Source organism: Methanolobus psychrotolerans (assembly GCF_002243045.1).
Lineage (GTDB): Archaea > Halobacteriota > Methanosarcinia > Methanosarcinales > Methanosarcinaceae > Methanolobus > Methanolobus psychrotolerans.
The window spans coordinates 1-57,246 of record NZ_MBKP01000007.1 but is presented as its reverse complement, the minus strand read 5'-3'; the positions used below and the strand labels follow the sequence as shown (position 1 = coordinate 57,246).

61 protein-coding genes, 3 tRNA genes and 2 rRNA genes (1 of these 66 only partly in view) are annotated in these 57,246 nt (G+C 42.6%); 34 read left to right on the top strand and 32 right to left on the bottom strand.

The genetic code is table 11. From position 1 onward, the window contains the following. Window positions 1-16: the 3' end of a DNA helicase RecQ gene (gene recQ / locus BB781_RS04125; RefSeq protein WP_094227236.1), read on the top strand. The gene continues 2,063 nt to the left of window position 1, outside the view; 16 of the gene's 2,079 nt are visible here — the last part of the coding sequence; its start codon lies off the left edge, out of view; its stop codon occupies window positions 14-16. Window positions 17-41: 25 nt separating this feature from the next. Here recQ and BB781_RS16310 read toward each other — a convergent pair whose 3' ends face one another. The 3 genes from BB781_RS16310 to hxlA form a co-directional block, all read right to left on the bottom strand. Then, window positions 42-170 (bottom strand): hypothetical protein, encoded by a 129-nt coding sequence (locus BB781_RS16310; RefSeq protein ID WP_277985479.1) that lies wholly within the window; start codon window positions 168-170, stop codon window positions 42-44. 66 nt (window positions 171-236) lie between these two features. Further along, window positions 237-995 (bottom strand): A24 family peptidase C-terminal domain-containing protein, encoded by a 759-nt coding sequence (locus BB781_RS04120; protein ID WP_094227235.1) that lies wholly within the window; start codon window positions 993-995, stop codon window positions 237-239. 1 nt (window position 996) lies between these two features. Then, window positions 997-2,295: a 3-hexulose-6-phosphate synthase gene (gene hxlA, locus BB781_RS04115; protein ID WP_094227234.1), complete on the bottom strand. Its 1,299-nt coding sequence runs from the start codon at window positions 2,293-2,295 to the stop codon at window positions 997-999. 79 nt (window positions 2,296-2,374) lie between these two features. On the opposite strand from hxlA, the gene BB781_RS04110 reads away from it, so the two are divergent. The 3 genes from BB781_RS04110 (at window position 2,375) to pyrI (ending at window position 4,282) form a co-directional block, all read left to right on the top strand. Then, window positions 2,375-2,815: a DUF5788 family protein gene (locus BB781_RS04110; protein ID WP_094227233.1), complete on the top strand. Its 441-nt coding sequence runs from the start codon at window positions 2,375-2,377 to the stop codon at window positions 2,813-2,815. Between the two features lie 73 nt (window positions 2,816-2,888). After that, window positions 2,889-3,815, top strand: a complete 927-nt coding sequence (gene pyrB / locus BB781_RS04105) for an aspartate carbamoyltransferase (RefSeq protein WP_094227232.1) — start codon at window positions 2,889-2,891, stop codon at window positions 3,813-3,815. Further along, window positions 3,812-4,282 carry an aspartate carbamoyltransferase regulatory subunit gene (pyrI, locus tag BB781_RS04100; protein WP_094227231.1) on the top strand — a complete coding sequence of 157 codons (471 nt, stop codon included), beginning with the start codon at window positions 3,812-3,814 and terminating at the stop codon, window positions 4,280-4,282. Before pyrB ends, pyrI begins: the two co-directional genes overlap by 4 nt. 200 nt (window positions 4,283-4,482) lie before the next feature. On the opposite strand, the gene dapB is transcribed toward pyrI, so the two are convergent. The 4 genes from dapB to BB781_RS04080 form a co-directional block, all read right to left on the bottom strand. Next, entirely contained in the window at window positions 4,483-5,274 is a 792-nt protein-coding gene (gene dapB / locus BB781_RS04095) for a 4-hydroxy-tetrahydrodipicolinate reductase (protein ID WP_094227230.1), read from the bottom strand. Beyond that, a complete protein-coding gene (gene dapA, locus BB781_RS04090) occupies window positions 5,271-6,146 on the bottom strand; it encodes a 4-hydroxy-tetrahydrodipicolinate synthase (protein ID WP_094227229.1) in 876 nt (291 codons plus the stop codon). The genes dapB and dapA overlap by 4 nt, the downstream gene beginning before the upstream one ends. A gap of 25 nt (window positions 6,147-6,171) precedes the next feature. Continuing rightward, window positions 6,172-6,366, bottom strand: coding sequence for a 30S ribosomal protein S17e (locus BB781_RS04085; protein ID WP_094227228.1), 195 nt, complete (start codon window positions 6,364-6,366; stop codon window positions 6,172-6,174). Between the two features lie 116 nt (window positions 6,367-6,482). Next, entirely contained in the window at window positions 6,483-6,770 is a 288-nt protein-coding gene (locus BB781_RS04080) for a hypothetical protein (protein WP_094227227.1), read from the bottom strand. A 128-nt stretch (window positions 6,771-6,898) separates the two neighbouring features. Between BB781_RS04080 and dinB the strand changes: the two genes are divergently transcribed. The 4 genes from dinB (at window position 6,899) to BB781_RS04060 (ending at window position 10,885) form a co-directional block, all read left to right on the top strand. Continuing rightward, window positions 6,899-7,987, top strand: coding sequence for a DNA polymerase IV (dinB, locus tag BB781_RS04075; RefSeq protein WP_094227226.1), 1,089 nt, complete (start codon window positions 6,899-6,901; stop codon window positions 7,985-7,987). 290 nt (window positions 7,988-8,277) lie between these two features. After that, window positions 8,278-10,194 (top strand): methyltransferase domain-containing protein, encoded by a 1,917-nt coding sequence (locus BB781_RS04070; protein WP_094227225.1) that lies wholly within the window; start codon window positions 8,278-8,280, stop codon window positions 10,192-10,194. Between the two features lie 119 nt (window positions 10,195-10,313). Further along, a complete protein-coding gene (locus BB781_RS04065; RefSeq protein WP_094227224.1) occupies window positions 10,314-10,598 on the top strand; it encodes a ferritin family protein in 285 nt (94 codons plus the stop codon). A gap of 17 nt (window positions 10,599-10,615) precedes the next feature. Then, the gene (locus BB781_RS04060) at window positions 10,616-10,885 is read left to right on the top strand and encodes a ferritin family protein (protein WP_094227223.1); all 270 of its coding nucleotides are present in this window, start codon (window positions 10,616-10,618) and stop codon (window positions 10,883-10,885) included. Window positions 10,886-10,986: 101 nt separating this feature from the next. On the opposite strand, the gene BB781_RS04055 is transcribed toward BB781_RS04060, so the two are convergent. The 4 genes from BB781_RS04055 to BB781_RS04040 form a co-directional block, all read right to left on the bottom strand. Next, complete coding sequence (locus BB781_RS04055; RefSeq protein WP_242492521.1) at window positions 10,987-11,736, bottom strand: heparan-alpha-glucosaminide N-acetyltransferase; 750 nt, start codon at window positions 11,734-11,736, stop codon at window positions 10,987-10,989. A gap of 19 nt (window positions 11,737-11,755) precedes the next feature. Further along, window positions 11,756-12,232, bottom strand: coding sequence for a Zn-ribbon domain-containing protein (locus BB781_RS04050; protein WP_094227221.1), 477 nt, complete (start codon window positions 12,230-12,232; stop codon window positions 11,756-11,758). 74 nt (window positions 12,233-12,306) lie between these two features. Further along, window positions 12,307-13,170: an S-methyl-5'-thioadenosine phosphorylase gene (gene mtnP / locus BB781_RS04045; protein WP_094227220.1), complete on the bottom strand. Its 864-nt coding sequence runs from the start codon at window positions 13,168-13,170 to the stop codon at window positions 12,307-12,309. A gap of 15 nt (window positions 13,171-13,185) precedes the next feature. Then, window positions 13,186-13,884 carry a phosphoribosyltransferase gene (locus BB781_RS04040; RefSeq protein ID WP_207205238.1) on the bottom strand — a complete coding sequence of 233 codons (699 nt, stop codon included), beginning with the start codon at window positions 13,882-13,884 and terminating at the stop codon, window positions 13,186-13,188. A gap of 133 nt (window positions 13,885-14,017) precedes the next feature. On the opposite strand from BB781_RS04040, the gene BB781_RS04035 reads away from it, so the two are divergent. The 3 genes from BB781_RS04035 (at window position 14,018) to BB781_RS04025 (ending at window position 16,412) form a co-directional block, all read left to right on the top strand. Beyond that, window positions 14,018-14,092, top strand: a tRNA-Met gene (locus tag BB781_RS04035). Between the two features lie 68 nt (window positions 14,093-14,160). Then, window positions 14,161-14,994, top strand: a complete 834-nt coding sequence (locus BB781_RS04030) for a DMT family transporter (protein WP_094227218.1) — start codon at window positions 14,161-14,163, stop codon at window positions 14,992-14,994. A 98-nt stretch (window positions 14,995-15,092) separates the two neighbouring features. Next, window positions 15,093-16,412: a signal recognition particle protein Srp54 gene (locus BB781_RS04025; RefSeq protein WP_094227217.1), complete on the top strand. Its 1,320-nt coding sequence runs from the start codon at window positions 15,093-15,095 to the stop codon at window positions 16,410-16,412. 3 nt (window positions 16,413-16,415) lie between these two features. On the opposite strand, the gene BB781_RS04020 is transcribed toward BB781_RS04025, so the two are convergent. Further along, window positions 16,416-16,985 carry a GMP synthase subunit A gene (locus tag BB781_RS04020; protein WP_094227216.1) on the bottom strand — a complete coding sequence of 190 codons (570 nt, stop codon included), beginning with the start codon at window positions 16,983-16,985 and terminating at the stop codon, window positions 16,416-16,418. A gap of 265 nt (window positions 16,986-17,250) precedes the next feature. Here BB781_RS04020 and BB781_RS04015 point away from each other — a divergent pair, with 265 nt between their 5' ends. From BB781_RS04015 to BB781_RS03990, 6 genes are all read left to right on the top strand, one after another. After that, entirely contained in the window at window positions 17,251-18,618 is a 1,368-nt protein-coding gene (locus tag BB781_RS04015; RefSeq protein WP_094227215.1) for an ATPase domain-containing protein, read from the top strand. A gap of 154 nt (window positions 18,619-18,772) precedes the next feature. Next, the gene (locus BB781_RS04010) at window positions 18,773-19,570 is read left to right on the top strand and encodes a 2-amino-3,7-dideoxy-D-threo-hept-6-ulosonate synthase (RefSeq protein ID WP_094227214.1); all 798 of its coding nucleotides are present in this window, start codon (window positions 18,773-18,775) and stop codon (window positions 19,568-19,570) included. A gap of 36 nt (window positions 19,571-19,606) precedes the next feature. Then, complete coding sequence (locus BB781_RS04005; RefSeq protein WP_094227213.1) at window positions 19,607-20,749, top strand: 3-dehydroquinate synthase II; 1,143 nt, start codon at window positions 19,607-19,609, stop codon at window positions 20,747-20,749. Between the two features lie 11 nt (window positions 20,750-20,760). After that, window positions 20,761-21,465, top strand: a complete 705-nt coding sequence (gene aroD, locus BB781_RS04000; RefSeq protein WP_094227212.1) for a type I 3-dehydroquinate dehydratase — start codon at window positions 20,761-20,763, stop codon at window positions 21,463-21,465. Continuing rightward, on the top strand, window positions 21,462-22,277 hold the full coding sequence (gene aroE, locus BB781_RS03995; protein WP_094227211.1) for a shikimate dehydrogenase: 816 nt from the start codon (window positions 21,462-21,464) through the stop codon (window positions 22,275-22,277). Before aroD ends, aroE begins: the two co-directional genes overlap by 4 nt. Further along, window positions 22,217-23,593, top strand: coding sequence for a prephenate dehydrogenase (locus BB781_RS03990; protein ID WP_094227210.1), 1,377 nt, complete (start codon window positions 22,217-22,219; stop codon window positions 23,591-23,593). The genes aroE and BB781_RS03990 overlap by 61 nt, the downstream gene beginning before the upstream one ends. A gap of 82 nt (window positions 23,594-23,675) precedes the next feature. Here BB781_RS03990 and BB781_RS03985 read toward each other — a convergent pair whose 3' ends face one another. Then, on the bottom strand, window positions 23,676-24,812 hold the full coding sequence (locus BB781_RS03985; protein ID WP_094227209.1) for a DUF4367 domain-containing protein: 1,137 nt from the start codon (window positions 24,810-24,812) through the stop codon (window positions 23,676-23,678). Between the two features lie 112 nt (window positions 24,813-24,924). Beyond that, on the bottom strand, window positions 24,925-25,182 hold the full coding sequence (locus BB781_RS15940; RefSeq protein ID WP_207205237.1) for a hypothetical protein: 258 nt from the start codon (window positions 25,180-25,182) through the stop codon (window positions 24,925-24,927). A 148-nt stretch (window positions 25,183-25,330) separates the two neighbouring features. Here BB781_RS15940 and BB781_RS03980 point away from each other — a divergent pair, with 148 nt between their 5' ends. Further along, window positions 25,331-25,543, top strand: coding sequence for a hypothetical protein (locus BB781_RS03980; protein ID WP_242492520.1), 213 nt, complete (start codon window positions 25,331-25,333; stop codon window positions 25,541-25,543). 19 nt (window positions 25,544-25,562) lie between these two features. Here BB781_RS03980 and tpiA read toward each other — a convergent pair whose 3' ends face one another. Next, window positions 25,563-26,231, bottom strand: a complete 669-nt coding sequence (gene tpiA / locus BB781_RS03975) for a triose-phosphate isomerase (protein ID WP_094227207.1) — start codon at window positions 26,229-26,231, stop codon at window positions 25,563-25,565. Between the two features lie 245 nt (window positions 26,232-26,476). Continuing rightward, window positions 26,477-27,655, bottom strand: a complete 1,179-nt coding sequence (locus tag BB781_RS03970) for a bifunctional 5,6,7,8-tetrahydromethanopterin hydro-lyase/3-hexulose-6-phosphate synthase (protein ID WP_094227206.1) — start codon at window positions 27,653-27,655, stop codon at window positions 26,477-26,479. Window positions 27,656-27,953: 298 nt separating this feature from the next. On the opposite strand from BB781_RS03970, the gene BB781_RS03965 reads away from it, so the two are divergent. After that, window positions 27,954-29,237 carry a DUF2157 domain-containing protein gene (locus BB781_RS03965; RefSeq protein ID WP_094227205.1) on the top strand — a complete coding sequence of 428 codons (1,284 nt, stop codon included), beginning with the start codon at window positions 27,954-27,956 and terminating at the stop codon, window positions 29,235-29,237. Next, a complete protein-coding gene (locus tag BB781_RS03960) occupies window positions 29,234-29,767 on the top strand; it encodes a GDYXXLXY domain-containing protein (protein WP_094227204.1) in 534 nt (177 codons plus the stop codon). Before BB781_RS03965 ends, BB781_RS03960 begins: the two co-directional genes overlap by 4 nt. Window positions 29,768-29,797: 30 nt before the next feature. Here BB781_RS03960 and BB781_RS03955 read toward each other — a convergent pair whose 3' ends face one another. Then, entirely contained in the window at window positions 29,798-30,409 is a 612-nt protein-coding gene (locus BB781_RS03955) for an endonuclease III domain-containing protein (RefSeq protein ID WP_094227203.1), read from the bottom strand. A gap of 117 nt (window positions 30,410-30,526) precedes the next feature. Next, entirely contained in the window at window positions 30,527-32,833 is a 2,307-nt protein-coding gene (locus BB781_RS03950) for a PAS domain S-box protein (protein ID WP_094227202.1), read from the bottom strand. 366 nt (window positions 32,834-33,199) lie between these two features. On the opposite strand from BB781_RS03950, the gene BB781_RS03945 reads away from it, so the two are divergent. Continuing rightward, window positions 33,200-33,400: a hypothetical protein gene (locus BB781_RS03945; RefSeq protein ID WP_094227201.1), complete on the top strand. Its 201-nt coding sequence runs from the start codon at window positions 33,200-33,202 to the stop codon at window positions 33,398-33,400. A 62-nt stretch (window positions 33,401-33,462) separates the two neighbouring features. Further along, window positions 33,463-33,536, top strand: a tRNA-Val gene (locus BB781_RS03940). 40 nt (window positions 33,537-33,576) lie between these two features. Here the strand turns inward: BB781_RS03940 and BB781_RS03935 are convergent. Further along, window positions 33,577-35,460, bottom strand: coding sequence for a PAS domain-containing sensor histidine kinase (locus tag BB781_RS03935; RefSeq protein ID WP_164997767.1), 1,884 nt, complete (start codon window positions 35,458-35,460; stop codon window positions 33,577-33,579). A gap of 241 nt (window positions 35,461-35,701) precedes the next feature. Then, window positions 35,702-35,968, bottom strand: a complete 267-nt coding sequence (locus BB781_RS03930) for a hypothetical protein (protein ID WP_129582624.1) — start codon at window positions 35,966-35,968, stop codon at window positions 35,702-35,704. A gap of 184 nt (window positions 35,969-36,152) precedes the next feature. On the opposite strand from BB781_RS03930, the gene BB781_RS03925 reads away from it, so the two are divergent. The 4 genes from BB781_RS03925 (at window position 36,153) to BB781_RS03910 (ending at window position 42,037) form a co-directional block, all read left to right on the top strand. Beyond that, entirely contained in the window at window positions 36,153-36,665 is a 513-nt protein-coding gene (locus tag BB781_RS03925; RefSeq protein WP_094227198.1) for a deoxyuridine 5'-triphosphate nucleotidohydrolase, read from the top strand. A 54-nt stretch (window positions 36,666-36,719) separates the two neighbouring features. Beyond that, complete coding sequence (locus tag BB781_RS03920) at window positions 36,720-37,514, top strand: 2-amino-3,7-dideoxy-D-threo-hept-6-ulosonate synthase (protein WP_094227197.1); 795 nt, start codon at window positions 36,720-36,722, stop codon at window positions 37,512-37,514. 428 nt (window positions 37,515-37,942) lie between these two features. Then, window positions 37,943-39,691 (top strand): glycine--tRNA ligase, encoded by a 1,749-nt coding sequence (gene glyS / locus BB781_RS03915; RefSeq protein WP_094227196.1) that lies wholly within the window; start codon window positions 37,943-37,945, stop codon window positions 39,689-39,691. 72 nt (window positions 39,692-39,763) lie between these two features. Further along, window positions 39,764-42,037, top strand: coding sequence for a DEAD/DEAH box helicase (locus BB781_RS03910; protein ID WP_094227195.1), 2,274 nt, complete (start codon window positions 39,764-39,766; stop codon window positions 42,035-42,037). Between the two features lie 32 nt (window positions 42,038-42,069). On the opposite strand, the gene BB781_RS03905 is transcribed toward BB781_RS03910, so the two are convergent. After that, the gene (locus BB781_RS03905) at window positions 42,070-42,546 is read right to left on the bottom strand and encodes an Sjogren's syndrome/scleroderma autoantigen 1 family protein (RefSeq protein WP_094227194.1); all 477 of its coding nucleotides are present in this window, start codon (window positions 42,544-42,546) and stop codon (window positions 42,070-42,072) included. 119 nt (window positions 42,547-42,665) lie between these two features. Between BB781_RS03905 and BB781_RS03900 the strand changes: the two genes are divergently transcribed. The 5 genes from BB781_RS03900 (at window position 42,666) to BB781_RS03880 (ending at window position 46,698) form a co-directional block, all read left to right on the top strand. Beyond that, a complete protein-coding gene (locus BB781_RS03900; RefSeq protein WP_094227193.1) occupies window positions 42,666-42,932 on the top strand; it encodes a UPF0147 family protein in 267 nt (88 codons plus the stop codon). A 160-nt stretch (window positions 42,933-43,092) separates the two neighbouring features. Then, window positions 43,093-43,722, top strand: coding sequence for a haloacid dehalogenase (locus BB781_RS03895; protein ID WP_094227192.1), 630 nt, complete (start codon window positions 43,093-43,095; stop codon window positions 43,720-43,722). 42 nt (window positions 43,723-43,764) lie between these two features. After that, window positions 43,765-45,384: an O-phosphoserine--tRNA ligase gene (gene sepS, locus BB781_RS03890; RefSeq protein ID WP_094227191.1), complete on the top strand. Its 1,620-nt coding sequence runs from the start codon at window positions 43,765-43,767 to the stop codon at window positions 45,382-45,384. Continuing rightward, window positions 45,377-46,075, top strand: a complete 699-nt coding sequence (locus BB781_RS03885; RefSeq protein ID WP_094227190.1) for an endonuclease V — start codon at window positions 45,377-45,379, stop codon at window positions 46,073-46,075. The genes sepS and BB781_RS03885 overlap by 8 nt, the downstream gene beginning before the upstream one ends. After that, a complete protein-coding gene (locus tag BB781_RS03880) occupies window positions 46,072-46,698 on the top strand; it encodes a DUF169 domain-containing protein (protein WP_242492519.1) in 627 nt (208 codons plus the stop codon). The genes BB781_RS03885 and BB781_RS03880 overlap by 4 nt, the downstream gene beginning before the upstream one ends. 10 nt (window positions 46,699-46,708) lie before the next feature. Here BB781_RS03880 and BB781_RS03875 read toward each other — a convergent pair whose 3' ends face one another. Together BB781_RS03875 and BB781_RS03870 are read right to left on the bottom strand one after the other, a co-directional pair. Continuing rightward, entirely contained in the window at window positions 46,709-47,098 is a 390-nt protein-coding gene (locus BB781_RS03875; protein ID WP_094227261.1) for a DUF473 domain-containing protein, read from the bottom strand. Window positions 47,099-47,102: 4 nt separating this feature from the next. Then, a complete protein-coding gene (locus BB781_RS03870) occupies window positions 47,103-47,849 on the bottom strand; it encodes a proteasome assembly chaperone family protein (RefSeq protein WP_094227189.1) in 747 nt (248 codons plus the stop codon). A gap of 146 nt (window positions 47,850-47,995) precedes the next feature. Between BB781_RS03870 and BB781_RS03865 the strand changes: the two genes are divergently transcribed. Continuing rightward, window positions 47,996-48,583 carry a pyruvate kinase alpha/beta domain-containing protein gene (locus BB781_RS03865; protein ID WP_094227188.1) on the top strand — a complete coding sequence of 196 codons (588 nt, stop codon included), beginning with the start codon at window positions 47,996-47,998 and terminating at the stop codon, window positions 48,581-48,583. A gap of 70 nt (window positions 48,584-48,653) precedes the next feature. On the opposite strand, the gene BB781_RS15565 is transcribed toward BB781_RS03865, so the two are convergent. Next, window positions 48,654-48,821: a hypothetical protein gene (locus BB781_RS15565; protein ID WP_164997766.1), complete on the bottom strand. Its 168-nt coding sequence runs from the start codon at window positions 48,819-48,821 to the stop codon at window positions 48,654-48,656. Window positions 48,822-48,853: 32 nt separating this feature from the next. Then, a complete protein-coding gene (locus BB781_RS03860) occupies window positions 48,854-49,678 on the bottom strand; it encodes a F420-dependent methylenetetrahydromethanopterin dehydrogenase (RefSeq protein ID WP_094227187.1) in 825 nt (274 codons plus the stop codon). Between the two features lie 169 nt (window positions 49,679-49,847). Between BB781_RS03860 and serB the strand changes: the two genes are divergently transcribed. After that, complete coding sequence (gene serB / locus BB781_RS03855; RefSeq protein WP_207205236.1) at window positions 49,848-50,576, top strand: phosphoserine phosphatase SerB; 729 nt, start codon at window positions 49,848-49,850, stop codon at window positions 50,574-50,576. A 40-nt stretch (window positions 50,577-50,616) separates the two neighbouring features. Then, complete coding sequence (locus tag BB781_RS03850) at window positions 50,617-51,477, top strand: coiled-coil protein (protein WP_094227259.1); 861 nt, start codon at window positions 50,617-50,619, stop codon at window positions 51,475-51,477. Between the two features lie 83 nt (window positions 51,478-51,560). Here the strand turns inward: BB781_RS03850 and BB781_RS03845 are convergent, their stop codons facing one another. The 7 genes from BB781_RS03845 to BB781_RS15935 form a co-directional block, all read right to left on the bottom strand. Next, a complete protein-coding gene (locus BB781_RS03845; protein WP_094227186.1) occupies window positions 51,561-52,706 on the bottom strand; it encodes a radical SAM/SPASM domain-containing protein in 1,146 nt (381 codons plus the stop codon). Between the two features lie 3 nt (window positions 52,707-52,709). Then, window positions 52,710-53,867 carry an NAD(P)/FAD-dependent oxidoreductase gene (locus BB781_RS03840; RefSeq protein ID WP_094227185.1) on the bottom strand — a complete coding sequence of 386 codons (1,158 nt, stop codon included), beginning with the start codon at window positions 53,865-53,867 and terminating at the stop codon, window positions 52,710-52,712. Window positions 53,868-53,894: 27 nt separating this feature from the next. Further along, on the bottom strand, window positions 53,895-54,839 hold the full coding sequence (locus tag BB781_RS03835; protein ID WP_207205235.1) for a UbiA prenyltransferase family protein: 945 nt from the start codon (window positions 54,837-54,839) through the stop codon (window positions 53,895-53,897). Window positions 54,840-55,020: 181 nt separating this feature from the next. Next, window positions 55,021-56,490 carry a tRNA guanosine(15) transglycosylase TgtA gene (gene tgtA, locus BB781_RS03830; RefSeq protein WP_094227183.1) on the bottom strand — a complete coding sequence of 490 codons (1,470 nt, stop codon included), beginning with the start codon at window positions 56,488-56,490 and terminating at the stop codon, window positions 55,021-55,023. Window positions 56,491-56,754: 264 nt separating this feature from the next. Then, window positions 56,755-56,876: ribosomal RNA gene (gene rrf, locus BB781_RS03825) — 5S ribosomal RNA — on the bottom strand. 28 nt (window positions 56,877-56,904) lie between these two features. After that, window positions 56,905-56,976: transfer RNA gene (locus tag BB781_RS03820), tRNA-Cys, on the bottom strand. A gap of 96 nt (window positions 56,977-57,072) precedes the next feature. Then, window positions 57,073-57,246: ribosomal RNA gene (locus BB781_RS15935) — 23S ribosomal RNA — on the bottom strand; the annotation flags it as partial.

Here is a 57,246-nt window from a genome sequence, read left to right as displayed (position 1 = left end):
CATCGTAGAAAAATGATATTGGATAATATACACCTAAATAGTTACTCACATGTGTCCAGTAAATGCCTTTTTGGGCGAACCCTGGAATCCCCTGGATGTATAGGAGTAACTTTTACTTCCTTTTCATCTTCTTTTTTCTGCTTTTTAGCTTCTGGAATTTTCTCTTCCATAGAACCCACCTCAATTAATAATTTGAAAAAAGGAGTATTAAAAGTTAATGAAAGATAAAAAGCAGTTCACATCATCATGAACTGCATCGTGAGATAGAATATTAGATCCCCGAAGACCACCGCTGTGATAAAACCCGCAGTTATCGGGATCATGAATGGAAGTCCCGGAGTTATCCACACACCACCCCTGACCTTTCCTGCCTTTTGATAGTTTTTCAGTTCAGAGATAACTTCCGAGGTGAGTTCAGTTCCTGATCTTGTGAACTTGAACTCAATGCCCTCTTTAGTTTTGTTATAGGACTCTATCATGCGAAAATGTCCTTTTTCCAGTTTTGAGATTGGCATAACATAACCAATGAACATATAAAATGGACGTCTCAGCGATTCAGAAGGATTCTTTACTAAGTTGTACAGGAATAGACCTATTGGAACTATGACTGTGAGTATTACGGAATTGCCAAATACACTGAAAGCAAACAAATTGATAATTGGAGTCCCATTAATAGGAAAAGAGGTTGAAGCTAGCGTAATTGTGGGGAATGTAGGAATTATCAGCGAAATAACCATTAGAACTTTTGCATCCGCGCCTCCAAAAGCACCAAACTGGAAAAGTATGTACACAAAAGCAAAAATGAACAGGAAAGAAAGGATGTTACGTATAAGATATGGAAGACCATATGTCATAAGATCGTACATTATGAAAATGAATCCGACACCGAACATCATGAACCATACTTCATTGGATACACGGCGGGTTTTTATATCAGCATAACAGGCATAAAGTAAAAAGGGCATGCATGCCAGCACTTTTAATATTTCTATCATTTCAATGTTTCTCCCATTTCTTAAGTTTCATGATCTCTGACAGGGTTGAACCCCTGCGTATCTCCTCAAAAAGGCGATGCTCCGTCTTTTCTACTTCTTTTGCACGCCTTGCAATCTCATAGGCACGTTCTTTTGGAATGACAACTACGCCATTGTCATCCCCTATGATATAATCCCCAGGTTTAACTGTTTGATTACCGCAGACGATTTCTGAATTGATCTCACCAAATCCCTTTGGTTCTCCTGCATTAGGGACATTGCAGGTTGCAAAAACAGGCAAACCAATGCTACGAATATCGTCTATGTCCCGCACAGCACCATCGACGACAACACCTGCCACTCCTCTGTTAAGGCAACTTAGAGTTGCAAGACCGCCCCATGGGGCAACATGCCTGCTTCCGTTGTAGATAACAATTACATCTCCTTCCTTTGCCTCATCTATAGCCTCAACGGTCTTGGCCCAGTCACCTTTGAAAGTCTGGACAGTGACAGCAGTACCGATCATTCGTTTTCCGGGGACCATTGAGAAAATATCCTGCATAGCTCCTTTGCGGTGCATGGCATCGGAAATATTAGGAGTGGAAACGCCATCAAGTATCCCGCGTATCTCTTCATCAGGCGATCTTTTCAATTGTATTGTTGCGGAAGGAGAATCCACGCTTTGCCTTATGGCCTTTGCTGAGGCTGTGACATCGGCTGAGCGAACTATATTTCCACCAACAATGACCACATCCACCCCTGCGGCTACAGCCTGCGAACATGAATATGCATCCAGTCCACCTGCTATAGCAACCGGAATGCTTACCTTCTCTACGACTTTTTTCATTATAGCAAGTGAATCCTGGCCGGTCATCTGCTGATCTATGCCCGCATGCACATTGATGTAATCAACACCCATCTTTTCCAGTTCGATGCTTCGGGAAACAGGGTCAATGGCCGATATCAGGTCTGCCATTATCCTCACACCGTATTTTTTTGCGGCACGTACCGATTCCAGAATTGTGGAGTCATCGGCACTCGCAAGCACAACCACAATATCAGCACCTGCCTTAGCTCCCATTTCAACTTCCATAGCGCCAGTATCTGCTATTTTCATATCTGCGATTATTATCTTGTCAGGGAAGTTTTCCCTCAGTTTCCTTATGGCATCCATCCCCTCGCTTTTTATGAGAGGAGTTCCTGCCTCAAGCCAGTCAACACCGCCATCTAGGGCTTCTTTTGCTATCTGTATTGCTCTGTCGGTTTCTAAGAGATCAAGAGCTACCTGAATGATTGGTTTGATACGATCACTTTTGTACATACTTACAACACTAAAATACTTGAAAACCTATAAATTTAATCACGCAAAGTACTATTTAAGGGAAGAATCTGGGAGAAAAATGACTGAAAATGAAGAAATATCTGAACAGGAACGGCAAATGATGCTGAACAAGCTCAATAAAAGTCTTTTCTGGGTAGGGGAACAGATACCTTACAAAGTATCCATAAAAGGTAAAGAAGTGAATCTTCATGAAATTGTCTGGGAAATTGTCAACAAAGCTAAGCTGGACAGGGATGACCTGAAAGACATAGATACTTTTCTGGACCTTTTGCGTGATAAAGAAAAAGAGTATGAGAAGCGTCTTGAAAATAAACACCTCATTCATGATGAAGCAAAAGACCTGTTTGACAGGGCAGCAGGCGTCAGGCGAGCTATTATGGACCTGAGGGAACTGACAATGCCTTCTAAAAGAAAAATTATTTGCAAAGACCGGCATATATGTAAAGATGTAAATACCGAAGAATGGGATTCACTAACCGAAGTTATCAGGAAAAAATAGGAATAAAACACAGAATATCAGAATACATGATAGCAGGCAAATATTATATCCCATGCAATGCCTTTATTAGTCGATGAAATTCAAGGACCACCATATCATTTCCACTAGGAATTTTTCCCGGGAGATGATCGATCATATTCTTGCTGCCGCTGAAAAGATGGAGACCATTGCAAATGGGGAACAAAGATCAGACCTGTTAGCTGGAAAAGTCCTTGCAGTCCTTTTTTTTGAACCAAGCACAAGGACCAGGATGTCCTTTGAGACTGCAATGCTGAGACTGGGAGGAGATGTACTGAACCTGGGGTCAGTGGATGCGAGTTCCATATCAAAAGGAGAAACACTGGCAGACACCATTCGGGTTGTTGACGGGTATGCAGATGCTATTGTATTACGTCACCCCCGGGAAGGAGCGGCACAACTTGCATCCGAATTTTCCAGAGTTCCCGTGCTTAATGCAGGAGACGGTGCAGGCCATCATCCCACCCAAACACTTCTGGACCTTTATACGATTAAACGTGAAAGCCACCTTGATGGATTGAAAATTGCACTTGCTGGTGACCTGAAGTATGGAAGGACAGTGCACTCACTCTGTTATGCACTATCACTTTACGGCGCGCAGATAACGCTAATATCACCAAATGAACTGCGTATGCCGGAAGAAATCATAAGTGATATCATAGCCAGAGGTGCAAAGATCATTGAGGTGGATTCTATTGATGACGCCATTAATGACGTTGATGTGCTGTACATGACACGCATACAAAAAGAAAGATTCCCGGACGCTGCTGAGTACCAGAAGGTTGCTAACAAGCTGAAGATAACAATGGAAACACTGAAAGATGTGAAACATGAGTTGAAGATAATGCATCCCCTTCCAAGGGTCAATGAGATAGATACCAAAGTTGATGATACACCTCATGCTTGTTACTTTAAGCAGGCATTCTATGGCGTGCCTGTGAGAATGGCACTTCTAGGACTTGTACTGGGGGCTATAGAATGAGTGACATCGACACAGAGCTGAGAGTACGCAGGATAGAGAACGGAACTGTCATAGACCACATCACCGCAGGCAAAGCCCTGAATGTGTTGAAGATACTTGGATTGCCGGATTCGTCCCAGGGAGTCGTTAGCATCCTGCTGAATTCCAAAGGGAAATACGGACAAAAAGATGTAGTAAAAATAGAGAATCGCGAGCTTAAAGTTGAAGAGGTCGACAAGATAGCACTGATCGCACCCAATGCAACCATCAACATCATACGCAATTTCAATGTAACCCGCAAGAATAAAGTGCATATTCCTTCTTTTGTAGAAGGTGTTGTCGAATGCATAAATCCGAATTGCATCTCCAATAGTAATGAACCCATCACGTCAAAATTTAAAGTGAATACTGAAGATACAAACCTGAAACTCAGATGTTTTTACTGTGGAAGAGTTATTTCAGAGAATATCGCAGAGCATCTGCTCTAGAAACGGATAAAAATAAAAAAGAAACGGTTGGAGGTAGTAACGATGGCAGTGGAGAATACACATGCTACATGTATAATTATATATAACCATATATATAATGTAGTTGGCCATTGTTCATGATTTATCATGCGAGTTTGTGCACACAATCTATACAAGCTGTGCCACAAATGAACAGATGTGTTCATAAAAAAGTGTTGCCATTAAAGGCCGAGAATGTCCTGCATAGTATGAAGCCCAGGTTCAGCACCCCCAATCCATACAGCTGCTTTTACCGCACCGCCTGCAAATGCCTGTCTTGAATGGGCTTGGTGTTTTACCTCGATCCTTTCGCCATCGCCAGCAAAGAGAACCGTGTGATCACCAATAATGTCACCGCCGCGAACGGCGTGTATGCCTATCTCTTTTCCACGGGGGGCGAGACCTTCACGGCCATAGACATAATCCTTGCCACCAAGAACCTTGCTGATAACTTCAGCAGCACCTTTAGCAGTACCGCTTGGAGCATCTTTCTTCTGGTTATGGTGGGCTTCTATAATTTCGATATCAACATCATCAAGATACTTAGCTGCTTCTTCAAGGAGCCTGAAGAACACATACACACCAACTGAGTAGTTAGGAGAGATAATTCCTGCTACGTTGTTGCTGATAATTGAATCCTCTATATTCTTTTTCTGCTCAGGCGTCAAACCTGTTGTGCCTATCACAAGATTAACACCACATGCTGCTGCCCTTGGAGCATTGACAGCCGTTGCATTTGCAATTGTAAAATCGATAAGCACCTGAGTACCGGATTTCTTTAGAACCGACTCCATATCATTTACATCGGATATAGGCACGTTCAAAGCACCTATATGAGCCACCTCACCCACATCCTTACCGATGTTCACAAGATCAAAAGCTGCTGATAAGCAGACATCTTCAGACCGGAGGATGTTATCAATGATGAGTCTGCCCATTCTGCCCGAAGCACCGGTGACTGCCACATTTATCATGCAATGCACCCCATACTGCGAAGAACATTTTCAAGTAAAACACTGTTCTCTTCGCTGAGTGGTGCAAGAGGAAGCCTCATGGTTCCGCTTGACAGACCGATAAGTTCTACAGCACGCTTTACAGGAATAGGATTGGTCTCTGTGAACAATGCACGGATAAGTGGTGCCATTTCAAAGTGAAGCTTTCGTGCAGTTGCAAGGTCACCTGCATTTACCGCATCCGCAAGCTTTACCATCATTTCAGGCACAATATTAGCAACAACAGATATCACACCTGCGCCACCCATGGCAAGTATTGGAAATGTAAGTCCGTCCTCTCCGGAAATAACTACAAAATCCTCGTCCATGGTTAGTTCCAGTATCTGTGATACCTTTCCAAGATTACCACTTGCATCTTTGACAGCTACTATGTTATCCACTTTTGAAAGCTCAACAATGACTTCCAGAGGCATATCCTGTCCTGTGCGGGAAGGCACATTGTACAGGACAATAGGGATATCTGCAGCTTCGGCTATTTTCTTAAAATGAGCAATGAGCCCTGCATTATTGGGCTTGATATAATAGGGGGATATGATAAGAGCACCATCAGCTCCCGCATCTGCTGCATGTTTGGTGAGTTCGACTGCTTCAACAGTGTTGTTAGAGCCGGTACCTGCTATCACATCAACATTCGCACAATCAACACAAAGGTTTATCAACTCTTTATGTTCCGCAGTTGATAAAGTCGCAGATTCACCGGTAGTACCACAAGCAACAACTCCGGAAACGCCGCCTTCTTCAACATAATTGACAATGTTCCTGAAACTTTCAGCATCAATAGTATTATCACTTGAGAATGGCGTTACAAGAGCAGGTAAAACTCCTTCGAACATGGGAACATCCCCTCTAAAAAAGACCTTACTCTCTTGGCTTATGTGTCATCTTTCTTGTTACGTAACCAGCTACACGGTTCCTGATAACCTTACTCTGGATGGTTGTGTACTTTGTCACAAGGGGCTTGTTTGCATCAAAGTCTGTTGTAAATACGTCACCGTGATTTTCTACTAAGCGAATTGAAATTCTCTTGATGTTGGTTTGTCTAATATTTCCCATGATAATTCTCCATTATTATTAAGATGAAACTCTATAATAGTAACTTGTATCGGGTTATAATAAATACCCTTACATTTATACCTTTTGGATTACTGGAAATGCACCTGAATACTTGATCATATATCTGTCTTTCCCAGAAGACGGTCAATTACTTTTGCTTCTTTGAAAACTGGCTCCCTTGAACCTTTCTGATTAAAGAAAAGAGCAATAAGCACAATCAAAAGCCCAAGATTTTGATTTGCAAAAGAGAAAAGCAAACCCAGCATAACAAGAGCTGAAGCAAGGATACCTTTAATAGCTCCCTTTCGATAAGAAGCAATCCGGGTCCTCTTATAAATGCGAACATCCCGCAAAGTAAGGAAGAGAACCACAGCATAAGCCAGCATTGCTATATAGGGATACATTTTTCCACCAGATACTAGATGTTTGTTCAAGGTCTTTGATATTATATCAGGGTTCCGTCGCAATAAACACAGAATGAGAATACGTGCATAATTTAGTTAAATCCCTAAATAGTATACCTAAGGGTTGAATGAAAAACTCATTAAGGAACCGAATAACACTGCATCTGGACATGGACAGTTTCTATTCCTCAGTAGAAGTAAGGGAAAGACCAGAACTTAAAGAATTGCCTGTAGTCGTGGGCTCAGATCCAAAAGGCGGTAACGGAAGAGGAGTTGTCAGTACATGTTCCTACGAGGCAAGGGAATTTGGAATACATTCGGGAATGCCAATATCAAAAGCATACCGGCTCTGCCCTGATGCGGTTTACCTTCCGGTCAACATGAAGCTTTATAAGGAAACCTCGGAAAAGATAATGGATATTATACGCATTTTCGCGGATAGGTTCCAGCAGGTCAGCGTGGATGAGGCTTACATCGATATTGGAGACTCCATAAATGATTATGAGTCTGCAACATTGCTTGCAAAGAAGATCAAAAGCGAAGTCAAGCGCATACAGGGACTTACATGCTCCATAGGAGTTGCACCCAACAAGGTCATTGCAAAAATAGCATCTGATTTCAATAAGCCTGACGGACTTACAATTGTAAGACCGGAAGAGATACAGGAATTCCTGTTTCCTCTGCAAATATCAAAAATACCAGGAATAGGAAAGAAGACACAACCCGCTCTTCAGGAAATGGGGATCGAAACTGTAGGAAAGCTTGCATCATGTGACGTTCAACTATTGATATCATGTTTCGGTAAATTCGGTGTTGTGATGCATCAGCTTGCAAATGGTATAGACATGCGCGAAGTAAAAGAACGTGAAGAGGTAAAATCCATAAGTAATGAGGATACCTTTGAAGAAGACATATCAGACCCCTTTGAAATAAAAAGATCAATTACCGACCTTTCTGAGAAAGTGCATGTATCACTGCTCAAAAAGCATTTCCGGTTCAGGACTGTAACCCTCAAGGTACGCTTTGAAGATTTCAGGACATACACACGGGCAAAGACATTACATGCGGCCACTACCGACAAAGAGGTGATCAGAAAAACATCCCTCAGCCTCATGGAAGAATTTATTGGAAAGGGCAGATTCAGACTACTTGGAGTAGGAGTCACAAAACTTGAGAGACTTGATGAAAAACAAACATATTTAAGTGATTTTTTGTAAGTGGGATCTTTCAAATAGATTCAAAATACAAGATGAACGATACAAGAAAAATCATTTTTATAATCTTAAATCAAAATTAATAAGATATAAGAGGATTAATACTTAAAATAAAGCGATTTTAAAGAAAATAATGGCATCAAGACTCATATTAGCACTATAAATAGATTCAAAAGCCATAATTACATTAATATCCAGATAAAAGAGTTTATCGTAGATTTTTTATCCTTAGAACTCTTATCAGGGTTTGAATGTATAGATAATGCGTTCCAGAAATTAGAGGGTTATACCTGATGAAAGATAGATCTAAAGATTACCATAACAAAGAAAAACAAAAACCAAGGACATTGGGGCCTGTACCGCATCTTGAAGAGCATGTGAATCCAGACTGGTGGAAAAAAATATTCAACTCACTTTACTTGAAGACCGATGCAGACATCGTTGATGATGCGGCCATCACCGGACAGGAAATAGATACTTTTTACTCTATACTCAATCTTAGCCCTGAAAGTCATGTGCTTGATCTGTGTTGCGGACAGGGGAGACATTCGCTGGAGCTTGCAAGGAGAGGAGTAAGAAATGTAGAGGGTCTTGACAGATCACACTACCTGATACAGAGAGCAAAGAACTCTGCAAAGAAGGAAAGCCTGGGCATCAGGTTCAAAGAAGGAGATGCAAGAAAAACCCCCTATGCAACAGATACTTTTGATAATGTAATGCTCCTTGGAAACAGTTTTGGTTATTTTGAGACATCTGACGAAGATCTGAGGGTGCTGAAAGAAGTAAAAAGAGTTCTCAAACCATGGGGCAAAATATTACTGGATGTTGCCGACGGGTCATATCTTAAGGAAAAATACCAGCCGCGCTCATGGGAATGGATAGACAAACACAACTTCGTATGCAGGGAACGCTCTACGTCCACCGATGGGCAGAAACTGATATCTAGAGAAGTGATTGTCAATGATACATCAGGAGTTATAGCAGACCAGTTCTATGCAGAGCGCCTTTACACCCCGGAATCACTAATAGAGCTTCTGAAAAAGGCCGAGTTCACCGACATAGAGGTAGTTGATTCCATAAATTCACAGACGCTGAGAAATCAGGACCTTGGAATGATGGAAAGACGTATACTGGTCACCGCATCCATAAGGAAAGAATGGACACCTAAGAAGAAAAAAGTGAAGGATATTGAAAAGAATGTGGTGGTAATTTTTGGAGACCCCAGGAAAAATGATTCACTGAAGCCATGTGGTGTCTTTGACGATGATGACATATATACGATCGACCAGCTCAAAGGCAGTCTCCATGAAGTAGAAGGATATTCTTTCAAGTATCTGGATAACCACGACACACTTATCAGTGACCTTTCAAAACTGAGAGGAAAAATAGATTTTATATTTAACCTTTGTGATGAGGGGTTTGGGAACGACCCTAAAAAAGAGTTACATGTACCAGCAATACTGGAAATGCTGAATATCCCCTACACCGGCTCGGGCCCACAGTGTCTGGCTTTCTGTTACGACAAAGCACTTGTAAGAGGTATTGCCAAAGATCTAGGAGTGCCTGTACCGGCTGGAATCGTAGTAAAAGGAGAGGACAGCCTGTTCGAACTGCCAATGGATTTCCCGGTTATCGTAAAACCAAATTTTGGAGACTCAAGTTTTGGCCTGAACCAGCACAGCGTATGTAACAGCCGTGATGAGGTGGTCAGGGCTATCTATGACATAAGGGAAGGTCTTGGCTATGACAAACCCATACTCATCGAGGAGTTTCTCACTGGCAAGGATATGAGCATAGGAATTATCGGAAATCCCCCGGAGAACTACACGGTGCTGCCACTCACACAGGAAGATTACTCAGAACTGCCCGAGGATCTGCCTAGATTATGCGGTTACGAAGCAAAATGGATACCTGAGTCCCCATACTGGATGATCAAATCCGCACCTGCGGACCTTCCAAAAGATACAGAAGAGCTCATCATAGAATGTAGCCTTAAACTGATAAACCGACTTGAATGCAGGGACTACAACCGCCTGGACTGGAGACTTGACTCTGCTGGAAATCCAAAATTACTGGAAGTGAACCCCAACCCGGGATGGTGCTGGGACGGTCATTTGGCAAAAATGGCAAAGCTTGCCGGCATCCCATACAGTGAGATGATACGGATGATCCTTAAAAGTGCCGATGACAGGATATCAGCACATCGATAAACACTAATATAAACACTGCTTTTTTGCAGAGGGATGAAAATCATTCCTTTTTTTTAAAGATCACGTCAGATATAAGTAGTCCGGACACCCATAAATAAGAGATACAAGGAGTGGAAAATATGTTTTCAAAAGTACCCATAGGTATTGGAAAGATCAATAGGGAAGATATTAACAAGGAAATACTCCGGGCTGCACTGATAGCAGAACTGGATGCCATTAACCTTTATGAACAGATGGCAGGTATGACCGATAATGACGAGGTCAGGAGAGTTCTCCTTGATGTTGCAAAGGAAGAAAAGACCCATATCGGCGAGTTCCAGACACTTCTGCTGAGGATGGACAAGCAGCAGGTCGAAGAACTTGAAGCTGGCAGGGAAGAAGTGGATGAAGAATTGGGGAAATAACATAGGGAGATGGCATTATGTTCTCGGAAGTTCCCATAGATATCGAAACAGTGAATAAGAAAGATCTTGATAAGGAGATCATGAGAGTAGCGATCATGGCAGAGTTCGATGCAATTAACATGTATGAACAAATGGCCAATCTCACCGATGACAAGGATCTTAAGATTATCCTGCTCGACATTGCCAAAGAAGAAAAAGTACATGCTGCCATGTTCCAGACAGTTCTCATGGAAGTGGACCATGAATACCTGAAGGTCATGGCAGATTATGCACTGGTAAAGAAGTAAATCATTTATTTTCCGGGTTAGCCGGGTTTCATATTTCTTTTGTATTTTATTGCAATCTATCAGGAGACTATATCCCCTTCCATATTATGATCTATACCATATCAATATAAAGCCTTCAATATCAGCAACATCCCCGCAATCACCGGCTGATGCACCAGATAGATCAGCAGCGACTTTTTCCCCAGATACCCCAGCAACCTAACAACAGCATTATCCTTGCAATCACACATCCTGAAGCTCCTCTGATAATCTGGATACAGGCTATTCCCTGTGAAAATGCCCAGAAGGACCACACCAAACCAGGGGATCAGTGGAAAGTAGTCAAGAGTGTAAAATCCGTAGGGTTTGATACCAAGCCAGAGCAACCAGGGGAAATCCGCATAGGCACTTTCCATGATTACACCTGCAAAAAGGAGCAGCATACCTGCAATCAGGCTGAGTCTCTTGTATTTGAGGAAAGGATATGCAAAGATGATGGAAACTCCAATTAGGTGCAGTATTCCGAAATATATAGTGCCTCTTTCAAGAACGCTTGCTGTCACAAATGTAATCACAAGGCCCCATCCAAAAATACCTGCGCCCCTTTTGAGAAAATGAGAGAACTGAGCCTGCGTGCCGTGTAAGGATACAGTGCGGGAATAACTGAGCGTAAGGGAAACGCCAACAAGAAAAATGAACAGGATTGCGGCACTTCTTCCAACAAACAGCAGAAGACCGGAATGCACATCAAATTCAAGAATGCCAAGAAAGTCCAGGTCAAAAAAGAAATGAAAGATCACCATCAGGAAGATGGCTATGCCGCGGAGAGCGTCAACTTCAAAAAATCGTTTTTTGAGAGCATCATCCATCATTTACCCCGGTAGGAAAAACTCACTTTTTCCTGGTGTCCTTTTTCTTCTTGCCCTTATCCCTATTATCCTTAAAGACAGAACCCAGGTGCAGTGCATAAGTACCATCCTCTTTTATGGCCATGACTATTTCCTTGCGGTCAAGAAGGGAATCAAGATTCAGCTCATAGGAACCGGGACCAAGAATGCGCACAGATTCCACACGCTCGCCTTCCTCTTCAGTGACACTGCGTTCCTTCTTAGCAACACCCAGAATATCATCTATTTCCCTGATGAACTTGTCAGACGAATGTTCAGACGTTTTTTCAGGAGAGGTTTCGTCAATAATAACGTGCTTTTCCTCATGCTCTGTACCTTCGCCACCTTCTGAGACATGCCCGGCAGACTCCTCATCCGACACGTAAAGGAACTTGTTCCAGCCGCATTTAGGGCATCCGCTCAATATTACTGAAGCACCGTCTGTAAAGATAGATTCGCATCTTGTGCACTTATGAGGCATTGGTCCACCGACTTAAATAAGTACCATGATATATTAAAACACTTGCGATAAGCCTGTAATAGATAGCAGGCTCATCACTCTTTAAGGTATTTACCAATCAGAGGGTCGAGTTTTCTTTTGATTTCATGCGGGATCATGGAAGGAACGGTAGTGATGGCTCCCTTCAGGGCATCCTTGCACATACAATGCTGCTCAAAACTGAAATTTTCAAGAGATGAAACGATTATGTCCTTTACAGCAGCCTCGTTCTTCATGGCATTTTCAATGATAACTTCAATGGTCACATCTTCCTCATGCCATACATCGTAATCTGTTACCGTAGCGATCATGGAATAGCATATCTCAGCCTCACGGGCAAGCTTTGCCTCAGGTACAGCAGTCATGCCGATAATATCAAAACCAAGTGCCTGGTATACGCGGGATTCCGCCCGGGTCGAGAACTGCGGACCTTCCATACAAACATATGTACCGCCTTCCTTCACATTATAACCCTTTGACCTGGCAACATCCACTATGGTCTTTGAGGTTTCAGGGCAGAAAGGATCAGCAAATCCCATGTGTACGACTATGCCATCCTCAAAGAAAGTAGAAGGCCGGGATTTAGTACGATCGTATATCTGGTTTGGGATCACTATATCCATGGGCTTGAACTCTTCCCTGAGGCTGCCAACTGCCGATGCCGCAATTATGCGCTTCACACCGAGTTTCTTAAGCGCAAAGATGTTGGCTCTGGAATTAAGTTCTGAAGGGGAGATCCTGTGACCTACACCATGTCGTGGAAGGAAACAAACGATCCTGTCACCATGTTCACCTATTGTTATGGAATCGGACGGTTTTCCAAAAGGCGTATCGATGTCCACTTCACGTACATTGTCCAGCAGATTTGCGTCATATATACCGCTTCCGCCAATTATTGCAATATCAGCTTTTTCCTGCATTGTATCTCTCTCACCTTAGATAAGTTTCCAGTATTGTCTCCCATCTTCACTCACAGAGCTTACAATTCCCCTGCGGTGCATCTCTCCCATTACTTCAGGAAGCCTGCCCGGCTGGGCTATCTCAAACGCAAAGGAATCAAGTGAGTGGTACATATAGAGACCATGCCTGATAGCAGGGACATCCCAAATACCCCGGTCCTCTTTTTTCATGAGCGTTGAGATGAGATCGATCATATCTTCAATAAAATTCCATGGGAAAACGACCCATGCCCATTCCTCAAGGCGCTCACCGCAATAATCAGGGTCGAACTGTGAGGAATCGAGGTATTGAAGGGTTGCGGTCCTCACTTCTTTAGGATTCTGTTGCTTTACATATTCGACAGAATGTATAAGGCTCTTGCCGGTATCAGCAATATCGTCAACTATCAGTATATTCTTCCCGGAAACAGAGTTGTCAGCAAGAGGATACTTTATCAAAGGCTCGTCACCTGCAAGCGCAGTGCCCAGGTAGTGCTCGATCTTAAGGCTTGTGAGATCATCAAGTCCCAGAAAATCACACAATACACGACCAGCAAACCATCCGCCCCTTGCAAGGGCAATTATCATATCCGGTTCATATCCGGAAGCTTTCACATCATTCGCAACTTCTCTGCAAAGGTCGTAGATATAATCCCAGTTAGTAACAACACATTTGAATTTATCAGGTAAGGCCATTATATTCTCTCCGAGATAGTATATTTAAACAGACAAGATATATATTTATTCAATAGTAAAATGAGTCCATACGCAACCTTTATCTGTAATGATATGGTTGTAGGGGTGTACCTCATTACAAAGGCATAAACGAAGCGGGGTAGGGTAGCCAGGAGATCCCGACGGGCTCATAACCCGTAGACCGATAGTTCGAATCTATCCCCCGCTACTTTTCTAATATTGCAGTTTTTTACAAGCATTAAATGGTGCTTTTTTCCAGACAACTCTGTGATTTAGATGGAGTTATCTATTGCCATATTCGGACTGGCAGCGGCAGCCTGCTGGGGAGCAGGGGATTTCAGTGGAGGAGTTGCAACAAAACGCAACGGTGTACTGATAATTGCAATCATTTCCCAGATAATGGGAATAATAATTCTCACCTCAGCGGCATTGGTATTCAGGGAGGGCATACCGCCAACACCGGATTTCCTATGGGGTGCAGCTGCCGGGCTTGCAGGCGGAACAGGACTTCTTGCACTCTATCACGCATTGTCCGTTGAGAAAATGGGAATTGTAGCACCTGTTACAGCTGTATTGAGTGCAATCGTCCCCATGACATTCGGGATAATAACCGAAGGACTGCCTGCCATAAGCCAGCTTACAGGTTTTCTTTTTGCATTCATTGGAGTATGGATGATCTCCAGGGAAGAGAAAAGCCCTAAGATAGAACTGAAAAAGATTAAGCTTCCGTTTATAGCAGGCACAGGATTCGGATTATTCATGATTCTTATCGACCAGGTGCAGACAGGTGGAGTATTCTGGCCACTTGTCGGAGCACGGATGGCATCCATTCCAGCTTTCATAATTGTAGCCAGTTACAGTAAACAGACAAAGATACCGGGCCTGAGATATTTACCCCTCATAGCACTTGCCGGACTGCTGGACACAGGCGGAAATGTATTCTATGCACTTGCTGCAAAGACGGGAAGACTTGATATTGCTGCAATCCTTACTTCAATGTATCCTGCTGTAACCGTACTTCTTGCATGGGTACTCCTGAAAGAGAGATTAAAGATACGACAGTTGGCAGGCGTATTTGCAATCATGATGGCTGTAATACTGATCACCTGAATACGAAGATAATCGGATATATAGTGTTTTCACAACAGGATTAAATATGAACTGCCCTTTAATAGAACAAAAAGAGAACTGAACAGGATGAACCTTAAATGGTAATGGATAAACTCGGGAATTCCCTGCAGGATGCCCTAAAAAAACTGGTGAAATCAGGGCGTATCGATGAACGGACCGTAAATGAGGTCGTTAAGGATATCCAGAGGGCTTTGCTACAGTCTGACGTGAACGTCAAGCTGGTCATGCAAATGTCACAGCGTATCAAGGAACGTGCACTGAAAGAGGAAGTGCCCTCCGGGATGAACCCCAGAGAACATGTACTAAGGATAGTCTATCAGGAACTTATCAATATAATCGGAAAGAGTACCGATATCCCCCTTAAACCCCAGACTATTATGATGATAGGTCTGCAGGGTAGCGGGAAAACTACAACAACTTCAAAACTTGCACGCTATTTCCAGAGGAAAGGACTTAAGCCCGCAGTTGTGTGTGCCGACACATTCAGGCCAGGCGCATACCAGCAACTTAAGATCCTCTGTACAAGGCTCAACGTCGCATTTTACGGAGAGGAAGACAACCCTGATGCAGTGGGAATTGTAAAAAGAGGTCTTGAAGAGCTTCATAAATATGATGTCCTTATAGTTGACACGGCAGGTCGCCATTCACTTGAAACTGACCTTATCGTAGAGATGGAAGAAATACATGCTATTGCTAAACCTGATTACAAACTACTTGTGCTTGACGGTGCCATTGGACAGCAGGCAAGCGAACAGGCACGTGCTTTCAATGATTCCATCGGCATATCAGGGGTGGTGATCTCCAAACTTGACGGTACCGCAAAAGGTGGTGGTGCGCTTTCAGCAGTATCCGAAACAAATTCTTCCATCGCTTTTATTGGTGTAGGCGAAACACCGGACGACCTTGAGAGATTTGAGCCTGACAGGTTCATTTCAAGGCTTCTTGGAATGGGAGACATCAAAAGTCTTATTGAAAAGGCAGAGGAAGCACTTGGCGAGGAAGACCTTGACATGGAAGCAATGCTGCGTGGCAGGTTCACTCTTAAGGACATGTACAAACAGCTTGAAAGCCTCAACAAGATGGGACCCATGAAACAGATCATGCAGATGTTACCACTTGGAGGACTTGGTGCCAAGATACCTGAGGATGCATATCAGGTAACAGGCGACAAACTCGGTCGCTACAGAGTCCTCATGGATTCCATGACAGAAGAAGAAATGCTAAACCCCAGGGTTATAGGCAGTGCCCGCATCAAGAGAATCTCAAGGGGAGCCGGCTGTGCTCCAGAGGATGTAAGGGAGCTTCTGAAATACCACAAGATGATGCAGACCGCTATGAAAGGGTTCCGTGGCGGAAAATTCAATATGCAAAAAATGATGAAGAAAATGGGAATGTGAGATTTAATAGTTCTCACATATCTCAAAGAAATTCATCAAAAGCTGTTCTCCTTTTTCTGTGTGTGCAACCTCCGGATGCCATTGCACACCAAATATAGGCCTGTCCACATGCCTCATTGCCTCATATTCACATATCTTTGACCTTGCAAGCTGTATGAAGTCCTCGGGCAACCGGACAACTTCATCAGCATGAGATGCCCAGACCGATGTTTTCGGACCCATTCCTTTAAGAAGTTCATCCTCATCAACGATCTCAACTTCAATGTCTGCATATCCGCCTGATGTGCCCGGAGCTACATCTCCGCCAAATACTTTTGCGATTACCTGATGCCCAAGGCAAATTCCAAGGATAGGCAGGTCAATGCTCTCAACATATTCGGAACAGAGTCCAGCCCTGTCCATTGTAGGACCACCGCTTAGTATGAGACCGTCGGGTTCCTCGTCAAGAAGATCATCAACAGGAGTTGTGTTGGCAACGATCTTTGTCTCCATGTCAAGATCCCTTACTGAACGATGGATAAGATGGCAGAACTGCCCATAGTTGTTGATAACAAGAATTTTTAGTTCTCTCATAGATTGTTTCCCGGATTGATTTTTGTTATAGTTAGTATTAATATTGCCATAATAGTAATTAACAATATAAGAGGGTTTCATATCTGCATTACTACCAGAACGGCTTATATTAAATAAAGAATAAATAAAATAATAGATATATATACTAATGAATAATGTTAAGTAAACGGACAAAGTAAACTAATATAAGGGAGAGGAAATTTCATATAAACCCTGAACGTAAATGTTCTCTTTGTTTCCATAGCAATGCTTACGAGGTACCATATTGGAAAATAAATTCACAGGAATATCGGGATTTGATGAGATACTTGGAGGAGGTATTACATCCCCCTCCACAATACTGATCGCAGGTAACCCGGGCAGTGGCAGGACTGTAATAGGAGTACAGAGCTTATGCGAGGCAGCAAGGAACGGAGAAAAGGTGCTCTACATATGTGTCACCACAAAATCGGAGACTTCTGTCAGAGAAGCTATCTCACACTATGAATTTTATGATGAATCATTAAATATACACACATTCAGCGCCAGTTCCGTGGAAAGGGACCCCCTTACAATGCTGGTGGAACTTGGGAATATCGTAGCGAAATTGAAACCAGACAGAGTACTGATAGATCCCGTCACACCCATAGGATTCGGTTTTCCGGAAGCTGAAAGAAGACGGTTCATGTATTCACTTAATGCTGCAATCAATGAATGGAACGCCATTGTTTACCTGACAGGGACCATGTCACAGCCTGACGTGTGTAGATCAGTGATCAGTGATATTGTAGATGGAATCGTGTATCTTTCCCAGGATATCCAACGAAGGGGAAACAAGCGCATAATTAAAATCGTGAAAATGAACCGCCCTAATTATAGCGAAGGGGAGCACACTTTCGATATATCAGACAAAGGAATAAGCATTTACCCCAGAATAAGCACCCAGACTGCTGGGCAAATATCACCGGTAACAAGGATTGATGCAGGAATTCCAGGGTTTGGTGAATTGAGCCGTGGAGGGCTCTTTGAACTTTCATCCACATTAATTGCGGGAAATACAGGCACAGGTAAAACTTTATTTGGACTTCATTTCATTGTAGGGGGAGCCATAAATGGCGAACCCGGAATAATAAGTACATTTGAGGATACACCAGCTGAATTGCGTCACTATGCTGCAAGTGTCGGGCTTGAGCTTGAAGAACTTGAAAAGAAAGGACTCATAAGGATAATTTATACGCCACCACCGGAGATCAATACCTGTCGGCACACATTCAAAATAAAAAAGGACATTGAAGAGATAGGGGCAAAAAGAATACTCCTGGATGACATATCCGGATTTGATTATGTGTTTGACGACCCGGTTGCAAAAAGAGAGCATGTTGCCAATATGATACGTGTCTTCAAAGACATGGGACTTACATCCATGCTTATCAGCGGGAACAGGACAGCCGTTAATGACGTGCTTGTATCCGAAATACCCGTATCATCGCTTGTTGATGCACTGATACTTCTCAAAAACATGGAAATTGACATGGAAATAAGGAAAAGCATGTCGATTTTGAAGATACATGGCAGTGACCATGAAAAACATCTTATTGAGTATAATATCGATTCGGAAGGAATCCACTTTGGCCAATTCCTGAAAGATATATGATCTTTTTCAGACTACTTTTTGCCAGCTACTACAAAAAACTTTAAATAATAAACCATGTTACTATGTCACATAGTAACATAGACTAATTAGACATAGAAATGTACAAAATAATACGCTACCGAGTATAAATGCTAAATAAAGAAGGTGAAAGCAAATGACAGAGATTGGTAAGAAAATCCGTATAGAAAGGATCATGCACAGGGAAAGCAGGAACATGGTAATAATTCCCATGGACCACGGATTATCAGACGGACCTATAAAAGGCCTGATAAATGTGGCAGATTCCATAAATAAAGTTGCAGATGGTGGAGCAGATGCAGTACTAATGCAAAAAGGAATCGTCACTCATGGACATAGAGGATACGGGCATGATGTCGGTCTTATAGTCCACATGAGCGCTTCCACATCCCTTGCACCAGACCCAAATAACAAGGTACAGGTCTGTTCTGTGGAAGAGGTTATGAAAATGGGCGCTGACGCAGTATCAATACATGTAAATGTAGGATCGGAAACTGAAGCAGACCAGTTGCAGAAACTCGGAAGCGTATCAGAAGAGTGCAACTACTGGGGAATGCCGCTTCTTGCAATGATGTACCCACGTGGAAAGGACATCAGTAATCCCCATGACTCTGAACTGGTTGCACATGTCGCAAGGGTTGGTGCCGAGCTTGGTGCTGATGTTGTGAAAACATTATACACAGGAGACATCGATTCCTTCAGGGATGTAGTACTTGGTTGCCCGGTACCTGTGGTAATTGCAGGAGGACCTAAAACAAATACTGATCAGGAATTCCTTGAGATGATACAGGGTGCCATGGAAGGCGGTGCAAGGGGTGTTGCAATAGGAAGGAATGTGTTCCAGCACGAGAACCCTACAAAAATTACAAAAGCCATAACAGAGATAGTGCACAATAAAAGGTCAGTTGAAGAAGCACTGGAAATGCTGAAATAACCTCAGATTGTTTTCTGTGCTTGCGGACGTGCTCATATGAATAATAAGATAATCTGGATCAAAGCCGATGAAGGCAACTGGGATGAACGCAAGGCTGTAATTACCACCGGAATGGAATCCGGAGTGGATGCCATACTGGTCAATGCTGCAGATGTTGAAAAAGTAAAGGAGCTTGGAAACGTGAAAGTAGCTGCCTTTGCATCAACTGAGGTAGAAGGAGCAGAAGTAATTGTAGTTGGGAAAGGCGGTGAAGGGGACGGAACAAAACCATTGCCACCGGACTACAGTGGTTCCCTTGATGTTACAACTGCCCTTCGCCTTAAGGGCAAGGGACTCAAGGTTGCAGGATATGTCATCATTCGCAACAAGAACTATGAGAACTTTGCAGCTGAAATGGGAAGTATCTGTGATTACCTCGTTACCATAGGCACCGACTGGCAGGTCATTCCACTGGAAAACCTCATTGCAGGGCTTCAGAAAAAGGATGTTAAACTCATTTCAGGAGTACAGACATCTGAGCAGGCAAAACTTGCATTCGAGACTATGGAACATGGTACTGATGGTGTTATGCTTGATACAAGGGACCTGAGCCAGATTAAGAAGACTGCAGAAATAGCAGAAAGAGCAGGTGTCAATGACCTTGAGATAAAGACAGCTACTGTCACAAAAGTAGAATCAATTGGTATGGGTGACAGGGTTTGTGTAGACACATGTAACCTCATGGTCAGAGGTGAGGGAATGCTTGTGGGCTCACAGGCAAACGGCATGTTCCTTGTGCACTCAGAATCAGAGGAAAGTCCCTACGTTGCATCAAGACCGTTCAGGGTTAATGCAGGGGCAGTACACGCTTATATCAAAGTTGGAGAGAAGACACGCTACCTTTCCGAGCTTAAAGCAGGCGACGAAGTCACAATAGTAAACAGTGAAGGCAAGCAGAGAACCGGAGTTGTTGGCAGAGTGAAGATAGAAAGAAGGCCACTCGTCCTTGTGGAAGCAGACCTCAATGGGAAAATAATCAAGAACATCCTACAGAATGCAGAAACAATTAAACTGGTTACAAAGGACAATGGACCCATATCTGTAACAGACCTGAAGGTTGGTGATGAGATACTTGTGCACTCAGAGGACATCGGCCGCCATTTTGGAATGAAAATAGAAGAGACCATAATCGAAAAATAAGGTGGTTGCTTGTGGTTATGATAGGAACTTTTGATCTTGATAAAAAACCAGCAATCGTCTCTGTGATAGACGATGACCCAGCCGAGAGTGCAAAAGCGGCAAAATGGCTGGGTGCTGACATACTGGAATTGAGGCTTGACCTTCTCAATTTTTCAGATTTTGGTGAAGCAAAGAAGACAATTGAAAGGATCAAAGTCAACACCAACCTCCCGTGTATTGCAACCAATAGATTACAATCTGATGGTGGTAAGTGGACAGGCAGTGAAGAAGAAAGAATTGCATTATTGACAGATGTACTGCCTTTTATTGAAGCAGTTGATATTGAGCTCAGTGCAGATGAGAAGCAGCGCAGCAAATTCATAAGTGCGGCAAAGGCAGCCGGTGTCACGGTTATTGTTTCAGCCCACGATTTCAACGCCACTCCATCGATTGAGAACATGAAGATCATACTCAACTGTGCACATGAAGCCGGTGCTGATATCGCAAAACTGGCAGTAATGGCACAGTCCAGGCAGGATGTGCTGAATGTGCTTCAGGCAACTGCAGATATGGATAAACCTGTTTGCACCATTGCAATGGGAGAACTTGGAAAACACAGCCGCATAGTTGCTCCATGCTATGGCTCACGCCTGACATACGGTGCAATTACAAAAGCCGTGGCACCCGGACAGATAAAGATACACGAACTTAAATCGGCTCTGGAGATACTCTTTTGAGAACCGTTTTTGGTGTATTCGGAAATCCAATAGCACATTCGCGGTCTCCGAATATGCACAATGCAGCATTCAGGGAACTTGGCATGGAGTGTACATACCATGCCTTCAGAGTGAGTCCTGAAAACCTGAAGAATGCAATTCTTGGAGCAAAAGCCATGGGTTTTGGCGGCGTTAACCTCACAGTCCCGCTGAAACAGGAAGCTTTGAAGATAATTGATGCTGACCCGCTGGCTAAAAGCATAGGTGCTATCAATACAGTTGATTTTAAAGATGGAATGACAGGTTACAATACAGACGGACTTGGAGCTAAACGTACCCTTGAGGAAAAAGGAGTTAAGATCAAAGGCTCCAATGTACTCATAGTAGGTGCCGGCGGTGCTGCAAGAGCCATAGCATTCCAGTTCGCGAAAGATGGAGCGAACATCACCATCTCCAACAGGACCGAGAACAAGGCAATTGACCTTGCAACAGACGTATCCACTGTTGGTTTTGCAAGAGGATGCGGACTTGACCATCTGAAAGATTTCATCAATAGCAGCGATATACTTGTGAATTGCACAACCCAGGGAATGCATCCCAAAACCGAGGGAACCATTGCAACAGCAGAGGATATGCATCCTGAACTTACAGTATTTGACATTGTTTACAATCCTCTGGAGACAACGCTCCTTAAAGAAGCAAAGAAAGCCGGTGCAAAAGCAGTAACCGGAGAAATGATGCTTGTTTATCAGGGAGCAGAAGCATTCAAGATATGGACAGGCGTAGAGCCACCAATAGAAGTTATGAAGAAAGCGGTACTGGAGGGCTTTTGAGTTTGAAAGTCCTCATCATAGGCGGTACCGGTGAAATGGGACAGTGGTTCACCTCTTTTTTCAGGAACCACTGTTACGAAGTTGTTGTCTGGGGCAGCAGCGGAAAAGTTGAGATCGCAGAGCGAATGGGAGTCGACTTTGCCAGTGACCTTGATGCTGCCATAAGTACCAGCGACATAGTAATTATAACTGTGCCCATCAACATCACCGAGAAGGTCATAAGTGAGACTGCACCAAAAATGAAGAGTGGGAGTCTCCTTATGGATTTTACATCCCTGAAACTGGGACCAACGGAAGCCATGAAGAAGTACGCACCTGAAGGTGTGGAAATACTTGGCACTCATCCAATGTTCGGACCTTCGATACCAAGTCTGCATGGTCAGATATTCATACTAACACCGATTGAAGGGCGCTGTAATAAATGGTTCCCGGTTATGCGCTCACTTTTTGAAGATAACGGCGCACATCTTGAAGTGATCAGCCCGGCTGAGCATGACAGATTTGTGTCCGTTGTGCAGGGACTGACGCACTTTGCATACATCACCATTGGCACAACCTTTGACCGACTTGATTTCAGTGTGAATGAATCAAGACGTTTCATGAGCCCGGTCTACGACATCATGCTTGATTTCGTTGGCAGGATACTTGGCCAGAACCCTTACCTCTACGCCTACATCCAGATGGAGAACCCCGAAGTAATCAAAGTCCATGATGCTTTCATGCAGCAATGCAGCGAGATATCCTCCATCGTCAGAAAAAAGGATGTCGAAGCCTTTACTGCAAAGATGAAAGAGGCGGCAGTGCATTTTGGAGACACAGCATCGGCACTGCGCAGATCGGACAAGCTAATAAATTCGAAGATAGCTGAGTTTGATGAACTGATAGATTCTATTGGACAGGAAATTGGTGTCAGGCACATATATTCAGGCGTAGTGCATACAGGGATTGTCAAGAAAGTAAGTCCTAGAGACGTTGTTCTTGAATGTAGCAGCAGGATGATACCTCTCAAAATAGAGAACATCCGCCTGTTAGATGAAGAGGAACTGCATGAGTGGAAACTCGAAAATCTCAAACATCATTTGAGAGATATATCGGTGCTGATTCCCGAGAATTCCGATGCTGAAATAATCATAGAGCTTGTTTCCTGCAATGACGACATCGTTTCAATTGAGATCATTGACAGGTATGATGGTATTGAAGGTACTGAGAGGCTGAGTGTTACATTCCGTGTTATGATAATGGGTGATGTTGAGGTTGAGAAGGTGCAGCAGGTGGTTGAGAGGCAACTGATAGGGATTGGGTGTGCTATTCGATGAAATAAAACATATATTCCAACAAGAGTACGATAAAAGGCTCTATTGATTAAAATCCCATAGAGCCTATTTTTATACTCACCAATTATGAAAAAGATTCTGCAACTGATTTAATCTCTGATTCATTAAGTGAAGAGATAATGCTAATTGTAATATTTCCTGATTGCCACTCTAGAGTTTTCATATTTCCTCCGAAAACGGAATACATCTTACCTTCAATTCCGTTAATATCAATACAACTGACATCTTTTTCAAAACAATCAATACCAGACGTTTTTCTTTCAGATAGAGTTTCCCTGACATGCATTTCATTATTCCCATTAGTATAAACAAGAGTTACTCTTTCATAAGGACTTGAAAAACTACCATATATAAATGATAAGTATTGGGAATCCATACTAGAGGAAACAACTGTATGGTTGAGTTTGTACCCTTTTGGCACATAAGCTGGAGTGAGGATTTCAAAAGTAACCTTTTTTCTTGAGTCTTCCAATTGCATCTTTTCCAATTTTGGATTGAAATGCTCTTCTTTCAGCACCACTAATTTTGATTCGTCCGGTACCTCAAAATCAAACTCATGTTCCGGAATATCAGAATTTATTTTTATGTCTTTGATACTTACTACAAATAGAACATCTCCATTTTTAGTAGAAGCTTCATATCTTATAATCATCCAATTTTTCTTATCAACCCAGATCTTTGATTTTCCTCCTATTGTTTCATTGCTATCAGTCGAAGGAATTAACTCAATTACATACACATCTTTTCCATTTATAATATCAGATTCTACAAGAGACGATGACATTCCGTTAAGCGTTTCATTTAAAAACACAGAATAATGATTTGGTTCAAATAACATGTAATCATCTGAAGTATTGTGCAATAATTTTATAAAAACGAGGTCATACTCATCATCATAAATTAATTGCATGCTTCGATTGGAAATCATTTCAATCCCGGGATCAATGTTTGATGTTTGAAAAGTACCTTTCATAAACATGGGCTTTTTCCAAATGATACCATACTTATATTTTTCCGTATTGTTGCCATTCAAATCTGAATTAACATGCATTGTATAGGAATAATCTTCAAGGGAATCTGCCCTCATATGTACTTTTGACAAAATATCATCAGTGTCAATTTTTTCATCACACCCTAATGATAAAGTACACAGAATTGCCAAGGCAAAAACCAATGTTATCTTTTCAAATTCAAACTTCATATAAGCCTCGAATTACGATAAAAACACACATATATACAATATGTGGTTAATTCAAATGTTTTTTATGAGTAATAATTATTATGCTCAATCTTCAAACTGTTAGTAATAAGCATTATAATTTGGCTCCTGCAGAGGTTGCAACATTATTGGTACAGACGATCGTCTTGAGTCCGCCACCCTTTGCAATGGTGATAAGTGCATCGATGTTTGCCAGTGTAGGGTGGCATAATCTTAATGAGTAAAAGGGATACATATAAAGGTTTAGGAGAAAACGAAAGGACCAGTGTGATCTAGCGACATCAGCTGTAAGCTTAGAACATGATATCATTTCGGATAATCGTTTCTGACTCTGTACAGATAATACTGTCATGGCAATTCTCACATAAGTTTCACAGGGCAAATATTATCAGTCACCTGCGCCTACATCAAATAGTGATAATGTGAAAGGCCCATCTCCAGTACCCCAACAATACCTACGGTTTTTTAAGATAGGAATTTTCTTTACCGCTGTTTTTGGAATGTACCTGGGAATCCAGGGACTCTATCTTATAATAGTGGACAGGAACTTCATATCGGGCATACCACTCTTCATTGCCGCACTCCTGATAGCACCACCGCCTATCGGCATAGCCAGGATGATGAAAGAGCAGTTCAATATCCCTCTCTCAATAAACGTGAGGGTTATAACTGCAACCATGATGCTATTGATTGCATGGCTGAGCCTGCCTTGAAAAAAGTAAAAAAAAGTGATCAGACCTTGCTTACAAGGTCCTCAAGTGCAGCCTTTGGGTCAGCAGCTTTTACTATACCTGATGCCAGAAGGACACCAACCGAACCAAGTTCCAAAGCTGCTGCGAGGTCTTCTCCTTTTGATATACCTGCACCACAGAGAACCTGTACGGCAGGGTTGACTCTTTTGACAGCTTCCACAGAACCTGTTACAATTCCAGGATCTGCTTTTGATACAGGAATACCGGAACCGATAAGTTCTGGTGGTTCCACTGCAACATAATCGGGGCCAAGTACTGCTGCTGCTGCTGAGGTTGCAACGTTATTAGTACAGACTATGGTCTTAAGACCAGCGCCTTTTGCAATCGTGATGGATGCATCAATGTTTGCAAGGGTAAGGCGGCATTCTGAATGGTTTAGAAGAGTTCCAACTGCGCCTGCGCCTTTGATGGACTGGATGAATGCATGTCCTGTAAAGCTGCCTGCTCCTATCGGGTCAAGACTCTGTGCGTAGACTGGCAAGTCCACCTGGGATGCAACACGGTAGATGTCACAGAACTGCGGTGCAACACCAATCTCAATCCCTGAATCATCTGCAACTTCCTTGCATGCCTGTGCGACCTTTACGGCGCCTTCACCTGTGCCCTCAAGATATGTCTTAAGGTTCAGGACAATTAATGTAGAACTCAAATTTGATCACTCCAATACGAATTTATCAGTATAAAGGCGAACAGAAGTATAAAGGTAACTGTAAGAAAAGAAAAACGAAAATAAGCTTTGCAGAAATCTTCTGCATATAAAACCACGGATAAACGCTGATGCACGCAGATACATTTTCATCTGTGTTTGTCTGCGTTTATCTGTGGTTCACAATTCAGTAATAACAGATATTCTACAAATCCTAATAAAAGAAAAGCGTATGGGATACCACACGCTTAGAAGTCGGTCATTACTCTGAACTGGTCGATCTCAGGGTTGTTAAGGCCTTCAATGAATTTTTCTGCGACCTGTCTTACATCCTTTGCATTGGTTATAGCCCTTCCGACTACAAGGATGTCAGCACCTGCTGCAAGTGCATCCGGCATTGTGTCGATACGTACACCACCAGCCACTGCCACCAGTATCTTTGGTGAGAGTGCCTTGATAGCTTCGATACTTCCCCATGCATGTGCAGTGCCCTCGATATCGATACCGCGATGCAGTTCAACTACATCAGGCAGTACATCGAGCTTCTTGAGTACAGCTACAGGGTCATCACAGTTGAGTGTGTCCATGAAAGCATAGATACCTGTCTTGTGGGCTTCCTCGATAACTTTGTTCACGGTTGCTATTGGTGCAAGTGCAGAAACTACGATTGCGTCCGCTGTTGCGTCTGCCACCATGCGTGCTTCAAGGTTTCCTGTATCAAGGGTCTTAAGATCTGCAACTATGAATGCATCCGGGCGGATCTCCCTGAGCTTTGAGATGACATCCACACCATAACGTTTGATGAGAGGTGTACCTGCTTCCAGGATAACATGGTCGCTTTTTGGGATCTGGCTGACAATGCTGAGGATTGCGCTGATGTTCGGATTGTCAAGTGCAACCTGCAGGTATGGCGGGTTCCAGAGTCTGGATACCTTGAATCCCATAACTGCGTGACCCATCCTGTCCTTCTCCTTAAGTACAGTGGCAACATCAGGAAAACCATCTATTGCACGTTTCACAGCCAGTTTTGCTGCTCCGTAGTTATATCTGTATATCTTGTTGTAATCCTTTGCTTCAGGGTGGATGAAAACACTTGCCACAACAACGAGATCTTCAATGTCCATGTCACCAAATGCTCCTTCTTCAAGGGCATCTGCAATTGCCTTGGATACAGCAGCCTGTGCCGGGCCAAATATCTGGGCAGCCTGAGCCATATTCTTCACTGTGACCTTTGGAACGATGAGTGTTGCAGGCTTTGCAGGAAGGTTTGGACGAATTACTGAAAGCAGAGGTGTGTGACCTGCTGACAACTGTGTTAAACCATTTGCGAATGCCTGACCAACAGGACCGTCTTTGTTTCCGATCATAAGGTCAATGTGTGCGAGTTCTGGTGCCTCACCTATTAATGCTTCTCCGATTAGTAACATAATTCACCTACGTATTCTTGATAATATTCGTTTATTAATACTATAATGATAATATGAAATTTATCAGTTCTTGTGCAAAACCAGTGCTTTTTATATTAGAGTTACGGCATAGAACACAAGATTTGTGCTTTATATAATATATATCGATAAATAGTTTGTTAAAGCTATTATCCTTATTTTATTCCTGTTTTGAAAAACGTAGAGCCTTTTAAGGCACAGTATACATCAAGCAGGAAAAGTAGAACTTGCTGAAAAATATATCGATTTTTTAAAATATATCCTGGCTTATAACAATTAAATGATGGAAGATGAGAAACAAAGACTATGGCTTCAGAAAGAAGCCATGACGTGGGAGAATGATGGCATAATCAATGACGCACAGTTAAACGCAATATTGTCAAGATACGATATGCCTAAAGATTCCATTGATGAAAATGCAACTAAAAAGGATGGAACATCACAGACCATTCAGGTAATGTCAATACTTGGTGCCTTACTTGTTGGAGTAGGAGCCATCCTCTTTGTTGCCGCTAACTGGAAAGAACTTCCCACTTTTGCAAAACTGCTACTTCTGTTCGGTACGACATACTCCACATATTTTGCAGGCTGGAATTTGAAATACATGAAGGCTACTCGTCCTAAACTGGGAGAATCATTACTTTTTCTTGCCTCGCTACTGATAGGCGCAACAATATTCCTGAATGCACAAATATTCAATGTCAATGCAGATGCACACTGGCTTTTACTTGTATGGCTAATAGCAATACTGCCCTATGGATATGCATTCAATTCAAGCAGCATCCTTTTTCTGAAAATATTCGTATTTGCACTGTGGACTATCTTTTATGTAGGACAGAATACAGAACTTTTTGTGAGTTCCTTTGGCATCTTCATGTTCTACCTATTGTTAGGCATCAACCTGTACGGACTTGGGCAGATGCACCTTCGATTTGAACGCTTTTCACACTTCAGGGAATTATACCAGGGGTCAGGACTATTCTTCATCCTTATATCATATTTCTACTTCTCACTGGAAACACCATTCAGACACACACTAACACGCATAACACCTTTGACAGGGACGCTTCAGGCACTTTTTATCCTGTTCATGTTGATCTCGGTCATAATGATAGTACAGAGTGCCCTGATGTGCAAAAAGCACGAGAATCGCAAATACGAGTTTATTGTGCTCATACTTACATTTACAGGCATGCTTGCCATCTGGATGCTGACCATATTCAAAGATTCAATCAAAGTCTCGCAGGTTCAAGATTACGGACTGACCCAGCTGGAACCCGGCATAGCCACATTGCTATTCATCTTCTTTAATCTCATGTACTTCATCCTCACCATAGGGAGCATACTAATTGGATACTACAGATCAATATTGTCATTTGTCAATATAGGAATGGGGTTTTTCATGATCGGAGTATTGCACCTGTACTTTACTACATTATACAGGTCTTTGCCCAGATCCCTTGCATTCATTGTCGGTGGACTGATCCTTCTATTGTTTGGAGGGTACATGGAAAAGAAAAGGCGCATCATAATAAATAATATAAAAGAAGGTGACAGCGCATGAACCAAAAACAATTGCTTTTACTGATGGCATACTCACTGATAGTCATATCACTGATATTCCTGCCTAAATATGCTACATTGAACAACGGGAAAGAAATTGTACTGAAAACTGAACCTCTTGACCCAAGAGATGTATTCAGGGGAGATTATGTAATCCTCAGTTATGAAATGTCTAGCTTGAACCTTAATGAAACACCCTATGACTATGCATTCATGGAAGGTGAATTGATATATGCAGTACTCTCCGAGAAGGAAACATACTGGACCATAGATTCAATAAGCCACGCAAAAACTGCCGTTGAGGATAACGATGTCTGTATGAAAGGAATAGTTACCAGAAATGAAGGCGATACCATAATGATTGAATGGGGTATAGAGAGTTATTTCGTACCTGAAGGAGAAGGGCGACAGATCCAGGAACAAATAGAAAATGTTTCTGTGATAGTTTCAGTTGATACGGATTGCTCTGCTGTGGTCAAACAGCTTTTGCTTAATGGTGAACGGTTGGTTTCAAATGAAAAACATGAGTGAAACACATTGTATGCTACAATTCAAAAGAGTTCAGATCATCTTAGGACAGATATCATCCATTATACACTCATCACATTTTGGACCTACTGGCCGGCAAATATTCTGCCCGAACAGCACCATTAGCCCGTTGATATCCTTCCAGTCCTGTTTTGAAACTACCTTTTCAAGCTCTTTTTCGGTTTCATCCGGATAGGAAGTTTTAACCAGACCCATGCGGTTGGATATCCTGTGTACATGAGTATCCACTGCAATAACATCCTGCTCGAATCCATAGCCAAGCACACAGTTGGCGGTCTTTCTACCTACTCCAGGAAGTTTCAGGAGCTCATCCATACTGTCTGGGACCACACCACCATAGTCCTCCAAAATAATGCGGGAAATGTCGATGATCCTCTGGGCTTTCACCCTGTAGAAACCCACATTTTTAATAAGTTCCTGTATCTCATCCACATCTGCTCCTACCATTTTCTGAACAGTACCAAAAAAAGCAAAAAGCTTCTGGCTTGTGGGTATGGTCACTTCATCACGGGTGCGCTGGGAAAGAACAGTTGAAATGAGAAGATAGAAAGGATCCCTGTTAATATGGAAATAACCATCAGGATACAATTCCCTGAGGCGTGAGACTACATCTTTGACATACATTAAATAATGGAGAAACTCCGGAATATAAAATACTTTTCAGGAAGGAAGTAAAAGGGATAAGCTATCGAATGTTCTCTTGGTTGTATTAAAAATATGAAATAAAACTGCACAAGCCTATTAAGATATACCTTTACGTTTATAATATGGCGGCAGCAATACGTGGACAGTTGTACCTGCACCTTCATCACTTTCAATCCATATACTACCGCCATGCACCTCAGTTATTGTCTTACTGACGTACAGGCCCAGGCCAGTTCCACCATACTTCCTTGAAATAGAACCGTCTATCTGGTAAAAACGCTTGAAAATATTGGATAGTTCGTTATGCGGTATACCTATTCCGGAATCTTTTACAAGAACATGGACATTCCCCCTGTCCTCAAACACACGGATAAGAACTTCCGAACCATTGGGACTGAATTTGATAGCATTGTCAATTACAGACCTGAAAATATAAGGTATGTACTCCACATCCCCGTTTATCAAAGGTAGATTGTCTTCAAAATCAAGTAGAAGTATCAGATTTTTGTCCTGTGATCTGAATGAAAAATAATCGACTACTTTGTTCAGACTGTCCACAATCCTCATAGGATCCAACCTGTAACTCACTTTACCCGATTTGACAATGCTCATGTATATTAGTGAGTCCATCAGGAAGCTTAAGTGATCATATTTCTCAAGAACGACCTCCATAGCATGTTTCTGCTTGGAGTTAAGAGGACCCAGCACCTCATCATAGACAAGCTCACTATACCCTTTAATAGAAATGAGAGGAGTCTTGAGTTCATGACTTAAGTTAGAAAGGAATTCATCTTTCATCCTGTCAAGAGATTTGAGGTCCTCATTTTTTTGAGATAATTCCTTTGCATACAGACTAATTTCATTTTCAGCTTTCTTGCGCTCGGATATATCACGGGTTACGCCAAGGAAGAACTGAAAATTGCCCTCATTATCATAGACCGGGGTCGCAATTGCTTCAGTCCACACCCGTGATCCGTTCTTATGGTATTGTTCCAATTCAAACGTTTCTGAATAATTGGAATCACCTCCTTCCAATTTATCATAAAATCTATTCATTGCATCAATTATTGTGTTCTTATGCTCCGGGGGGAAAATCTCATCAAAGGTCTGGATGGCAACTTCCTCAGGTGTATATCCCCTTAATTTAAAAACTGAAGGACTGGTATACGTGAATTGACCTTCTTTACTTAAGGTCCATATAACATCATTTGTATTTTCAGCAAGAAGACGGAATTTTTGTTCACTTTCCCTTAAGATATTTTCAGAATGCCTTCGTTCACTTATGTCCCTCACATTACACAAAAGAGCACACATACCATTATATTCAATAACCCTTACACCCATTTCAACAGGAATACGGGAACCGTCTTTTTTCAAATATGTGAGCTCGAATCGATTATATTTGTTTTCCGTGATGTCTGCTAATCTTTCATTGCAGATGCCATGATATTCAGGAGCTACAAGGTCATGCCTTGACAACAGTAGCAACTCTTCAGTACTATAACCTAGCATCTGGCATGCAACTGAATTTGAATCTATAACATTACAATCAAAATCAAAGACAATAATTGCATCCGCAGCATTTTCAAATAACATCCTGAATTTCTCTTCAGATGCTTTCAGTTTCATAGAAGCCTGTCGCTCTTCAGTTACATCTGCACCGGAACTGAGTATCCCTATGATGCTTCCATCTGAATCCCGGAGATAGTTATTATTCCAGCGGATGATCTTTTTTTCCTTTTTCTTCGTAAGAATATAGTTCTCAAAATGTTTTACTTCATCAAGATTACCTTTCATTACGTTACTAAAAACATAGGACACCGCATCCTTATCTTCATGAGGGACACACATTTTTACCCAGTCTTTGCCTATTAGTTCGGATTCGTCGTACCCGAGAACCTGACAGCATTTTTTATTTGCAAGCTTTATTGTACCATCACTGCTAAAAGCAGTAATGATACAGCCTGCAATATCAAGATAATTCTGTGCCCTGTCTCTTGCACAGACCAGTTCATCATACAAACGCTTGCTTTTTAAAAGATTGCGTACCCGGGTAAGTACCTCAACCCTGTCAATTGGTTTGACAAGGAATTCATCCGCACCTGCCTCAAGCCCTTCCAGCCTGTCATCTTTTGATGAAAGGGCAGTGACCATAATTACCTGGATCAGCTGAGTTGACTCTGAAGCTTTGAGTCTGCGACACACTTCATAACCATTCATGCCAGACATCATTATGTCAAGCATTACGAGATCTATCTTTTCAGAATTTATAATATCAAGGGCATCTTTACCATTATAAGCTGTACGAATAATATAGTCCATTGAAAGAAAAGCTTCCAGAAGTTTTACGTTTAGATGGTCATCATCAACGATCAGAATGGTATATACGGGTTTGCTGTCCATATTATATAGACCTTGTATGAATACAAATTATATATGCTTTATATGATAGCGATTCAATTTCATTTTAATAGTACAATGGGGATTTGTTAGTCCTGAGTATTTGCCCTATACTAAATATACATTACATTATTATATAATTTTGTGAGCAATCGTTGATTATGTGATTTAATAAAGTTACTAAAGTGTGTGTTGTATTGTTGATTATCATAAGTCATGATATACTACCAAGAAACAGTTACAATATCGTATTTTCGGACCGAATTGTTTAAACAATTAAAATAAGAAGGAAAAACTATATATAACGTGCCAGTTCATATAAATAAATATATATTACCAAAGATAGTAAAACATTTTAAGGGGATAGATATGGCACAATTCGAAATTGATGAAAAATCACTGAAACAAAATTCGTTGCTTATACCTATTGCAGTGATCGTTGGAACCCTTTTAGCAATCATTACGTATACTTATTTAGAGCCTACAACAGCGTTAATTACTATATTTTCAGGCGCCATCATTGTAGCCTTGATCACTTACAGCCTCCTAAGAAAAAAGAACAATCCATAAGTTCATTCCGAAAGAAAGTAACGACAGATTTATAGAGAGGCAGACGTATTGTTTTCTAGTCTGGGCTCGTGGTCTAGCTGGTCATGACGTCGCCTTCACACGGCGGAGGTCCTGGATTCGAATTCCAGCGGGCCCACTATCGTTTTCTAATTCAGTGTTGCTATAGACTATTTTGATTATTGTTTTTGAGGAGATGAGCAGGCGGGAATCGAAAAAATGAATTTACTCCCCTCACCAACCTTACTTTCAACCCATATCCTGCCTTCATGAAGTTCAACAAATTTTTTTACAAGGGATAGTCCAAGACCTGTCCCCGCATACTCATTTGTGGCATAAGAATCAAGTTGTCTGAATGGCTGGAAGAGTTTATCGATATCCCTTTTCGGGATGCCAATGCCCGTATCCCTTACACTGACCCGGACATTGTTACCATCACATCGTGCATGTATCGTCACAGAACCCTTGCGGGAAGTAAACTTAATGGCATTGCTTCCAAGGTTATACAAAATCTGTTTGAACTTTATTTTATCTGCATTGATGGTTCCAAGCTGGGAGTCAACCTCAACGTCCAGACGGATATTTTTCTCCATGGCAAGAGGAGAGATTAGTGTCTTTACCTCATTAACAGCATCAGAAACTGAGAAAAACTCATACTGTAGCTCCATTTTACCAGCTTCAACCTTTGAGAGGTCAAGCACATCGTTAATAAGTTTCAGTAAATGTTTACCAGCATCCGAGATGTGATTCACATATCGTACTTGCTTTTCATCCAGAATGCCAAACGTTTTATCGAGAAGTATGTCCGAGAAACCTATGACCGATGTGAGAGGAGTCCTTAACTCATGGCTCATGGTCGCCAGAAATTCATCCTTACTTCGGTTTGCAGCCTCTGCAACTATTTTTGCGTGTAGCAGCGCATCCTCAGCCATTTTTCGTTCAGTAATATCCTGAATAGTACCTATAACCGTATTCCCTTTAGCATAATACTCCGCAACAGAATGAATATCACGGATAGCACCATCATTTGACCTTTTTATCTTAAATAGAACATCGTATGGAGTTTGTTCTCTGATTAGGCTTTTTAAAGTTTCATCCAGCATCGGACGATAGTCAGACAATGGTATTTGCTGTATATCATCGATCGTAATAGTCTTTGTATTAAGACCATATATCCGGAAAGCTTCCTCCGAGGCAAAAACATTGCCTGAATTCAGATCAATGCCCCAACTCCCTATATGTCCTACTTTTTGTGCAGTCCTGAACTGCATTTCCCTTGTTCTCAATTCATCTTCTGCCAGCTTGCGCTCAGTAATATCATGGATAACTGAATACAACAGGTTTTGTGAATTGACAGTCACCGGGCTGCTATAGACTTCTACATCCCGGATATCCTCGTTTGCAAGCTTATGCTTGAAAAGGAAATAATTCCTCTTTTCATTTACAGCATTTTGCATTTCAGCCTGAATACCTTCCTGAGAGAGAGTATTAATTTCATGTATTTTCTTACGGGTTATTTCTTCCAGTGGCCATCCGTAGTATTTGCAGGCAGCAATATTAGCATCGATTATCTCAAAGTTCTCAGGATTAATCACAAGCATAACTGCCTTATTATGTTTGAACAAAGATCTGTAGGTATCTCCCTTTTCCAGGAAGAATTTATCAGTAAGAGTAAGACCAGTGATATCCTTTAAAATAAAAATGAAAAAATGGTCAGGATACTCTACATAAGCTGCAGTCACTTCCAGATCCACAAGCCTGCCATCCTTTGTACGATGGGTTAATTCGAAATGACCTTTGCTTTGTTCTATGATCGAAACCAGATTACCAACCAGATCGTCCCTGCACTCACTTGCATCCAGATCCTTCAGTACCATCCCCAGAAGTTCTTCACGGGAATAACCACTGAGATGACAGTATGCCTCGTTTACTTCCAGTATTTGCCCACTGTAAGATATGCACAAATATCCGCCAATCTCAGATATCACAGAGTCTGTAATGGAGGGGTCATCGACTGTACCTTCCTCCGGGATTGGATCCAGTTCATCCGAAGATTCATCCATTCGAACCATCCGGCTTTGCCCCGATATAGCAATTATAATCAAATGACAAACGACACACTTGATCGACTAAATTTAAACAATAATAAAGACCCACAGATGCAATACTAAGTAATTTGACCACCCATTACCATTATTGGTGTGCCATATTATATGAATATGCTTTTATTGAACAGATAATCTGGACATAAGACCGTCATAAATAAAGAAGTCTTGATCAAATAAAACAGAGAGGATTTTTAAATCAATCCTCTAAACAGAAATGCCACTTCATTTCGGTAGGCGTACCTTCAGGGATTTGGGCCATATATTCCTCTTTGTAATGAGGAAGATCTGCACTTACATATTTAGGGAAAACAAGAGACACTTCTTTCTGATAAGTAGTCCCGTCTGGACTCAAACTCACACGGAAAAGAAGCTCAGGCCTGCTCCCATATTTTACAAGATCCGTACTGCTCACTTCATTCACTCCTTCAAATTTCCTCTTTTGCAATTCGTTACAAGCTCCCATACCCACCCCTTGGTATACACCGTGGAAGAAGGATAATGGAAACATCTTCAAACTCACCACACTATAGATAAGTGGTAATACATATAAATTAATTGGTTTACAATAGTATGTATTAAAGATAATACACGCTCGTGCAGAAAACAAGATTCCAAATAATTATATCCAATCAAATAAACCTACAACCATGACCCTCTTATCAAGGAATGAGCTCAGAGCAATGATCAACCGCGACATACCACTCGTTGAGAAAATGATAGACACTGAAACCCAGCTTCAGCCAAACAGCGTAGAACTTACTCTCAAAAGCATAGAGACATTTAGCAACGCCGGAGCAGTAGATTTTGATAACAGTGAAAGGGAAACCCCATCTACTGTGCCAATAGATTTCGATGACAGCGGGTGGGCGCAGCTTGAACAGGGAACATATAAGATTACTTTTAACGAAATTGTTAACATCCCTCTTGACCTTGCGGCTATCGCCAGGCCAAGATCGACCCTCCTTCGGTGCGGTGCAAATATAGGAACAGCGGTCTGGGATTCAGGATACAGAGGCAGGAGCGAATCAATGCTGGTTGTACACAATCCATATGGATTCAGGCTGAAAAGGAATGCCCGTGTTATGCAATTATTATTCTTCAACCTCCATAGTGAACTTGCAGAGGGATATTGTGGCAAATACCAGCATGAGAACCTGTGACACGACTCCCTTATTCACGTTAGGATTATCTATAATTAGAGCAATGACGCAATCATGAGTGAAATTGGCAAATCTGTCAGGATGGAAAGGATCTTCGACCGCAATACAGGCAATACTATAATAATCCCTATGGACCACGGCGTTGGTGCCGGCCCTATAAAAGGAATCATAGATCTGCCTACCACAGTCAACAAGGTTGCAGATGGAGGAGCAAATGCAGTACTGGGACACATGGGTCTTCCAAAGCACGGACACAGAGGATATGGAAAAGACATAGGGCTTATCATTCACCTGTCAGCATCAACATCCCTTGGACCTGACCCGAACCACAAGGTTCTCGTTACAACAATTGAAGAAGCTATAAAAGTAGGTGCTGATGCCGTATCCATTCACGTGAATGTAGGTGCGGAAGATGAAGCAAAAATGCTTCAGGATATGGGATATGTTGCCCGCCAGTGTGACGAATGGGGCATGCCATTACTTGCTATGATGTATCCAAGAGGCGCAAAAGTAACTTCCGAACACGACGTAGAGTATGTCAAACATGCAGCCAGGATTGGAGCAGAACTTGGTGCTGATATTGTCAAGACAAATTACACTGGCGACATCGACTCTTTTAAAGAAGTGGTCATGGGATGCCCCGTACCAGTAGTTATTGCAGGCGGTCCAAGAATGGATACTGAAAAGGAGCTTCTTGAAATGGTATACGATTCGCTTCAGGCAGGAGGAAAAGGTGTTGCCATTGGAAGAAATGTATTCCAGTCAGATGACCCTACAAAGCTTGTGTCATACATTTCCAAAATAGCACACAAAGGAATGACCGTAGAAGAGGCACTTGAATCTGAATAATTTGAAAGGTTTATGCTCCAGTGGAAACAGGGGGGTTTTGTTTGGTTTCCACACATACATTCTTTTTTACAATGTCCTGCCTTACAAGATAAATTGCCATAACCGAAGAGATTGCCCAAATATAAGAGAAACTAAGCATTCGAAGATCTTACCATAAAAAAAGACAGTAAGAGCAAGGCCAGTGTTGAAATGACCAATTGAATCATATAAGATGGTGGTACGATATGATATGATTTGATTGAGATTCGACCTTGCTCAAACATACGATGTATGAACATGCATATAAGATTAATGAAACCACTTTTACATAATAACGCCATTATTTAAGAATTATATGTTCATGATGTTTTCAAACTACTTTCGTTACCATTAAATGTAATGGACATATCGATGGATTCATAATAATACAATAATTCAGAGGAAACTCTATGGATAAATATGAGCAGGTAATAGAAATGGCGAAACGCCGGGGGTTCTTATGGAACTCTTTTGAACTTTATGGCGGTACAGCCGGATTTTACGATTACGGGCCTCTTGGGAGCACCCTGAAACGAAGAATCGAGCAGATATGGAGAGAAACATATGTTGTCCAGGAAGGCTACATGGAGATCGAGGCACCCACTGTAGGTATAGAAGAAGTGTTCATTGCATCCGGACATGTAGGCGGATTCTCAGACCCTCTCTGTGAGTGTAAGAACTGTGGCGAAGCCTTCAGGGCGGACCATCTTGTGGATAAAATAGTAGCGGTGGCAGATACGCTCAGTGACAAGGAACTGGACAAAGTAATCAGGGAAAACAATGTAAGGTGTCCAGAATGTGAAGGTGAGCTTGGCGAGACATATGAATTTAACCTTATGTTCAAGACGCAGATAGGTCCAGGCTCAGGCAGACAGGGATATATGCGTCCTGAAACCGCACAAGGAATGTTCGTGGACTTTTTGAGGCTTGCCCGCTTCTACCGCGATAAACTCCCATTCGGTGCAACCCAGATTGGAAAATCATACCGTAATGAGATATCCCCAAGGCAGGGAGTCATAAGACTGAGAGAATTCACACAGGCAGAAGCAGAGATATTCATCGACCCAAATGATAAGAAACATACCAATTTCAGCCGGTTTGCTGATACTTTGGTCAACCTCTATTCAGATGAAGCCCAGGACAGAGGAATTGTCGATAAGATGTCACTTGCTGAAGCTGTAGAGAAAGGAATTATAGCTCACGAGTTCCTGGCATACCAGATAGGACTTACCAATCATTTCCTCCAGCGTGTAGGAATAGTAGCCGACAAACTCAGGTTCAGGCAGCATAAGAAAGATGAGATGGCACACTATGCGATCGATTGCTGGGATGCGGAGATAGAGACAGACAGATTCGGATGGGTCGAAGTGGTTGGAATCGCAGACAGGACCGATTACGACCTGAAGGCGCATGCTGCTGTCAGCAAGACCGAGCTTTCTATTTACAGAGAATACAGTGAGCCTAAGATGGTCACCCAGTTCGTGGTCAAACCCAATATGGGAAAACTCGGACCGCTCTTTAAAGGCAAGGCAAAAGATATAGCTGAGGCATTGAAAGCTATGAGCGTGGAAGAGCTGGAAAAAGATAACATCAAAGTAACAGTAGATGGGGAAGAGCTCATAGTTCCAAAGGAAATCGTTGAGTTTGCAGAAGAGACTGTGAAGATCAGCGGAGAGAACATCATCCCCCATGTAATAGAACCATCCTACGGAATTGACAGGATATTCTATTCCACCATGGAACATGCCTTTGAAGAAGAAATGGTTGCCGGAAAGGATGACACGGAAGAAGAAGAAGCAAGGATAGTAATGAGACTTAAAAAAGAGGTCGCACCTGTCCAGGTAGCTGTCCTTCCACTTCTTACAAGAGAAGAACTCATTACTCCTGCAAAGAATGTGGAGATTCAGATCAAGCAGAAAGGACTGCTTGTATCCTATGACGACTCCGGCACCATTGGAAGACGCTACAGGAGAAATGATGAGATAGGAACACCTTATTCCATCACCATCGACTATGACACACTTGAAGACAATACTGTGACCATAAGGGACAGGGACAGCATGAAACAGGTCCGTGCTCCTATTGAGGGGATAGCAGACCTGCTCTATGAAATGATATACATTGGCAGGGATTTTGAGAGTGCCGGAAAGGCACTCTAAATACTTTCACCTTGCTTAGCTCAGGTTTAAAAGTCTGAAGAGTGTATATATGGCAAACCTAGAGCCATAGACATGCCGGAATACATAAGACACCCTTTGATAAAATCAGATACCGTAGAGCAGCGGCTATACCAGCTTGATCTGGCAGGCAAAGCACTTGATACATCCACATTGGTTGTACTTCCAACAGGCCTTGGCAAAACTGTCATATCCATGCTTGTAATGGCCTCGCGGCTTGAAAAATACGGTGGCAAGGTGATGGTGCTCTCACCTACAAAACCACTTGTTGAGCAGCACGCTTCTTTCTTTAAAAATGTGTTCAATATTCCGGAAGAGGAAATACTGACATTTACAGGCAGTGTTAATCCTGATAAAAGATCGGAATTATGGAATAAAGGAAAGGTCATTATATCAACCCCTCAGGTAATTGAAAATGATATCCTCACAAAAAGAATAAGCCTTGAGGATGTCACTCACATAACCTTTGATGAAGCACACAGGTCAGTTGGAAATTACGCATATACATACATCGCTGAGAAGTACTTTGAAACCGCAAAAAATCCTCTGTGTCTTGGGATCACAGCAAGTCCCGGAAGTTCTGATGAGAAAATAGCAGAGGTTTGCCAGTCACTGCATATCGAATCTGTTGCAGTGAAAACAGAAACAGATAAAGATGTCACCCCATATATCCACAAAAAAGATATCGAATGGATGCGCATCGATCTGCCTGACGGGATGAAGGAGATAAAGGACTTGCTTGACAAAGTACTTGAGGACAGGTTCAAAAAACTGATCGAGCTTGGATACCCCATACACAACCAGAAATATGTCTCAAAAAAAGACCTCCTCGGACTACAGGCAAAACTCCAGGGAGAACTGCGGGGTTTTCCCGACCCTTCTGTTTACGGGGCAATATCACTACTGGCAGAGATCCTGAAAGTGAATCATGCAGTTGAGATTATAGAGACGCAGGGGCTTGAATCACTACGCATGTACATGGAAAGGCTTGACAACGAAGCTTATTCCAAAAGCGGCAGTAAAGCTTCAAAACGCCTTGCTGAGGATCTGTATATCAGGCAGGTAGCACGACGCCTGAAAGACTGTGAACTGGAGCATCCCAAACTGGAACATGTAAAGAGAATAGTTAGTGAAGAGCTTGAAGGTAAGCCACATTCCAGAGTGATAGTCTTTGCGAATTATCGGGACACTGCTGAGATGATCACAAATGCACTCTCAGAGATTGAAGGAATACGACCTGTGAGGTTTGTGGGCCAGGCATCAAAATACAAGGATAAAGGACTGACACAGAAACAGCAGGTAGAGATAATCGAGCAGTTCAAGGCAGGAGATTATAATGTCCTTGTGGCAACATCTGTAGCAGAGGAAGGACTTGATATCCCGTCCACAGACCTCGTCCTTTTCTATGAACCCATTCCCTCTGAGATAAGAAGTATCCAGAGAAAAGGCAGAACCGGACGAAAGCACCGAGGTCGTGTGATGGTGCTGGTCACAAAGGGAACCCGGGATGAAGGTTACTACTGGAGCAGCCTTTCCAGGGAAAGGAAGATGCAAAGCAACATGAAAGAACTTCAGGCATCTATGCCTGCAAGAAAGAATAATTCCATTGCAGAAGATTTTACAACCGACATACCTGAAGATGAACAGAAAACATTGTTCGAATACAACAATGAAAGTAATAACGGCAACATCAGGATAATAGTTGACCAAAGAGAGATGCGCAGTCCGGTTGCGCGCAATCTGGACAGGAAAGGTACAGAGATAATTGTCAGGACTCTGGAAGTAGGAGATTACATCCTCAGTGACCGCATAGCTGTTGAAAGAAAGGAATCACAGGATTTTGTCAGTTCACTTATAGAGCAAAAGCTCTTCGAACAAATTGCGAATCTCTCCAGAGTATATGATAAACCAATACTTGTTGTGGAAGGCGATAACCTGTTCAATTGCAGGGGAATCAATCCCAATGCAATTCATGGTGCATTAGCTTCAATATCCCTTGATTTCGGAGTTTCACTTTTTTATACCCGGGACGCGGAAGACACAGCAGCCATGTTGGTACAGATAGCTAAAAGAGAGCAAACTGACGAAAAAAGAGAAGTGAACATGCACGGGAAAAAATCTGCACCAATGTTGCCGCAACAGCAGGAATATATCGTCTCTTCAATATCAGATATCGGACCTAAAGCTGCCCGGAATCTGCTTCATCGTTTTGGCTCAGTGGAAAATGTGATGAAAGCAAGCTATGAGGAGTTACTAACTGTTGATAACATAGGACCGAAGACCGCAGCCAAGATCCGGGAAATTGTGGGCGGAGAGTATAAAAGATAGTTAAAAAACAGAGCGGGTGTTTCCACCCGGGACTAGAGAGATTCATGCATTTTGGCCATTATATCCATACAATGATCGATCAGGTTAAGATAGTCAGTTATCCTTCTGGCGTCAGTCTCATCCTGCATATCACGTGCCATGGCAAGCATCTTGCTGAGCATCAAAGACTCCAGTTCTGAAACTGAATCCTGTGCCTGAGCAGTATTCACCACATTCCCGGCCTTTGAGTTAGCAGAAAGTGAAGGTTTTTCAGATGTTGCCGCAACCGGCTGTTCCTTTTCTTTAACAGGAGAAATCTCAGGTTTTGAAGAAGTCACAGGAGTCGGGACAGGGGTTGACCTGCCAGCACCACGGGGATCACGGACGCCCTCGCAAACCGGGCATAAGACACGCCCCTGGTAACGGAAGAGAGGCGCACCACAATTATCACAATGCTGTGCCAGCATAGTGCCTCCAATCTCAAGCATTCGGGATATTTTCTGTATATTCTCATCGTCAGTATTTGACATATTATCTCCTTTGGTTCTCAAAATATATATACCAATGAAAGTCTTTTTATAGAATATAATTAGTTAGGAGTTAATTAAGCAACCCTATTTTGATTTCAAGGTTATCAAGGTGATCCTACATGTCAAGTTTTGAACAAGTCATTGATGAATGCAGACAAAAATTGGAATATATCGCAAACGATAATTCTGTACCAAGGAATATAAGGCGTTCTGCAAACGAAATTCTGGAAACATTAAGCAAAAATGATGAACCACTCTTTTTGAGAACATCATCCAGCATATCCATTCTTGAAGATATAAGCAATGATCCTAACATCCCGGTCCACACAAGGACACTCATATGGGACGTTGCAAGCCAGCTCGAAACCATCCCGGTTGACGAATAGACGAATACCCCTCTTAATTTTTTACTGTCTTTTAACCTTCCTTAACTTTGAGATTAATTGGAACTTTTCCAATAATATTTTTTACAGGCATTTTTTGCTCTTTTTTACATGCTTTCGAAAAAGTGTTTATACAAGGCTGCGAATGAACTAAAGGATTGGAATGATCAACAACATTTCCGGCAGGATCAAGGACAACTTCGAAGAGAAAGATAAAGCAAGAGAGAGTACTCTGGCAATCTCACGGGATGTTGTACGCAATTGCAGGACAGCAATGTACAGCATACACAACAAGGATTTTAAAAAAGCACTATCACTGATTGAAAATGCCAGAGAGATGCTTGAAAACATGGACATGTTGCTCCAAAACCATCCGGACATATACTATTCAGGATTTCTGGAACATGCACAGCAGGAATATGTAGAATGTACAGTCGTTTACAGAATTCTCAGCAAAGACGACAGGGCAATACCAGGCCCGGAAGAACTCAAAGTGAGTGATGTGGCATACCTGAACGGACTGGGAGACGTGAGCGGAGAGCTTAGAAGACACATACTTGACCTCATAAGAAAAGACACGCCAGAAGACGCAGAAGACTACCTTCAGCTGATGGAAAACATATATAATTGCCTCATGATGTTTGACTACCCGGATGCTATGACCCATGGACTTCGCCACAAAACAGATACCACAAGATCCATCATAGAAAAAACCCGTGGAGACCTTACAAATGCGATGCGCCAGCAAAAGCTGGAAAAGGCCATGAAGGAATTTGAAAACAGAATCAACTAGTTTATTTTATTATTAATTGTATCATTATTACGAGGAAAATACATGAAATTCAATCCTGATGATATCAAAAAAGCAGCAAACGAGGACTTTGATGCTGCATGGAACCATGGGAAGAACTACATAAGTGAAACAAAACTGAATGAGCAGTACCCGCACATGACCCTCAGATACGGGAAACCACATCCAGTGTATGATACCATCTCAAAACTTCGTGATGCGTACCTGAGAATGGGATTCGAAGAAATGATGAACCCACTCATAGTGGATGAGAAAGAAGTCCATAAGCAATTCGGCCACGAGGCACTTGCAGTCCTTGACAGGTGTTTTTACCTATCCGGACTTCCACGTCCAAATGTAGGCATATCCGATGAACGCATCGGCAGTATCAGGATGATCCTGGGAGACATTGATGATGAAGCCATTGAAACTATCAGGAAGATACTCCATGCATACAAAAAAGGAGAGGTAGAGGGAGACGACCTCGTACCCGAGATAGCTGCCGGCATAAATGTATCTGATTCCCTTGTTGTGGAAATGATAGACCAGGTATTCCCGGAATTCAAGGAACTTATACCCCAGGCTACAAAAAAGACACTCAGAAGCCATATGACATCAGGCTGGTTCATCAGTCTTTCATCCATCATAGAACGTTCAAATCCACCTTTTAACTTCTTCTCCATTGACCGCTGTTTCAGGAGAGAACAGGATGAAGATGCTGCACGCCTTATGACATACTACTCCGCATCCTGTGTAATTATGGATGAGAACGTAACCATTGACCATGGAAAAGCAGTTGCTCAGGGCTTGCTTTCACAGTTCGGTTTTGAGAAGTTCATGTTCAGACCCGATGATAAACGCAGCAAATACTATGTGCCTGACACCCAGATAGAGGTCTTTGCCTACCATCCCAAGCTGGTGGGCTCCAAGACCAAATATTCTGACGGCTGGATAGAGATAGCAACCTTCGGTATTTACTCACCTACAGCCCTTTCACAGTACAATATACCATACCCTGTTATGAACCTCGGACTTGGCGTTGAAAGGCTGGCAATGATACTCCATGATGCAACTGACATCCGTTCACTCACATACCCGCAGATAACACAGTACTCTGAGTGGAAGATGACCGATAATGAGCTTGCAAGGATGACCTATGTGGAGAATGTACCCGAGACCGCAGAAGGTAAGGAGATCGCAAAAGCAATTGCAGCTATTTGTGAAGAACATGGCTCAACCCCAAGCCCATGTGAATTCCCTGCATGGGAAGGAATCATCAATGGAAAGACAGTAAAAGTAGCAGTCATTGAGCCAGAGGAAGAGACAAAGCTCTGCGGACCTGCTGTTTTTAATGAAGTGGTAGCATATAACAGTGATATTCTGGGAGTTCCTGACAACAAGAAATGGAAAGAGGTACTTGAGAACCATTCCGCAAGAACCGGTGTCAGGTTCCTTGATGCTTTTGCAGCCCAGACGGCAAAGGACATAGAAGATGCAGTTGCAAAAGGAGAGAAGGAAGTTGAGACCAGAGTACGAATAGTGAAGGTCCCGTCCGAGATAAATATCCGCCTTGAACCTATTGCCCAGCGTTACATCACAAGCAACAAGAAAAAGATAGACATCCGTGGACCTGTGTTCACGACTGTGAGGGCAACTATTGAATAAGAGTGAACTGGAACTATGGTTTGACCCCGGTTCCCGTACACTGGAAGAACTCAGAAGCCTTCAGGACAAAGCTATAAAAAACCTGAGTCTTGAGGATGGCTTTAAACAGATAGACAGGATAGCTGGCACAGACTGCGCATATCATAATGGGCAGATCATCTGTGCAATGGTTGTCCTGGACTATAATACCCTAGAAGTAACGGAAAAGAAATATACGGTACAGGAAGTGGTTTTTCCATACATCCCCACATATCTTAATTTCAGGGAAGGAAAAGCCATTGCAACTACTTTTTTCAAACTTGTGCAAAAACCTGACATCCTGATGTTCGACTCATGTGGCATCAATCATCCGGCAAGAGCTGGAATGGCAAGCTATTTCGGAGCGGTTATGGAGGTACCCACAATAGGAGGTTCTAAAAAGATCCTTTGTGGCAGCTCAGAAGTGCCGTGTGAAGTGGGAGAGTACCACAAACTTATCCATGTAGGCGAACATGTAGGCTGGTTACTGAAAAGCAACAAAAAAAGCAATCCGATAATAGTGGCGCCCGGTCACATGGTATCTCTTCAGAGTTGCCTGGAAATTGTAAGGCATTGCATGAAAGGATACAAGCTTCCTGAACCCACGAGGCTTGCGCACATGTATGCAGCAGAGGTAAAAAACTGCCTTTTTAACCTCGAGGTAAAAGAATGAATTCATGCAAATTCACTAATATCGAATCACTTATGGACAATGGAGAACCAGTATGCATTACACTTTCAGAGGAGGACGGCGAAACTTCGGACCTTCTGTACTGTGAACTCGTACACAAGGCAAGATTTGGCGAGTCATTCCTGATAGAACATCAGCGATGCAGACCTGGAAATTATATCCTTGGAATAAGCGACATGAACCCTGCAGAATATTACCTTAAGTCAGGAAGATACAAAGATCAAGAGACTGCGCAAAACGCAGTAATTTCCCTTCCAAGGATAGAAAAAGATTTCAGGTCATTGAGAATTGAGCCTTTGAGAAAAAGCAGAGGTCAGTTCGATGTACTGCTGCTTTACCTCAAACCGGAAAGTGCCATGAGGATAATACAGGCATATGCATATCATTTTGGCAAGGGAATAACATCTACATCTATTGGCGCTGCATCCATATGCGGCGATTGTACTGCAAGACCGATCCATGAAGGAATAGGCATTTCTTACGGCTGTAAAGGTTCAAGGAAACACAGCGGATACTCTAATGAAGAAGTACCTTTAGGGATCAGCTATGAACTTGCAGAAACAATAGAAGAGGGATTGAAATATATCCCCAAAACATTCGACTGAAATTTATCACTCATCTGGCATTGTAGAGTGGAATCTCTTCCGCCTCGACCTTTGTAGTTTCCCCCATGGTATTGTTCACTACTTTACGCACACGTGCGATGCACTTGGGATCAAGCTGTAATCTGAGGCTTGTAGTTTCCCGCTCTTCATAGTAAAGCTCATTGCTCTGCATTATGCGGTGGGTTGATACCTGATGCCTGAGCAATTTTGCAATTATCCCCATACTGCCACCTGTGAGATCCTCATGACTTGTATGCGTAAGGAGTAACATATCACCTATATTTAGGTGCAGAACAGCCATAAAATTATGAGGACTTCTTATTTCAATCGTAAGAAGCCTGTTCTGTTTTAGTTCTGATATAACTCGTTCGGACATTCCTGTCAAAGCAACATATTCCATACTATCACCCATACATAGGGAACTCTTTTCTAGGCCCGGTGGGCTGCTCAGTTGTCCTTACATCTTCAGCGAGCCGCTGCATTTCAATTTCTATCTTCTCGGCCTGCTCGATCAGATTTACAGTATTGATATTAAAGTCATAAAGAAGGTTCAGGACATCAATTACAACTGCTGCTGCCCGTGGATCCGGATTCTGACTCATCGTAGAACCCAGCAGACTTATTGCAGGCATATTACGCACAAGGCATTCCCCCATGATGCTGCCGGAGATTCCGGAAATCGTACCCATCTGGAAAAGCTCCACCTTGTCTTTTATCCTTTCGAGCATTTCAGGAGTGGTTGCAGCACCAAAGACCTTGTGATCCTCGCTCATTGTAGCAATACCTGCAAGGGAAATTATTTCTTTTACATTTATGGACTTCGCCCATTCCAGAAGAGCCTTACTGATATCGTAAGCAACAACAGGGTTGATGGGTATATCTGAAACGATCATCACCATGTTATGCTCAATACTTTCGTATATCCGCACAGGCATGTTTATAAGGCCCTCGTATAGAACTGCAATTGGCGGGAAATGCCTTGAATCAATGGAGCCCACGTATTTCATCTTCAATTCATCGATAATTTGCTGGCTGGCAATGTTACCTACTAGACCTATCCCAGGAAAACCCTCTATCAATACCGGATTCTCAGACTGTATCTCTGTGGTTATGATCTTTACATTCCTATCATCATAATCTGTTACTGACAAACGATCACCTTTTAAAAATACGACTTAATAAACTCCCTTATATTAATATAACAGCCGTCTTATAGATAAGAGCATCGTTTGCAGCCATAAATTAAACATATATGAATAAGCAGAGCATTTGTTTATCCGCAAATAATGGTGATAACATGGATAAGACAATAACATACTTTGACAATGTAGGAAAAGCAAACACAGAAGAAGTCATGAAATTATCTGCAAAAAGAGCTGCAGAACTAGGCATAAAATACGTTGTCGTTGCAAGTACAAGCGGAGAGACCGCACTTGTAGCAGCAGATGCATTCAAGGACCTGGATGTAAAGATCGTAGCTATAACCCACCAGTACGGACTTAAGGAACCTGGAAAGTGGGAGGTCGATGAAGGCAAGCTGGAGAAACTGAACGAGCTAGGAGTTATAATGACAACCCAGTCACACATGTTCTCAGGTGTCGAACGTGCCATCCAGAAGCGCATTAGTGGTGCCAGCCGTGCAGATGTTATATCGGATACCTTGCGTGCTGTTTTCGGGAAAGGTTTCAAGGTAGCAATAGAATGTGCAATGATGGCAGCAGACTCGGGATATATCCCGGTTTCCCCGGATACGGAGATAATAGCGATCGGAGGGACAAGGCAGGGTGCTGATGTCGCACTTGTTGTCAGGCCTGCACACTCACATGAGTTCTTCAGTCTGCAGGTAAGGGAAGTGATAGCAATGCCAAGAGCTAAAGAAGACTGATCTCACAAGAGATCTTACACAAAACAAGTAATAATGCCGGTATATCCGGCTCTTTCTTATTTTACCTGTGCTATTCTGCATCAGGATCTTCCATTATCCCATCACTCAGTACTTCACGCTTTTTGCTTTCATCACCATTGGAATTTATGACAATGGAACTTTTAAGAAAATAAGCAGTGAACAGGACAAATAGTACAAAGAGAACAAAAGCGATCAGTATCACATGTGCTGCATCCATAAAAAGAAAAAGTAAGTACCTTAAGAGGTACTTTACTGCTGTGGTTTCTCGTAGAGGGAAGTCTTGGTCATCAGGTAACCTTTCTTTGCGTGTGGCTGCCTGAAAACACTGTCATTTGCCTTCTCGATCTCTCTTGCCTCGATTGCCAGCTGTGCTGCTGCGCGCATCATCTCATGACCTGCTGCTGCTGTGAGTGTGACCTGTTCGATCTCCTTCATCATGAAGCATGCGGGGAAATTGATCTTTGCAACCATGTCAGCCATGTGAAGAGCTGCAAGACCCTTTGCCTTTGCGTATGGATTATTAAATCCTGCTCTTTCAATGCATTTTTCTGGCTTTGCAATGATATGTGGAAGTTCAAGTTCCTTGCCTTCGTCAACCTGTGCGGCAACCTTGTCAAGCTCTTCCTGAATAAGTCTTACAACACCACATGTTGAAAGGACCTTCATTGCATCTGAGTTAAAGGAAGCCATCTCGACAGGATCGAGGAACTCGGTCTTTGCGCCGATGAGCGGGTCAACGGTCATGATGATATAACCAAAGCCTGCTGCCTGGAGAGCCTCACGGTCTTCCTTCTTGGATGGACCGTCTGAGATTACGATACATGGAACGTCCTTGTATATCTCACGTGCTGCAGTTGGACCTGGTGCACTTGCGTTAGGACTGATCATAACGTAGAAGTCAGCACCCCAGTTTTTGAGTTCTGCAGTTGACGCTGCTTCGTCTTTGCCCATTTTAGGACCAGTACCGAAAACACGGATGCTAATCCCTTCTCTTGCTGCAATCTCATCCTGAACGAGGTCTATAACCTGGCTCATACCTAAGTTACCTAGCTTAATGAATCCAATCTTTGCCATATAAAATCACAGTAGTGCAATGGGCAGTGTAGCATATATTATTTTTGGAATGGAGCCATAGCAATACATCATTCATAAAAAATAAGATAACTGAAAGCAATTCTACCCGAAAACCTTAAAAGTAATGCAACTTATCTCACATCAATCTCGGCACTTAAATACTGTTTCAATGCGGGATTCAAATTCCAGGTTTGATGAAGTGAGTCGTACCAGCAATAATTCTGATAGGATAAAGTTAGTAGTTTTTGATATGGACAGCACCCTTATTGATGCGGAGACCATTGACGAGCTCGCACATGCCGCAGGAGTGGGGGACAAAGTAGCCTTAATTACAGAAAGAGCAATGCATGGAGAAATGGATTACTCCGATGCACTTCTTGAAAGAGTAAGGCTGCTAAGAGGACTTCCGCTTGATAAAGCACATGATGCACTTGACAAAATGCCTTTTATGCCTGGTGCGAAAGAACTTGTCAATTACCTGAAATCCCGAGGTTATAAAACTGCAATGATCTCTGGTGGATTCACCATAGCTGCAGAGCGTGTTGGCGAAGCACTTGGAATAGATCACGTAGTCTCAAATGAACTTCTGATAGACGATGGACGTCTGACAGGAGAGGTAAGGGGCCCTCTTACAGGACAGAGTTCCAAGGAACATGTTCTTGAGATTATCTCCCGGAAATACGGAATAGAACCTGACGAATGCATAGTGGTTGGTGATGGTGCCAATGACATATGTATATTCAAAAGGGCAAGATATGCCATAGCATTTAATTCCAAACCAATCCTCCGTGAGCATGCTGATATTGTCATAACAGAAAAGAACCTAGAAGCAGTTATACCGGTCATCCAGTTACTGGACCCGGAAAAAGGCCAAGTATCGTGCATTAGAGATGCATGAAATGCCAGCTTTTTTGCTGGACCGGGAGGATAATAAAGAAATGATGAAAGAACTGAACGACAAGAAGACTGAGCTTAAGACTCTGTCAGAAGAATACAAGGAGAAACGTAACGAGCTTAATGCTGAGGCAAGCACACTTGCAACAAAGCGCAATGAGCTGAATAAGAAGACTAAGGACCTTATTAACGAAGCCCAGGAATACAAAGTGCTCCGTGACGAGAACAACGAGAAGGTAAAGGAACATAAAGTACTCCGTGATGAGGTCAACAACAAGGCAAACGACGTATTTGCCAAGATAGACCAGATACGTAATGAGAACAACCTTGGTGGCCCTTCTATCAAAGATATCCGCAAGGAAATCGACAGGCTGGAATTTGCACAGCAGACAGAAGTACTCACAACCAACAAGGAAAGAGAACTGGTCAACAAGATAACTGAACTCCAGAAGCAATATGTACAAAAGAAACAGCAGCTTGAAGGAAATGAAGAACTCAAGAAACTGCTGGCAGAAGCACAGGAGATCAGGGACGAAGCTTCAACTTATCACGCTACACTTTCAGAGTATGCACAGAAGGCTCAGGAATATCATGACAAGATGATTACCACCTTCAAAGAAGCTGACAAGATTCGCGCAGAATCTGATGCTGCTCACAAAGAATTCGTTCACTTCCAGGAAAAAGCTGATGAACAGCACAAACTCTTCATCGCAGCCCAGAAAGAGATCCGAGATATCGACAAAGAAGTCCGCAAGATGAAGAAGGGCGATGTTGATGGAAAGAAGGAAGCTGCAAAAGCAGATGCACGCAAGGATGCAGAAGACATCTTTGATAAGTTCAAATCTGGTGAAAAGCTTACCATGGAGAACCTTATGGCACTCCAAAGATCTGGTTTCCTGAAATAATCAAATTTAAGAGGGTGATTTTCACCCTTTTTTCAACTGTTTTTATTAAGTGCTACCTTGTGGACAGTTATTTCTGAACACAACTATTTTTCAAGTCCAAGATGGACTTTTCGGAACTCCGAATCCCTCATAAGACATGGGCCGGAGTTGAAAACCGGGTCTTTGTATATTTTTTTCCATATTGTAGCCAGGGCTTCATTATGAATGTTGCCATATGGTTTTGGCATGCATGCACATGGCAGGACATCACCTTCAGGAGTGACATGAAGCCATTTTCTGCCGGCAAAACAGCCCATTTTCCTTATGATCTGAGGGATTGGGAAAACACGTGGACCTTCTGCATGAGACGTGCGCTCTACAAAATCATCAAATTTTTTAAGATCTTCGGCTGAGAGGATTTCCTTCTCATGGCCCTGCCACCTTCCGGTAGGAACTATCTCATAGAATGAAAGTTCATGCACACCCAGTTTTGTTGCAAGTTCATAGAAATCATCAAGTTCATCGATGTTTCTGGGAGACAGGACAACATAGATGCCAACCAGAAGACCTGCATTCAGACCATTCTTTATTGCATTTACCGCGTCGTTGAACACTCCAGATCTCCCACGCATGAAGTCGTGCCCTACTTCATTTGAACTGTCAAAGCTTACACTTAGCATTGAAAGACCTGCATCCTTCATACGTGATGCGCGTTGAGGAGTCATGCCCACACCGGATGTAAAAAGACCAGCAATTGCTCTGGATTTATCAACATAACTGATTAAATCTTCAAGACCATCATACAACAAAGGCTCCCCACCATCGAATATGATGAGAGTAGTACCTAAATCCAGAGTCTGGTCAATGATGCTTCTCACAACATCAGAACTGAGCCTCGCTTTATTTTTCGTATCTGGAAGAGCACAGTGCAGGCATCTGTTTGGGCACTCTTCCGTAATCGAGATGGTGATCTGTTCCGGGACGTACTTGCCCCTCATTGCACTCATCTGGCTTGATACAAGCCTGTCGAACGCCTTACTGGGTATCGGGGGCATCCAGATGGAATATATCAATTGCCCCGGTTCCACCTTACATGGTTTTGTATCTTCGAATATCGCCATCATATCCGAAACAAAAGAACCCATAATTGAAGATGCAATACCAGAGGTCTCCATTTTCACCCGGTTATTCTCTATCCGGGCATACACCTTGAAAAATGGATTTTTGTAGAAGTAATACTTATTCTTCATGGTTCACTTCGCCCTGAAAACAGCCCTGTACGAAAGTATAGAAGAGGGATTATTTTTCAGTATCATCTTTGATATCTGTAATGCCTGGTTAAAAGGACTGCCACCAAGAACTTTCAGGTCCTCACCTTCAAAGACTTTCATAAGCTCATCTATCTCTTTATCGGTCATTTTCCTGAGAGTTTCAAGGGCAAACCTTCCCAGATAATACTCAGTCCGATATGCAGAATTCCAGCGTCTCCTATATTCATTAAGGAAATTCTTTGACATATCACCCTTTGCAATGGCATCGGCTGCAACATCACCGCACATCTGTCCTGCATGCATGCCATATCCGATACCTGACTGGGCAGCAGAGCCACCGGTTATCATGATACCATCAGCAACCAGCTCACCAGGTATTGCCACAATCGGATCGCCACCTACGGATTTGCTTATTATCTTTACTTCATCGAGTCCTTTCAGGGCCTTAAAATTTCCAAGCCACCCATCAAAGAAGTCAGAAACATCCTTGCCGTGTCCGCGGACATACATACCAAGAGTTGCCCGATTCCTGCCACATGGAGAATAAGTTGATTTCCACCCAGGTGCATGGTTGCCTACATAATATTCAAACATATCAGGCTCACCAATACCATCAGCTTCAATCTCCGCTTCAAGGGACCAGGCAATGTCCTTAGGATATTTTATAGGTTTCATACCCAGAAGGGCAGCAATCCGGGAATTGATGCCATCTGAAACGATAACAAGCCTGCACCTTATCTTACCCCTGGAAGTGCTTACTATAAAGCCTCCTTCAGCCCTGAGAACATTGTGAACTTCAATTCCAAAGCGGATGTCTGCACCTGCTTCTTCAGCCTGGCGAATGTAAAATTCATCAAATTTTTTCCTGTCAAGGAAATAAGCATCCCCTTCAAAGATGACGTTCCTGCCGGAGGGTGCTATGATATAGGCACCTTTGAGGTTCTTGATGACATAACTCTGGTCTACCTCTTCACCTGTCCGGTCAAACATCCCTTTGAAAAAAGTATTTGCCGGGTGAGTTGGTACACCTGCCGCTTCCTTTTTATCAAGCAGGATCACTTTGCAGCCTTTAGCTGATGCGTTCCTTGCTGCCATGACCCCTGCAGGGGAAGCCCCTATTACAATGATATCTGCATCCATTTTGAACCTCGTCTTTTACCACAATTCTTACCATAATATACCGGAATATGCCGGAACAAGTATGCAAAGTATTACATCAAGTATAAGAGAACCAAACATGATACCCCTATATCTGGATCCCTGAAGGAACAATTTTCCGCCACGCTGCTCTGTAGGGTTTTTTATGAAATCAAATGACTGTGTGAGCATCCACACACCTGCTAGCAGTGCACCTGCAAAGTAGATAGGACCTAACTGTGCTGTAAGTCCGATGGCTACCGAAGCTATTACACCTACAACCCACATGAATGAAACGAATTTTGATGTTGAAGGTATGCCAAATGTCACAGGGAATGTCGGTGCCCCCCTGGCCCTGTCGCCTTCCACATCCCTGGCAACACCAGAGAGGGTAAAACCCCAGTCTGTGAAACACATCATCAAACCAAGGAATATGGCAGAAAGAGGAAGCATAGAACCATAATCCGGACCTTTGAGGATTCCGGCAGGATCAAATGCCAGCCAGATACCTATAGGCACAAGTCCGTAAGCAATTCCCACAGGTACAAAACTAAGAAATGTCAGTCTTTTTGCAAGTTTTGAGTATACACTAATAGTAATGACTGCTATCACCAGCACTAAGAAAGACTCCGGATTCAGGTAAAGGGCTGCTGCACTGGCTATAAGGAACAACAACCCTGCATATTTCATAGCCTGCCCTCGGCTTAGTTTATTGGATACCAGTGGACGGTTTGGGAGATTGATCAGGTCTATGTCAATATCACAGCAATCGTTGTAAACATAAGAGCTTGTAATGGCTGCATAACCCCCGATAACAGCTATTATAAAGAGTAATGGGTCCGGCAATAGCCCTGTTGCAAGATAGGATGCCAGCAAAGCACTTGCGGCGGGGAGAGCAAAATCCATATCTGCAATTTCCGGCCTTAACAGTTCAAGATAAGGATTTCGTATTTTAGAGCCTGAAGTCGAAACCAAGTATATCATCACCAATAGATTATAGCTCCTAATTTCCAGTATCGTATATTAGTATTAGGGTTATCGGACTTAAAATGGGTCGGACATGTCTAAAAATAAAATAGAATTGGACAATAAGAATCTGAATACCAGAAGTATTCAGATTTTCTTTTCCTTTTTAGATTTGATATTGAAACTAATTTTACTCTTTCTGCGAAGAGAAAAACATGAAATTATCCATGCCCCTGAGCCTATCCATAAGAGGATGCTCGAATTTATCCTGCATAAGGAAAGTGAATTTTGCATCGGGGTTCAGTTCTACAAGCCTTATAGTATTCATATAAGCACTTTCCAGGGATTCATAGTCCGGATTTCTTACAACCTCAGCATTGAAAGGATAGACCTCTGCTAATTCCTGCGGATAGGAGCCAAGTGGAGGCTTGAATATCAGGACATTGTCATAGTCACTGTCCTTTTTTGTGGGATAGGCCCTGATCAGCACTGAACCTTTGATGGTAAGTCTTTCAAGTTGTTTGTTGAAGCGCAGTACTTCAGGTCTCTTTGAGGATTCCGGTCCGCAGTAGAAGAATGTCGACTTGGAAGACGGGTCACACTCTTCCAGCCACGGAGAATAAGTATACATTTGCTTAAGGGCTTCCAGCATCCTTGGATGAGAACGACATCGCTGTTCCACAAGTTCAAGAAGATTGCCTTCCCAGATTGCCTGCTTAACCTCACGCATCTCCTGGAATGTAACATAGAGGTTGTGCCTGGCAAGAAGCTCAGTACAATTGTGGGCTTTTTTCAGCTCTTCAGCGCTGTGAGCCATACATACAGGACAGGAACACGGAAGGTACTTCAGAGTATCTACATGATATGTTCCTCTGGATGTTATGTAACGCCTATCCTTTGCATACAGAGCATATGCAGCAGAGTCAAATAGGTCACATCCAAGAGCAACAGCCAGCGCAAACATCATTGGATGCCCTGCACCGAACAGATGGACAGGTGCTGTAGGATCAAGTCCTTTCTTGGCGGAAGCAATTACATCCACAAGGTCTGCATATCGATAGGATTCCATCAATGGGACCACCGCTCCAAATGGATATACATCAAAGCCCACATCTGAAAGCTCACGGGCACACTCCTCACGCAGTTCCCTGAAAGTAGAACCCTGTACAGGACCTGCAAGAAGCATATCTCCTTTTACAAGCTCTCTTGCATCCTTAAGACGTTGAATTGTGATGTCCATTTCTTCCTTTGCACGCTCATAGGAAACATCAGGGGGTGTGGGGATATCCAGAGGAACACCAATATCACTTCCGATCTTCTGCTGGAAATCAATTATCAGTTCATTGGTGACCTCAACCTCACCATAGACAGATAGCTGGAATGAACCGGAATCTGTCATAATAGGACCATCAAAATCGAGAAGTGCATGAAGACCACCCTTGAGTGCCTTTTCCCTTAGCTCTTCTTTGCGATAGATGATGTATGAATTGGTGATAAGTATCTCAGCACCGAACTCCCTCATGTCTGAGGGTTTTATTGTCTGGATATTGGGATTGATGACAGGCATTACAGTTGGCGTTTCGACTACCCCATGTGGAGTTGTCAGTTTACCTATACGCCCTGCTGCATCCTTATGGATTATATCGAATTGTGATGACATGAGCCTGTAGAGGAGTTTAAGATATATTTAAGCTTCCTTTCAGGACTTAATATCTGATGCTGACCGAAGAGTCAGTAGGATTCTTATTGTGCCTCCTCAACATTGAGTAGAGAATGCTATTTATAAGTAAGAAGAGGATTTGGTAAAAACTGATAAATAAAATATTAAAACATGATACTGATTAAATATTAGACACCATGCAAGTGAACTTACAAACAAGATGTTTAAAGAAAAGAAATTAGATAAAAATAAATATAATGAGTGAGTTGGCAGCGATCCAGAGTTCCCGAAGACTCTCGTACTTCAGTACAGTAAGGAACGCTGGCGGGCTTATCTTCTGTGTTCGGGATGGGTACAGGAATCTCCCCGCCGCTATGGCCGCCAAACTCTCTCATAATGAATGGTAAAATTTAAAGCCAAGGTCCGGATTCGAACCGGAATGGAATCGCTCTGCAGGCGATTGCGTAGCCGCTCCGCCACCTTGGCAATGAGCGATTCAGTAATGAATCCATTGCATTTATATTTCACCTTAAGTTCGTGTATAGTAAGCATGCACATATCAGATTTCGCCTGGACAAAGCAAGACAGACAGGCACGGATTATTAGTAGCCGCGGACTGAACACCTCGTTGCCTTGGTGCGTACATCCCGACCCTATCAAACCGGTCTTATACCGGGATCCTTAATGTGGTCTCTTTTTGAGTCAGATTTCGAGCTTAGATGCATTCAGCTCTTATTCCTTAGCGCGTAGCTGCTC

Excerpts from the sequence above, each read along its gene's own strand:
- BB781_RS16310 (WP_277985479.1), bottom strand. The coding sequence starts at position 170 with ATGGAAGAGAAAATTCCAGAAGCTAAAAAGCAGAAAAAAGAAGATGAA.
- BB781_RS04120 (WP_094227235.1), bottom strand. The coding sequence starts at position 995 with ATGATAGAAATATTAAAAGTGCTGGCATGCATGCCCTTTTTACTTTAT.
- hxlA (WP_094227234.1), bottom strand. The coding sequence starts at position 2,295 with ATGTACAAAAGTGATCGTATCAAACCAATCATTCAGGTAGCTCTTGAT.
- BB781_RS04110 (WP_094227233.1), top strand. The coding sequence starts at position 2,375 with ATGACTGAAAATGAAGAAATATCTGAACAGGAACGGCAAATGATGCTG.
- pyrB (WP_094227232.1), top strand. The coding sequence starts at position 2,889 with ATGAAATTCAAGGACCACCATATCATTTCCACTAGGAATTTTTCCCGG.
- pyrI (WP_094227231.1), top strand. The coding sequence starts at position 3,812 with ATGAGTGACATCGACACAGAGCTGAGAGTACGCAGGATAGAGAACGGA.
- dapB (WP_094227230.1), bottom strand. The coding sequence starts at position 5,274 with ATGATAAATGTGGCAGTCACCGGTGCTTCGGGCAGAATGGGCAGACTC.
- dapA (WP_094227229.1), bottom strand. The coding sequence starts at position 6,146 with ATGTTCGAAGGAGTTTTACCTGCTCTTGTAACGCCATTCTCAAGTGAT.
- BB781_RS04085 (WP_094227228.1), bottom strand. The coding sequence starts at position 6,366 with ATGGGAAATATTAGACAAACCAACATCAAGAGAATTTCAATTCGCTTA.
- BB781_RS04080 (WP_094227227.1), bottom strand. The coding sequence starts at position 6,770 with ATGTATCCCTATATAGCAATGCTGGCTTATGCTGTGGTTCTCTTCCTT.
- dinB (WP_094227226.1), top strand. The coding sequence starts at position 6,899 with ATGAAAAACTCATTAAGGAACCGAATAACACTGCATCTGGACATGGAC.
- BB781_RS04070 (WP_094227225.1), top strand. The coding sequence starts at position 8,278 with ATGAAAGATAGATCTAAAGATTACCATAACAAAGAAAAACAAAAACCA.
- BB781_RS04065 (WP_094227224.1), top strand. The coding sequence starts at position 10,314 with ATGTTTTCAAAAGTACCCATAGGTATTGGAAAGATCAATAGGGAAGAT.
- BB781_RS04060 (WP_094227223.1), top strand. The coding sequence starts at position 10,616 with ATGTTCTCGGAAGTTCCCATAGATATCGAAACAGTGAATAAGAAAGAT.
- BB781_RS04055 (WP_242492521.1), bottom strand. The coding sequence starts at position 11,736 with ATGATGGATGATGCTCTCAAAAAACGATTTTTTGAAGTTGACGCTCTC.
- BB781_RS04050 (WP_094227221.1), bottom strand. The coding sequence starts at position 12,232 with ATGCCTCATAAGTGCACAAGATGCGAATCTATCTTTACAGACGGTGCT.
- mtnP (WP_094227220.1), bottom strand. The coding sequence starts at position 13,170 with ATGCAGGAAAAAGCTGATATTGCAATAATTGGCGGAAGCGGTATATAT.
- BB781_RS04040 (WP_207205238.1), bottom strand. The coding sequence starts at position 13,884 with ATGGCCTTACCTGATAAATTCAAATGTGTTGTTACTAACTGGGATTAT.
- BB781_RS04030 (WP_094227218.1), top strand. The coding sequence starts at position 14,161 with ATGGAGTTATCTATTGCCATATTCGGACTGGCAGCGGCAGCCTGCTGG.
- BB781_RS04025 (WP_094227217.1), top strand. The coding sequence starts at position 15,093 with ATGGTAATGGATAAACTCGGGAATTCCCTGCAGGATGCCCTAAAAAAA.
- BB781_RS04020 (WP_094227216.1), bottom strand. The coding sequence starts at position 16,985 with ATGAGAGAACTAAAAATTCTTGTTATCAACAACTATGGGCAGTTCTGC.
- BB781_RS04010 (WP_094227214.1), top strand. The coding sequence starts at position 18,773 with ATGACAGAGATTGGTAAGAAAATCCGTATAGAAAGGATCATGCACAGG.
- BB781_RS04005 (WP_094227213.1), top strand. The coding sequence starts at position 19,607 with ATGAATAATAAGATAATCTGGATCAAAGCCGATGAAGGCAACTGGGAT.
- BB781_RS03990 (WP_094227210.1), top strand. The coding sequence starts at position 22,217 with ATGGACAGGCGTAGAGCCACCAATAGAAGTTATGAAGAAAGCGGTACT.
- BB781_RS03985 (WP_094227209.1), bottom strand. The coding sequence starts at position 24,812 with ATGAAGTTTGAATTTGAAAAGATAACATTGGTTTTTGCCTTGGCAATT.
- BB781_RS15940 (WP_207205237.1), bottom strand. The coding sequence starts at position 25,182 with ATGACAGTATTATCTGTACAGAGTCAGAAACGATTATCCGAAATGATA.
- BB781_RS03980 (WP_242492520.1), top strand. The coding sequence starts at position 25,331 with ATGTACCTGGGAATCCAGGGACTCTATCTTATAATAGTGGACAGGAAC.
- BB781_RS03970 (WP_094227206.1), bottom strand. The coding sequence starts at position 27,655 with ATGTTACTAATCGGAGAAGCATTAATAGGTGAGGCACCAGAACTCGCA.
- BB781_RS03965 (WP_094227205.1), top strand. The coding sequence starts at position 27,954 with ATGATGGAAGATGAGAAACAAAGACTATGGCTTCAGAAAGAAGCCATG.
- BB781_RS03960 (WP_094227204.1), top strand. The coding sequence starts at position 29,234 with ATGAACCAAAAACAATTGCTTTTACTGATGGCATACTCACTGATAGTC.
- BB781_RS03955 (WP_094227203.1), bottom strand. The coding sequence starts at position 30,409 with ATGTATGTCAAAGATGTAGTCTCACGCCTCAGGGAATTGTATCCTGAT.
- BB781_RS03950 (WP_094227202.1), bottom strand. The coding sequence starts at position 32,833 with ATGGACAGCAAACCCGTATATACCATTCTGATCGTTGATGATGACCAT.
- BB781_RS03945 (WP_094227201.1), top strand. The coding sequence starts at position 33,200 with ATGGCACAATTCGAAATTGATGAAAAATCACTGAAACAAAATTCGTTG.
- BB781_RS03935 (WP_164997767.1), bottom strand. The coding sequence starts at position 35,460 with ATGGATGAATCTTCGGATGAACTGGATCCAATCCCGGAGGAAGGTACA.
- BB781_RS03930 (WP_129582624.1), bottom strand. The coding sequence starts at position 35,968 with ATGGGAGCTTGTAACGAATTGCAAAAGAGGAAATTTGAAGGAGTGAAT.
- BB781_RS03925 (WP_094227198.1), top strand. The coding sequence starts at position 36,153 with ATGACCCTCTTATCAAGGAATGAGCTCAGAGCAATGATCAACCGCGAC.
- BB781_RS03920 (WP_094227197.1), top strand. The coding sequence starts at position 36,720 with ATGAGTGAAATTGGCAAATCTGTCAGGATGGAAAGGATCTTCGACCGC.
- glyS (WP_094227196.1), top strand. The coding sequence starts at position 37,943 with ATGGATAAATATGAGCAGGTAATAGAAATGGCGAAACGCCGGGGGTTC.
- BB781_RS03910 (WP_094227195.1), top strand. The coding sequence starts at position 39,764 with ATGCCGGAATACATAAGACACCCTTTGATAAAATCAGATACCGTAGAG.
- BB781_RS03905 (WP_094227194.1), bottom strand. The coding sequence starts at position 42,546 with ATGTCAAATACTGACGATGAGAATATACAGAAAATATCCCGAATGCTT.
- BB781_RS03900 (WP_094227193.1), top strand. The coding sequence starts at position 42,666 with ATGTCAAGTTTTGAACAAGTCATTGATGAATGCAGACAAAAATTGGAA.
- BB781_RS03895 (WP_094227192.1), top strand. The coding sequence starts at position 43,093 with ATGATCAACAACATTTCCGGCAGGATCAAGGACAACTTCGAAGAGAAA.
- sepS (WP_094227191.1), top strand. The coding sequence starts at position 43,765 with ATGAAATTCAATCCTGATGATATCAAAAAAGCAGCAAACGAGGACTTT.
- BB781_RS03880 (WP_242492519.1), top strand. The coding sequence starts at position 46,072 with ATGAATTCATGCAAATTCACTAATATCGAATCACTTATGGACAATGGA.
- BB781_RS03875 (WP_094227261.1), bottom strand. The coding sequence starts at position 47,098 with ATGGAATATGTTGCTTTGACAGGAATGTCCGAACGAGTTATATCAGAA.
- BB781_RS03865 (WP_094227188.1), top strand. The coding sequence starts at position 47,996 with ATGGATAAGACAATAACATACTTTGACAATGTAGGAAAAGCAAACACA.
- BB781_RS15565 (WP_164997766.1), bottom strand. The coding sequence starts at position 48,821 with ATGGATGCAGCACATGTGATACTGATCGCTTTTGTTCTCTTTGTACTA.
- BB781_RS03860 (WP_094227187.1), bottom strand. The coding sequence starts at position 49,678 with ATGGCAAAGATTGGATTCATTAAGCTAGGTAACTTAGGTATGAGCCAG.
- serB (WP_207205236.1), top strand. The coding sequence starts at position 49,848 with ATGCGGGATTCAAATTCCAGGTTTGATGAAGTGAGTCGTACCAGCAAT.
- BB781_RS03850 (WP_094227259.1), top strand. The coding sequence starts at position 50,617 with ATGATGAAAGAACTGAACGACAAGAAGACTGAGCTTAAGACTCTGTCA.
- BB781_RS03845 (WP_094227186.1), bottom strand. The coding sequence starts at position 52,706 with ATGAAGAATAAGTATTACTTCTACAAAAATCCATTTTTCAAGGTGTAT.
- BB781_RS03840 (WP_094227185.1), bottom strand. The coding sequence starts at position 53,867 with ATGGATGCAGATATCATTGTAATAGGGGCTTCCCCTGCAGGGGTCATG.
- tgtA (WP_094227183.1), bottom strand. The coding sequence starts at position 56,490 with ATGTCATCACAATTCGATATAATCCATAAGGATGCAGCAGGGCGTATA.